This is a genomic window from Pseudomonas sp. Sample_20, assembly GCF_004307585.1.
Taxonomy (GTDB): domain Bacteria; phylum Pseudomonadota; class Gammaproteobacteria; order Pseudomonadales; family Pseudomonadaceae; genus Aquipseudomonas; species Aquipseudomonas atacamensis.
Genome location: NZ_RCOA01000078.1, coordinates 1 through 47,875, shown reverse-complemented (window position 1 = coordinate 47,875; position 47,875 = coordinate 1). Strand labels below are relative to the sequence as shown.

Below are 47,875 nucleotides of genomic sequence, written 5' to 3'. Positions count from 1 at the left end.
AAAGAGGAGCAACACATGGGTTTTCTCGCCGGTAAGCGCGTACTGATCGTCGGTGTCGCCAGCAAGCTGTCCATCGCATCCGGCATCGCTGCCGCCATGCATCGCGAGGGCGCTGAGCTTGCCTTCACTTATCAGAACGACAAACTCAAGGGTCGCGTCGAAGAGTTCGCACAAGGCTGGGGTTCGAGCCCTGAGCTGTGCTTCCCGTGCGACGTGGCCAGCGATGAAGAAATCGCCAAGGTCTTCGAAGAGCTGAGCAAGAAGTGGGACGGCCTGGACTGCATCGTCCACTCCGTCGGCTTCGCCCCGGGCGACCAACTGGACGGCGACTTCACCGAAGCCACTACCCGTGAAGGTTTCCGCATCGCTCACGACATCAGCGCCTACAGCTTCGTGGCCCTGGCCAAGGCCGGCCGCGAAATGATGAAAGGCCGCAACGGCAGCCTGCTGACCCTGTCGTACCTGGGCGCCGAGCGCACCATGCCGAACTACAACGTGATGGGCATGGCCAAGGCTTCGCTGGAAGCCGGCGTCCGTTACCTGGCCGGTTCCCTCGGTCCGGACGGCACCCGCGTCAACTGCGTATCGGCTGGCCCGATCCGCACCCTGGCTGCTTCCGGCATCAAGAACTTCCGCAAGATGCTGGCTGCCAACGAAGCGCAGACTCCGCTGCGCCGCAACGTCACCATCGAAGAAGTCGGCAACGCCGGCGCCTTCCTGTGCTCCGACCTGGCGTCGGGCATCAGCGGTGAAATCATGTACGTCGACGGCGGCTTCAACACCACCGCGATGGGCAACATCGAAGAGTGATCTTCCTGTAGCCGTTAAAAAACCCGCCCGATCCGGCGGGTTTTTTTATGCCTGCAGAAAAGGTCGCCGCACTACATATGTACCGCCACCGACCCTGCCCTGCCTTTGATACTCGCCGCTCGATGCTTATCAGCCGCCAGGGAGGCGCAGATGAACGACACACCGGTACATGAACAGACGCTGATCCACAATCTCATCGCAGAATTGACCGCCGTACCGGTGGTCACCGCCGCCACGCCGGCGCGCACGCTGGAGGTTCCTCGTCCATGCCTGCTGCGCGAATGGATGGAGCTTTACTGGACCGCCCTCGAACGCCCTGAGTTTCTCGACTGGGCCAGTGGCTTTCACATCGACCTGGATACCTTGCAAATCAAAGGCGACATTCTGCAAGCGCGCACACCAGCGAATGGCACCTCCGACGTACGCACCTTCACCCTGGAGGACGACTCTGGCTGGTGGCAGGTGGCGCCGATGCTGCAATCGATTTCCCAACGCATCGACCCTGCCGGGTTGGGCCTGCCTTATATCGGCGGCAAGTCCGCCAACCCGCTGTATCGCTTTCCACGGCAAGTGGTGCTGGCGTTCTACGGTTACCCGGAACCGCAAAACCAGATTCAGGCCCGCGTCATCCTCACCGAACTGAAGAAAAGCGGGCTGGCTGCCATCGATGAGAACGGCCACAGCACGTCGGCTGTGGTGAAGGAACGCAACGCGCAACTGGAGGACTTTCGGGCGATCGCCGATCAGATCGATGCGGTGTTGCTGGCGAGCGATCCGTTCGAGCAACGAGGCTTTCTCGATACGCCGGTAACGCTTGCTTCGGCCTCTGTTTCCGCTCCTGTCAGAGGCCCGCGCCTGAAATTGGGCGAGCTGCTGCGTCGCTATGAATTTGCGCTGCCGGAAGATGCGGGACAAGCCAGAGCGCTTGCGCAACGCCTGCGACAGCACAGTTGGCCTGAGCTGCCCTACGTCAGTGATTACGTGCAGACCGGCACCCCCATCCGCAGCTATCGCGAAGACTTCGGCGATCTGGAGGACGCCCGGCATATTGTGCGACGCCTGGAAGTTTTGAGCTGGAACAAGGCACCCAAAGCCAGAATCGATTACGAGGAATTCAGCGAGCCCCATCCGCATTCCACGCTCGCGGTGCAGATGGCGCAGGGCCAGGAGCGCTTGCAGATATTCAGCTCCAATGCGGATTTTCAAGCCATCTTGCAACAGCACGGGTTACCCGCCGACAGTCAATTGCTGGTGACCGAGTCAGGCCATGTCGGCACGGCCAGCGCCAAAGGCTGGGTCAACCTGACGACTGAGGTGGAAAAACATTCCGATCTGAAACTTCATCGCGACCAGCTTAAAGCTCAGGCAGGCGAAGCCGGCGGCGCCCTGCGCTCGAGCGGTAAAGTCACCCTCGGGCAGATGTTGCGTTTCTACGAGCTACCGTTGCCAAAAACTGTCGAGCAAGCCCTCTCCCTGGCGAAATGGGACAAGATCAATCTGCACATGCGTCCCGGGCACATGAATCAGTGGTATCTGCTGGGTCAACCCTGGACGAAGACCGAGCGGTTCACCGCGCAGCAACGTCAGAGCATCATCGACACCACCCAGGCTTTTTTGCCCGAAGACTCGCCGCCACTGATCGACTACCTCAGTGAAGGGGTCGACACCGATCTGCCGCTCAATACCCTCAAGGCAAAAGCCGACTACCTGATCAGTCGTATCCTGATCACGTCGCGCGCACGGACGCTGGGCAATCAGTTGGTGAAGAACCTCGGAGCGCCGTCTCACAAAAAACGCCTTCTGGCCACCAACCGCGAACGGCTGTTGCTCGCTGCATTGATTCTCAACCTGGAACCGAGCGCCGGTGAGGATATAAACCGAATCGTCGCCCAGCGCCTGGAGGGCAGTGATTTCTGGGGCGACAGTTATGACGAAGTGCGCCGGTTCATCGACCGGCAACCCCAACTCGCACTGGTCAAGAACAAGACATTGGCGACCCACCTGTTATTGTCCGGCATCTCGCCGGAGTTTCTCCTCCGGGGCATTCCTCGATCACTGCCTTATATGAGTTGCCTGCGCTGGGTGAGGCTGAAACAGGTCGTGCTGTATATCGAAAGACGCCTGCCGGGCGCGGCGCGCTTGATGACCTACGAGCAATTGCGCGAGCTGACGAAGGGCCCGGCGCCGGCTGATTTCTACAAGTTTCTGCGCGAGGAGCCGTGTGCCTCGGTTGTAGTGGACTGGGCGGTTGCACGAGGGCTGATCCAGCGCGATGCCGATTTTCAAGTCACGGTCTATGACGCCGCCACGCTCAAGCAAGCCGATCTGCTCTTTCGCAACCACAATCGTCTGATTTACGATTTTTACCGCCGGGCCTTCCAGTCGTCACCGCCCACTCCCGCCACTATTGCCCTCGCCGATCTGCGCAAGATCTTCGCTGCTTCCCCTCACCTGACAGAGAAGGCGCTGTTTGTTCCAGCCTCGGACGCTGATACAACCGGGCCACATTATTCCCTGAGCCAATTACACATCGCCGGCAAGCTAACGGGTGACATGCAGGGATGGCAATCGAGCAATGCACAATTGCAACTGCCATCGATGATTGCCTCGCTGCCCAGACTGAACAACGTGGCAAGCGCTTTTCATGCAGCGCTGGCGGCGCGCCTCAAGCATATGAAGGACGCGCATGTCGCGATTCTCAAGGAGGCGTTCTGCCGGTTGCCGTTGGCGCAACGGCTCGACCTCGAAGACAACACGCTGGAATTGCTCGCCCTGCGGCCAGTATCGGCAGCCACGGACGAACTTGCCAAGGCCGGCACGGCGCCGTTTGGCATATTGGCACTGCTGCATGGGCGGCCAACCAGAGTCTTCGAGATTTTCACCAGCAGAGATGAAGTGGTGCTGCGTCGCGATATCGACATCGCATTACTCAAACCATCGGTGGCGAAAGAAGCGGCGAAAACGCTGCCCCTCGACGCCGAAGCCTACAAAAACGGCTCCCAGCCTCGCTTGAACGCCACCTGCAAGGCGTTTATCACTCGCCTCGATATTGAGGGCGCACCACTGGCGCAACAGGCACGCACCGCCGTGCCCGATACCTTCGCCTCCAACAGAGTCAACGCCATTGCCAGCACCGCCGTCCGCCATCTGTTCGATGCTTATGAAGCGAAAGCCTTGCAAGACGCGTTGCGCATGCCCGAACTCGAGGATGCCGCGGCCAGTCACGAGAAATGGCTGGCGTTTTACCAGAAGCTGAGCCCGCCCAAGCGCTGAGCACTGGCGAATCCGGCGATGAATCGGCTGACGCCTTCGCGAGCAGGCTCGCTCCCACAGAGATGGTGCTGAACTGAAAAATCCTCCGCGCCATCGAAACCTGTGGGAGCGAGCCTGCTCGCGAAGACATTCGACCAGCCAGCATCAAATTGCCTGACCCACCGCCATCGCGAGCAAGCCCGCTCCCACGGGATTCAAGGGAGTCTGTGGGAGCTGGCTCGCCCGCGATGGTGCCGGTGCTAACAGCCTTTCAGAGCTTGCTTGTGCGCATACATCGCGCCATCCGCATCGGCGAGCAGCCGATCAACGGTTTCGTGGCGCGTGGGGTCGTATTCGATCTGGCCGACGCTGAAACGAATCGCATAACCACGGTGCAGCGTGGCGTTGCGCTCTTCGAGGATTTCCTTGAGCCGGGCCATGATCCGCGTGGTTTCAACGTGGCTGGAGCCAGTCAGCAATGCGACGAACTCATCGCCGCCCAGGCGTCCGACCACGTCGCTTTCACGAAAGGCAATGCGCAACACATCGGCGAAGGTCTTCAGTGCACTGTCGCCTTCGGCATGGCCGTACAGATCGTTGATCTGCTTGAAGTCGTTGAGGTCGAAAAACAGCAGCGTCGCCGGCCGGTTCAGGCGCGCGCAGGCATCCAGTGCATGCTGGGCCAGTTGCTTGAAACCACGGCGATTGGACAACAGCGTCAACTCATCCATGCTCGCCATCTGCACCGCCATCAACTCTTGCTCGGCCATCTCCGCGAGGTCACGCAGCAGCGCGCGCTCTTCGTCATCAAGATGGCGAGGTTTGGTATCAATCAGGCATAAGGTGCCCATTTTGTTACCGTCCGGCACGGTCAGTGGGTACCCGGCGTAAAAGCGAATATTCGGCGCACCGGTAACCAGCGGATTGTCATGGAAGCGCAGATCTTCCAGCGCATCGGGCACCAGCATCAGCTCGTTCTGCAGAATCGCATGACCGCAGAACGAGACATCGCGGGACGTCTCGCTGACATCCAGACCCACACAGGACTTGAACCACTGGCGATCCGTGTCGACCAGCGTGACCAGGGCGATCGGCACGTTGAACAAGCGCTTGGCCAGCCGCGTCAGACGATCAAAGCGCTCCTCCGGCGCCGAGTCGAGGTTGAGGCCATGCAGCGCGTCGATACGTGCAGCTTCATTGGCAGGTTTTCCGGGCACCAGCATGCGCACACTCCGTAGACAGTCATGCGTTCAGCGTAGCGCTTAATCGTCGGGGCATCACATTTGCGCCACCGGACACGGCCCGCCGGCATCGGCCCAGAGTTTGAATTGCGCGACGAAAATATCGTGCGGCACTGGCACCGGTGCGCGCCCTGCCCCGGGATTCCAGCCCCAGAGCACCAGTTTGTCTTCGCTGACGTGTTTTAACAGCGCGGCGAAATCCCGGTCGCCATTGCTCGCGCGGTCCTTGATCATCGCGCAGAGCTTGTCCGAGGGCAGGCCGATCCAGGCCATTTTGTGCGCCGCCGGCGGCAGGCTCCAGTGCGGCGCACCCGGCGGCGCGTGAGGGCCGTAACTGGCCGGCGGGTTGCTTTCGGCGTGGCAGGTCGCGCAAGGCAAACCGGCGGCGCCCTTGCCGTCCATGCCGCGCACCACGCTCATCGCGTGGGGGATGCCGGCGTCGAACTGCAACGGCGAATCGCCGGGAATGTGGCAATTCTGGCAGCGCGGGCTCTGAAAGACTTTCTGCACCGTGCCAAAGGCTTTCAGAGCTTCCTGATCCTCGGCAAACAGGTCCGAGGCGTAGCCACCGAGACCGAGCAAAACGACGGTGCCCAACACAAGATGTCGTTTCATCTCACACCCCCGACAGTTGCAGTGGCAGTTCGCGCAGGCGTTGCCCGGTCAAGGCGAACACGGCGTTGGCCACGGCCGGCGCGGTCGGTGGCACGCCGGGCTCACCGATGCCGCCGGGTTTTTCGCTGCTGGGGACGATATGCACTTCCACCACCGGCATTTCGTTGAGCCGCAACACCTGATAATCGTGATAGTTGGATTGCACGACGCCGCCGTCCTTGACGGTGAGTTTGCTGTGCAAGGCCATGCCGAGACCGAAGGTGATGCACGATTCCATCTGCGCGGCGATGCTCTGCGGATTCACCGCAATGCCGCAGTCCACCGCGCAGACCACCCGATGCACGCGGATCGCCAGATTGTCCTGCGACACCTCGGCGACCTGCGCCACGTAGCTGCCGAACGACTCGTGTACCGCCACGCCCAGAGCATGCCCGTCCGGCAACGGTGCGCCCCAATTGGCCTTCTCCACCGCCAGATTGAGCACGCCGAGGTGGCGCGGGTGCGTCTTGAGCAACGTTCGCCGGTATTCCACCGGATCCTTGCCCGCCGCCGTCGCCAGTTCATCGATCAGCGATTCCATGACAAAACCCGTGTGGGTATGGCCCACCGAACGCAGCCACAACACATTGATGCCGGTCTGCGGCGAATGCAGGTCGACCTGATGATGAGGCAGATCCTTGATATACGGACTGTCGGCCACGCCCTCGACCGAGGTGGCATCGATGCCGTTCTTGACCATCGTCGCCTCAAGCATCGTCCCGGCCATGATCGACTGCCCCACCAGCACATGCTGCCAGCTCATCGGCAAACCATCGGCGCCCAGCCCGACCTGCGCCTTGTGCAGGTACATCGAGCGGTAGTAGCCGCCGCGAATGTCATCTTCGCGCGCCCACACGGTTTTCACCGGCAGGCCCGCAGCTTTCGCCACTTGCACGGCTTCGGCGACGAAATCCGAGGTCGGATTGGCGCGGCGACCAAAACCACCGCCGAGGAATTCGGTGTGAATTTCGACCTGCTCGGGCTTGAGCCCGGTAATCTTGCTGGCGACCATTTGGTCCAGCGTCTGAAATTGCGTACCAGTCCAGATCTCGCATTTGCCGGCGCTGATTTTCACCGTGCAATTGAGCGGTTCCATCGGCGCGTGGGCCAGATACGGCACGCTGTATTCGACCTCGATTTTCTTCGCGGCTTTGCCGAAATTGGCCTTGGCGTCCCCCGCCTGAGTGGCGGAAGTGCCCGGCGTCGCCGCCAGTTTGCGGAAACTCTCCAGCAGTTTTTCACTGCTCATGTCGGCCAGCGGCCCCAGGTCCCAATCGACCTTCAGCGCATCACGGCCCAGCTTCGCCGCCCAGAAATGCTCGGCCACCACCGCCACGCCGCTGGGCACCTGCACCACCTTGTGCACGCCGGGAATGGCCAGCGCTGCGGCGCCTTCGAAGGATTTCACCGTGGCACCGAACACCGGCGCGCGGGCGACCATCGCGGTCATCAGGCCCTCGAACTGCACGTCCATGCCGAACCTGGCGCGGCCGGTGATCTTTTCCGGGGTATCGAGGCGCTTGGTCGGTTTGCCGATGACTTTCCAGTCCTTGGCCTCCTTGAAGGTGATGGTTTTCGGATCCGGCACCGGCAGTTGCCCGGCGGCATCGGCCAGTTCGCCGTAGGTCGCGCGTTGATTCCCGGCGATGACCACGCCGGACTCCGTGCGAATCGTCGACGGCGCGACGTTGAAGCGTTTCGCTGCGGCTTCCACCAGCATCTGCCGCGCCGTCGCCCCGGCCAGTCGGTAGCGGTCGAATTCCATCCAGGTCGACGTCGAGCCTCCGGTGATCTGCATGCCGCCAAATGCCGGCAAGCCGTAATCGGCCGCCGAGGCTGGCGAGTGCTCAACGCGGATTTTCGACCAGTCGGCATCCAGTTCTTCGGCGATCAGCATGGTCAGGCCGGTCCAGATGCCCTGGCCCATTTCCGAATGACCGAGCAGCACGGTGACGCTGTTGTCCGCCGCGATGCGCAGGAACGCGTTGGGCGCGAAGGTCTTGTTCTGATTTTCTGCCGCGCGGGCAAAGCGATTGGCCCCGGGCATCACGAACGCCACCATCAAGCCGCCGCTTAACAGTGCGCTGCCCTTGAGAAACCCGCGACGCGATACGGGACTGTTCATCGTTCCTCTCCCACAGAATGACTCAGCCGATTTCGGCGGCGCGTTTGACCGCAGCGCGTATGCGCGGATAGGTGCCGCAGCGGCAGATATTGCCGGAGAGCGCCTGATCGATATCGCTGTCGGTGGGCTTGGGAATTTTCGCCAGCAACGCGGCGGCGGACATGATCTGCCCGGACTGACAGTAACCGCACTGCACCACGTCCAGCTCGGCCCAGGCCTGCTGCACCGGGTGCGAGCCATCACTGGACAAGCCCTCGATGGTGAGGATTTTCTGCCCGTGGGCGACCGCAGTCGCCGGGGTGATACAGGAACGTAATGGCGCGCCGTCGACGTGAACGGTGCAGGCGCCGCACTGGGCCATGCCACAACCGAACTTGGTCCCGGTCAGGTGCGCGACGTCGCGCAGAACCCAGAGCAGCGGCATGTCGGCGGGGACATCGAGCTCCTGATCCTTGCCATTGATATTCAGGGTCAGCATCGGCGGATTTCCTCAGGCTCAAGGTGGTGCGAAGGGACGTCGCTGTGGTCGCAAAAACCTACGGACGCTCGCGCTTATCCCTTTCAGCAAAGCCTAATTTGCGCTTGAAGCCAGACGTTGTGACCAGCGGTCATGCAGACCCCGGCATTGCTCCTACAGTTGATAACGGCTCGCACTGAGTCGTCGTACCTCTGCGCAAACGGTCCGCGTACCTCGCGGTTGTCCATCACAGGTCAGGAGTACCGAATATGGGCTTTGTCACCACTCGAGACGGCGTCGATATCTTCTACAAGGACTGGGGCCCGCGCGACGCGCCGGTGATCCACTTCCACCACGGCTGGCCGCTCAGTTCCGATGACTGGGATGCACAGATGCTGTTTTTCCTGGCACAGGGCTTTCGGGTGATTGCCCATGATCGACGCGGGCACGGGCGCTCCAGCCAGGTCTGGGACGGCCACGACATGGACCATTACGCCGACGATGTGCTGGCGGTGGTCAATCATCTGGGTACGAGCAACGTGGTGCATGTCGGCCATTCCACCGGCGGCGGCGAAGTGATCCATTACATCGCCCGACATGGTCAGGACAAGGTCAGCAAAGTCGTCTTGATCAGCGCGGTGCCACCGTTGATGGTGCAGACCGAAAGCAACCCCGGCGGTTTGCCGAAATCGGTGTTCGATGGCTTTCAAGCGCAGTTGGCGGCGAATCGCGCGCAGTTCTATCGCGATGTGCCGAGCGGACCTTTCTACGGCTATAACCGCCCGGGCGCCGAGCCGGCGGAAGGGATCATCGCCAACTGGTGGCGCCAGGGCATGATCGGCGGCGCCAAGGCGCATTACGACGGCATCGTCGCGTTCTCGCAGACCGACTTCACCGAAGACCTGAAAAAAGTCACCGTGCCGGTGCTGGTCATGCACGGCGAGGATGACCAGATCGTGCCCTACGCCAACTCCGGACCGTTATCGGCGAAACTGCTGCCCAACGGCACGCTGAAGTCGTATCCCGGCTTCCCGCATGGCATGCCGACGACGCAGGCTGAAACGATCAATGCGGATTTGTTGGCGTTTATTCGCGGGTAATCGCCTCAATCAGGATTACGGCGATATCGGCAAACACTGATCCCCTGTGGGAGCGGGCTTGCCCGCGAAGGCGTCGCTCCAGTCTAATTATCTGCGAATGACACTCCGCTTTCGCGAGCAGGCTCGCTCCCACAGTTGGTATTGGGTATATATCCGCCAGAGACTGGTCGGCTGGAAGGCCGCCATCACTGGCAAGCCAGCTCCCACAGGGGTCAAGGTAGATCCGCTATTCATTCGTATCTTTGAGATAGCTATCGCGAGCAGACTCGCCCCCACAGAAATCGCAAGCGTGCTGAAGGCTGAATCAATCCCCTACCCCTCTGCCCGCCCTTTGCCTTCACGATCACCACGGTAATGCCTGGCCAGCGGAAAATCCGGCAGCCACGATTCACGCCGCACAATCCAGCTCTCATAGGTCGGCTTCAACTGATCCGGCGCATCCAGCGCGCCGAGGTTCACCTCGACCTCATCACCACTGCGATTGAACACCGACGAACCACAGCGCGGGCAAAAGTGCCGCCCTTGATACTCATGGGTTTCACCGCTGATGGTCACCGCGTCCTCAGGAAATATCGCCGAAGCATGAAACAGCGCACCATGGACCTTGCGACAGTCCAGGCAATGGCACAGTCCGACCCGGTAAGGCTCGCCAGTGGCTTGAAAACGCACATCGCCGCACAGGCATCCGCCGGTAAATGCAGTCATGGTTCAGCTCCATCGCGCTCGTGGTGTCACGCCCCCAGAGCCTATAACAGTCGGTGCTGCAATGCAGGCGATGTTTCAGATGAAAAAGCTTGATGTGGCGACACTGCAACGGGCATTCGCTGGCCAGAGCTAATACACTCAGGGCGCTGACCTGCCGGGACGATCACGATGAAACACGTCACAGCGAAAAACCCCGAGAAAGCCCCGCGCTTCTGGCGCGACGACGCCCTGCCCTTCATCGAGGCGCGGGCCATCGCGGATGGGCGTGAAGTCTGTTATGCGCGGCATTCCCATGCGCACTTTTCCATCGGCGCAATCACCGCCGGGCGCAGTACCTATGTGCATGAGCAGGCGCAGTATGAAGTGGCGGCCGGCACCGTGGTGCTGATGAATCCCGGCGATGTGCATGCCTGCAATCCGATCGATGATCAGCCGTGGTCGTATGTGATGCTGTATGTCGAAACGCCGTGGCTGACGGATTTGCAGCATCAACTGGGGTTTGCCGGGGAGCTGGAATTCCGGCGATTTTCCGACACGCATCTGGCTGATGCCGAGCTGTTCGGCAAGTTGATGGGGTTGTATGAGGTTTTGCTCGACGACCAAATGGAGGCACTGGCGAAACACAGCGCGGCGGTAGAGTTTTTCAGTGATTTGCAGGTCCGCCTGAATCCAGCGGACGAGCCCGTTGCCGAGCCGAATTTCAAGCTGGAGCGCGCCGCTGATTTCATCCGTGGACATTGCACCGAAGTGCTGAGCCTCGAGGCAATTTGCGCGGCGGCGCAGCTATCGCCGTCATACCTGATTCGTGCGTTCAGGCAGCGTTACGGGATGACGCCCCATGCCTTCCTAGTCAACCAGCGCATCCAGTTCGCCCGCGAGCGCTTGCGCAGTGGCCAGTTGATTGCCGATGTCGCGCTCCAGGCCGGGTTTGCCGATCAGGCGCATTTTCAGCGAGCGTTCAAACAACATCTGGCGGCGACGCCGGGGCAGTATCGCGGCTGACTTCATACTCGAAGTTGAACACTGCACCCCTTGTGGGAGCGAGCCTGCTCGCGAAAGCGGTGTGTCATTCAACACTTCACTGACTGATCCACCGCATTCGCGAGCAGGCTCGCTCCCACAGGGGGTTGTAGTGGGCCTGCCAATCAAGTGAACAGCAAATAAAGCGCACTCACCGCCAGCAACAACGCCATCAACCGATTGAACCAGCGCATCCCCGCTGCATTGCTCAGATACCCGCGCAAGAACGTCCCGGCATACGCCCAGCAGCCCACCGACACATAGCAGATCACCAGATACACCGCTGCAAATTGCCAGACCAGCCGCGCCTCGCCATCAGCGACAAACGCGCCCATCCCGGCCACGCATGCCAGCCAGGCCTTGGGGTTGAGCCATTGCATCACCGCGCCATAGAGCATCGACGGTGCGCGGCCGGATTCGCTGGTGTTCAACTGGCCGTCATCGCTGGCCAGTTTCCAGGCCATGAACAACAGAAACGCCACCCCGGCCCATTGCACCACGCGGGTCATGAATGGCCACAACTGCAAGACCTCATGCAGGCCCAGGCCCATCAGCACCAGCAACAGCACAAACCCCAGCGTCGCCCCGGCGACATGCCGCTGGCTGGCGCGGAAACCGTACTGCGCGCCTGAACTCAAGGCGACGATATTGACCGGCCCGGGGGTGATGGATGCGGCGAGGGCAAACGCCGCCATGGAAAGAATCAGACTCATTGCACACCTGCTTCAAACGAGGAACGAGGTGGCTACGGTAGCGAGCGGGGGATTTGCGGTATTGAAGAAAATGACCCTGAGGCTGCGAATCTGATCGTTCCCACGCTCTGCGTGGGAATGCAGCCCGGGACGCTCTGCGTCCCATTCAGAGCGTGGGAACGATCGAAACCTACAAGGGGCACTCAGGCCAGGCGCGGCACGGTGAAGCGGAATTCGCTGCCCTGCCCCGGCTCGCTCTCGGCGACGATCTGTCCGCCGTGGGCTTCGACGATGCCTTGGGTGATGTACAAACCCAGGCCCGTTCCGGTCGGGTTGCCTTCCTTCATCGTCCAATAACGATCAAACACATGCGGCAAGTGCTCCTTGGGAATGCCTTCGCCACTGTCACGCACGATAAACACGATCTCGTCGCCCACCGATTTAGCGTGCACGCCCACGGTGCCCATGCGCGGGGTGAACTTGATGGCGTTGCCCACCAGGTTCGACAGCACCTGAAACAGCCGCTCGGGGTCGGCGTGGATGCGCAGGTCAGGATCGGCCTGGAAGGAAATGCTGATGTCCTTGTCATGGGCCAGCGGCGACAGCAACGCTTGGGCCTCTTCAAAGATGTGCCCGACCTCCAGCGCCTGCGGGGTGATGGAGTAGCGCCCGGCGTCGATTTTCGAGGTATCGAGCAGGTCTTCCAGCAGCGTGTTCATCCGCGCCGTGGCCTGCTGCATGGTGTCGATTGCAGTGGAGATACGCCGCGAAGTGTGCGCGCCTTCCGAGCTGAAGGCTTTCTGCATCATGCCGCAGAGCATCGAAATCACCGTCATCGGGTTGCGCAGGTCGTGGGAAACCACCGCCACCAGATCATCGCGCGCCTGCACAGCCGCCTGCTCGCGACGTACCTGACGGGCCAGATCGTTTTCCAGCGCCGAACGGCGCAGGTCATTGGCGGCGAACCGGTCACCGTGGCTCCACTTGGTGGAGATCCCGGCCATCTCGACCTTCCAGATCTCGAACGAGGTACGCGGACGCAGGCGCATCCCGGCGTCGGAGTTTTCCAGATCCAGCGGCTTGCGCGGGTCGCCGCTCCAGTTGATGTTTTCCTTCACTTCCGGACGGAACCACAGCACGCCGTTGTCCACCGGTTTCGGCAGGCTCATGGCGAGTACACCACTGGCTACAGACTGATACTGCGCCGCCGGCGGGTAAACGCTGGACAGGTGATGGCTGGCAAACACCGGCTCGCCGCGCGCCTGCAACCACTTGTGCAGCGCGCGAATCTCTTCCGGTTCAGGGCAGTTGCCGTAACGGTGCAATTGCTTGTCTTCGATGATCGCGATGCCGCCGGCATTGACCAGCGCCATCAGCGTCGCTGGCTGCTGGGCGAGGCCGTCGAAAACATTTTGCGGCGAATCGACCATCGCCCGATTGAGCCGCGCCAGCGCTTCGACCTTCTCTTCACGCTGGCGGGTCAGTTCAAGGGTTTCCATGGCACTGATCTGCAACGACAGGACCTGGCCGATGGTCTGGCAAGCCATGCGCAATTCATGCGGCACGTGCAGCGGCTGGCGGTTGCCGCAGCTGATCAGGCCCCAGAGCTTGTCGCCCTTGAGCAGGGAAATGCTCATCGACGACAGCACGCCCATGTTCTTCATGTACTGGCAGTGAATCGGCGAGACGCTGCGCAGCGTGGCGAAACTGAGGTCCAGCGGCGTCTGCGTGTCCGGGCGCAGCTTCGGCACCAGTGGCACCGGCTGATAATCGGCGTTGGGGATGATCCGCAGCCAATTGGTGCGGTACAACTCACGCGCCTGCTCGGGAATGTCCGAAGCAGGGAAAAACAGACCGTTGAACACTTCCATCGACGGATCGGACGCTTCGGCGATGACCTGACCGTGGCCCTCTTCCTCGAAACGATAGATCAGCACCCGGTCGTAACCGGTCATCGCCTGGATTTCCTTGACGCTGATGTCGTACAGGGCCTGCAGCGTGGTCGCCGCTTGCAGGCGCTGGAGCATGCGACCCAAGTGAGTGCTGACCCCGGCGACGTTGCGCGGCTGGAAATTCTTCACATGAATTTCCAGCTCGAGAATCAGCACGCCCTGATGGCGGTGCAGCAAACCTTCGAATTCAGTGCCGTTGAGCTCGAATCGCAGCGGCGCCGCCTCGGAAAACGCTGCCTGCTGCAAGGCTTCGAGCACGTGCGCGGTATGTACGGCGCCGATCAGGCTGTGCAGCGGCTGGCCGATCAAGGATTCGGGCGCGCGGGCCAGCAGGGTTGCGACGTTGGCGCTGACCTGAATGATCTGCAGCGCAGGCTCGGTCAGGGTCAGCAGCAGGCCATGGGGCTGGATCGCGCCAGGAAAGCGGATCGGCTCGTCGGCACAGTTGGCCAGCAGTTCTTCAAAGGCTTGTGGGTCTTGCGGGTTCATGCCAGTACCTCCTGGCGCTCGAGCCACTGCTCGAAACAGCTGAATGTGGTTTGTGCTGCGCTGACCACGGCCGCGCGTTCGCTGGCCGCCATGGGCCGGTTGCTCAGGTATTCGATGAACTCGCGCCAGCGCCGCCCGGTGGCCGCGCCGTAGACATCGAGGAAGGCAGCGCCATTGTCGGCGTCCAGATTCAGCCGCGCGGCGATCTCCCGACGCAGGATCTGCCCGCCGAGAGTCGCGCCTTCGAGTACGTACAAAACGCCGAGACTGGCGGCGCTGGAGTCAATGACTGGCAGATCTTCACACAGCGGCAAATCATCAGCGGTTGCCCCCAGTGCGCGCAGGTCGGCGCGCAGGGTGTCAGCCTTCAGACGAGGCAGCAGATTGAAATCGTCCGGGACCGCGCCACTGGCGAGCAAAGCCTGTTCGAGTGGCTGATAGAACCCGTAATAGGCCTGCATCAAGCGCTCGAAAGCGGGGGTATCGAGGGTGTCGGAGAAAAAAGGAAGGCGTTTTTCCAGTGCGATGTGCAGTTCGGCTGTGCCGGCCCGCAGATCTTGCAGCACCGGTGGCACATAAACCTCACGGGCCTTTGCTTGCATGTAGATCGCTCTTGGTGGGACCCGGCAGGGGCCATTCTGGGTGGGCTCGACGTGGGGGGAATTTATCACGCCACGCAGCTTTTTCTGCCTGCCGAAGCGTTTTTTCTGTCGAACTGCGACCCTATGACAGGTTCAGAGTGGCGCCGGATCAGAAAAGTTCGACCGACGCCATTATCCTGCCACTGCTGACCACCTCAATCAGCGCCGTCGTTCTGCACCGATGGATCGCCGTTGGCCGGTACGCTGCTGTCGACAACGGGTTTCGAAGGATTGTTTTTTTCGGCGCCGGGATAACCGGGCAGACCGCGGGTATCGTCCGGCGTCATGACATCTTCGTTGTCACGGCTGACATCCCAGTCGGTGGTGGCGTTGGGGTCTTCATCACGCCCGGCCGTGCCGATGGCGAAGCCGTCGTCGTTGGGATTGACCGTTTGGTTAAGCGCTTTGTCGTTGCTGGATGGGTTGCTCATGTCTGCCTCCAGAACACGTTGATCGGACTTGTTTGGAAACGCCTCGGCCGCTCAAGTGCAATGGACAAGACCAACGGTGCATTCGCGGGGCACTGGTCGCCTGGCGTGAACCACCGCAACGGCGCACGGTTCTCAAGAGAAACACTTGCTCGAGCACCGTCATGAGCCACCCGCGATTCGGCATTGAGGAAGAGTACTTTCTCACTGACCTGCAGAGCCTGCGCATGGTCGGCAGTCCGCCGCCACAGGCCATCGAGGCTTGCCGGGCGGCGCTGGGTGTGTGGTTTGCCACGGAGATGTTTCAGGGCCAGATCGAAGTGGCTTCGCCGGTATTCAGCGATTTCGCGCACGCCAGTGATTTTCTGCGAGGCAGCCGTCAGGCCTTGCGCACGGCCCTGGAGCCATTTGCTCTGGGCATGCTCAGCGCCGGCAGTCATCCGCTGGCCGACTGGCGCGAGCAGGTTCCGACCGACGAGGAACACTTCCGGTATCTGTTCGAACGCTACGGCCATGTCGCCCGCCGCAGCGTGTTGTCGGGCCTGCATGTGCACGTCGAGGTGGCAGAGCCGCTGGATCGCATCGCCGTGATGAACGAAGTGCTGCCCTGGACGCCGCTGCTGTTGGCGCTGAGCTGTTCGTCGCCGATCTGGGATGGCGCCGCCAGCGGCTTCATGAGCTATCGGCAGACCGCGTGTGACGAGTGGCCACGCATGGGCATCCCGCCGCTGTTTGCCGATCAGCGCCATTACGACGAACACTTGGCGTTTCTCATGCGCATCGGCGCGATCAGCCAGCCCGGCGAGTGCTGGTGGGGCATGCGCCCGGCGGCGCGTTTTCCGACCCTGGAACTGCGCATGACCGACGCTTGCCCTCGGGTCGATGATGCGCTGACCCTTGCGGCGTTTTTCCGCGTATTGGTGGCTCATGCCAGTGCGCAGCGGCGGCCCGGTTTGCTGTACGACCAGACCGCGCGTTCGATGCTGGAGGAAAATCGCTGGCGCGCCAAACATCAGGGGATTCATGCGCGCTTTTTGGTCGAAGGCATCGACGGCGACTGTTCGCTCGCGCAGTGGCTGGGGCTGGCCGAGCAGCGCTTTGCCGAGACGGCGCAGATACTGGGCGCGGCGCAGTTGTTCGAGCGTGCCCGGGCGATCATCGACAGCGGCACCAGCGCCGATCGGCAACTGGCGCTGTTCAATCTGGCGTCTGAACAAGCGCAAAACGGCCGTTCGGCCCTCGGGCAAGTGGCCGAGCAGCTGCTTCAGGAAACCGCTGGCTGAACGCTCTCGGACGGGCCTTTGAGTTCGACCTGATTGCCGTCCGGGTCAAAACAGTAAAGCGACAAGCCGTAACCCTCGGCGCCGAAACGCCTGGCGGCTTTCTCCACGGTCAGACCGAACGATTGCAGGTGAGCGATGAGCGCGGCTTCATCGAACGGTTCGATGCGCAGGCAGAAGTGGTCGACATTACGTCGCTGCGCCTGCGCCGCGCCACCGCCCTTGCGCCCGAGTTCGCCGTGCAAGTCGACCAGATCGATCATCGACGTGCCGGCGCGCAAATGCACCAGCCCTAGCGGCTGGTTGTGCCTGACCACTTCGGCGCCGAACACCCTGGCGTAGAAATCGATGCTGCGTTGCAGGTCGGCGACGCGCAGAACGATGTGATCGATGCGCTGAATGGAAAACGGATGCATGGGTTGGCTTCCTCGAAAGCGGCGACCCGCCCATTGTGCTGCACAAGGGAAAAAATTCACTGTCGATTTTTCGGTGGAGCCATCGACAAAGCGGATTTACTCTCTGGCCATGAACATACCAGCCGCTGTCCTGCCGCCCCACGCCGAAATGGTTCGCGCCATGCTCGAGCGCGACACTGCCTATGAGGGCGTGTTCTTCACCGCCGTGAAAACCACCGGGATCTTTTGCCGCCCCAGTTGCACGGCGCGCAAGCCGAAACCGGAAAACGTCGAATTCTTCGCCCACGCCGACGAGTGCCTGTGCGCCGGTTACCGCGCCTGCCTGCGCTGCAAACCGCTGGACGCAGCAGCCATCGCTCCAGACTGGGTGCAGCGCCTGCTCAACACGGTGGACGCCGATCCCGAACGGCGCTGGAGCGATGCCCAATTGCTCGCCGAGGGCATCGAACCGCTGAAACTGCGGCGCTGGTTCAAGCAGCATTTTGGCATGACCTTCCACGCCTGGCTGCGCACACGGCGCCTCGGCATGGCCCTGGGCGGGATCAGGCAAGGCACGTCGATCGATCACGCGGCGTTCGACTCCGGCTACGAGTCGCTCAGCGGTTTTCGCGATGCGTTTCAGAAGTCCTTCCACATCACCCCGGGCCGTGCGGCCAACAGTGAGCCGTTGCTGTTCACCCGCCTGACCACGCCGCTGGGGCCGATGATCGCCATGGCCGAGCGCCGTGGGCTGGTGTTGTTGGAATTTCTCGATCGCCCGGCGCTGACCCGTGAAGTCGAAGCGCTGCAGAACCGTTATGGCTACGCGGTTGCGCCGGGTCACAACGCCCACTTGCAGCAGATCGAGGTGCAACTGGCGGATTACTTTGCCGGCAAACTCACTCAGTTCAGCGTGCCGCTGCACCTGCCCGGCAGCGCTTTCGCCCGTGAGGTGTGGGCGGCGCTGCTGCAAATTCCCTACGGCCACACCAGCACGTACGGCGCCATCGCGGCAGGCCTGGGCAAACCCGGCGCCAGCCGTGCCGTCGGGCTGGCCAACGGACACAATCGCCTGTCGATCGTGGTCCCGTGCCACCGAGTGATCGGCGCAGACGGCTCGCTGACCGGCTATGGTGGCGGACAACCGCGCAAGGCGTTCCTGCTCAGGCTGGAAAACGCCGCACTGCAAATGACTCAACAATTGGCTTTTTGAGCCATGCGATCCAACGCGCAAACAGGGATTTCGATGGGTATGTCCGAATCACCGCAACATGGCTGACATGTATGAGATGGCCAGCGCTTTTCTGGCCGCGATAGACGCTGATTGGCTGCGCCATGTCAGCGCCGTCGGCCCGTGCCTGCATCAACCACATCCAGCGCGCGACCCGTATGAATCGCTAGTACGGGCGATTGCCTATCAGCAACTGCACGCCAAGGCCGGCGATGCGATCCTTGGGCGTTTAGTGGGGTTGTTTCCCGGTCAGGTGTTTCCACGCCCGGAGCAGATTCTCGCGACTGAGGTCGAGCGACTGCGTGCTTGTGGCTTTTCAGCGAGCAAGATTGCGACGATTCAAGGGATCGCCCAGGCGACGCTGGACGGCGTGGTGCCCGATTACCCGACTGCACGGGCGATGGACGAGGAAACCCTGATCGAACGCCTGACCAGTTTGCGCGGCGTCGGCCGCTGGACCGTGGAGATGCTGTTGATCTACAGCCTCGAACGCATGGACATCCTGCCGGCGGATGATTTTGGCGTACGTGAGGGATATCGGCGCTTGAAGGGACTGGAGGTGCAGCCGACGCGCAAACAGATGATCGAGATTGGCCAGGCGTGGACGCCTTATCGCACGGTCGCGGCCTGGTATCTGTGGCGCGTGGCCAAGGTTTAGACCGCGTTATCGTTCTTCGCGAGCAGGCTCGCTCCCACACTGAATCAGCGTTCGGCGCTCTGTTTCAGCGCTCCTGGGGTGAGGGGGAAATCGAACTGGCGCTGCAAATCTTCAGCCTTGAGAATCTCGAACAACGCCTGCGCCGCCGCCGACAGCTCATTGCCCGGCTCGGTCAACACGCCAATCGCCCGCTCCACAGAATCATTCAAGGTCAGGCAATGCGCGCCCAGCTCACGCATTTGCCCCGCGCACAATGCCGGCACCGCGCTGACCCCAAGCCCGCTGGCAACCATTCGCCCGACCGTCGCCAATTGATGGCTCTCGAATTCCACCGGCAACTTCATTCCGCGCGCCTGCAAATGCTCTTCCAGCATCACCCGCACCGTTGATGGCCGCTGCAGGGTGATGAACGGTTCCTGCAGCAAAGTCTGCCAATCGATATCGGCGCGACCGGCCAGCGCTGAATCGGCCGGCACCACGGCGACAAAGCGATCGACATACAGCGGCGTGAACGTCATCGATGTGCTCTGCATCGGCGCGAACGCCACACCGAGTTCAACCTGACGATCGCGGACCATTTCCAGCACTTGCTCGTTGATCACGTCGTTGACCGTGACGTTGACGTTCGGATAACGCGCGCGGAAGCTCTTGAGAATCGGCGGCAGCAGATTGCCGGCAAATGACGGCATCGCCGCCAGGGTCACGCGTCCGCGCTGAAGGCTGAAACGCTGGCGCATCTCGTCTTCGGCGTTGTCCCAATCGGCGATCAAGCGGCGCGCCAGCGGCAGCAGGGACTCGCCTTCCGGGGTCAGCGCGACATTACGCGTGTTACGGCTGAACAGACGCCCTCCCAGGCCCTCTTCCAGCGCTTTGATGGTCAGGCTGAGCGCTGACTGCGACAGGTGCAGACGCTCGCAGGCCACGGCAAAGCTCAGGCTATGGGCCACGGCGAGAAAGGCACGGATCTGTTTGATGGTCATGTCGCTTTGCTCCAGTTGCAAGCTGCAAGCGTCAAGCTGCAAGCCGTGATGCGATGGCCCTGATCGTTCCCACGCTCCTGCGTGGGAATGCAGCCCGTGACGCTCCGCGTCACTGGACGCGGAGCGTCCTTGGAGGCATTCCCACGCAGAGGGTGGGAACGATCATCGCCGAACGCGTATTAGTGAGCTTTATCAATCAATCAACCGTAAAAATCAACTTAACAAATATATTCCGCAGAGAGACACTCCAGTCATTCGGCTAGCCAGCCGCCCGCAAATAATAAAAGAGGTGCCTATGGCAGGTTTCGACAAGCGTGTGTATTCCTACGAGGAAGCAATGGCCGGGCTGGAAGACGGCATGACCGTTATCGCCGGCGGCTTTGGTCTGTGCGGCATTCCGGAAAACCTGATCGCCGAGATCAAGCGCAAGGGCACCCGTGACCTCACCGTGGTTTCAAACAACTGCGGCGTCGATGGTTTCGGCCTTGGCGTGCTGCTCACCGACCGCCAGATCAGCAAGGTCATCGCCTCTTACGTCGGCGAAAACAAGCTTTTCGAAGAGCAACTGCTCAAGGGCGAGATCGAAGTCATCCTTACCCCGCAAGGCACCCTCGCCGAAAAAATGCGCGCGGGCGGCGCTGGCATTCCGGCGTTCTTCACCGCCACTGGCGTTGGCACCCCGGTTGCTGAAGGCAAGGAAGTGCGCGAGTTCAAGGGCCGCAAATACCTGATGGAAGAATCCATCACCGGCGACTTCGCCATCGTCAAAGGCTGGAAGGCCGACCATTTCGGTAACGTCGTTTACCGTCACACTGCGCAGAATTTCAACCCGCTGGCCGCGACCGCCGGCAAGATCACCGTGGTCGAAGTCGAAGAAATCGTCGAGCCCGGCGAACTCGACCCGACGCAGATCCACACCCCGGGCATCTACGTCGACCGGGTCATTTGCGGCACGTTCGAAAAACGCATCGAACAGCGCACCGTCCGCAAATAATTCAGGCCTACGGAGAACAACAACATGGCACTTACCCGCGAACAAATGGCTCAGCGCGTCGCCCGCGAAATGCAGGACGGCTACTACGTGAACCTCGGCATCGGCATTCCGACCCTGGTCGCCAACTACATCCCCGAAGGCATGGAAGTCATGCTGCAATCGGAAAACGGCCTGCTCGGCATGGGCCCGTTCCCGACCGAAGAAACCATCGATGCCGACATGATCAACGCCGGTAAACAAACGGTGACGGCTCGGATCGGCGCGTCGATCTTCAATTCCGCCGAATCCTTCGCGATGATCCGCGGCGGCCATGTCGACCTGACCGTCCTTGGTGCCTTTGAAGTGGATGTTGAAGGCAACATCGCTTCGTGGATGATCCCCGGCAAACTGGTCAAGGGCATGGGCGGCGCGATGGATCTGGTGGCCGGCGCCGACAACATCATTGTCATCATGACCCACGCGTCCAAGGACGGTGAGTCCAAGCTGCTGGCCAAATGCAGCCTGCCGCTGACCGGTGCCGGCTGCATCAAGCGCGTGCTGACCGACCTCGCCTATCTGGAAATCGAAAATGGCGCTTTTGTCCTCAAGGAACGCGCTCCTGGCGTCAGTGTTGAGGAAATCGTCGCCAAAACCGCTGGTAAACTGATCGTCCCGGATCACGTACCGGAAATGCAGTTCGCTGCCCAGTGAGGAATTCGCACATGCAAGACGTCGTCATTGTTGCCGCCACGCGTACCGCGATCGGCAGTTTTCAGGGCTCCCTGGCCAATGTATCCGCAGTAGACCTGGGCGCGGCGGTGATCCGCCAATTGCTCGAGCAGACCGGTCTGGACGGTGCGCAGGTCGATGAAGTGATCATGGGCCAGGTGCTCACCGCTGGCGCCGGCCAGAACCCGGCACGTCAGGCCGCGATCAAGGCTGGCCTGCCCCATGCCGTACCGGCCATGACCCTGAACAAGGTTTGCGGTTCGGGCCTCAAGGCTCTGCACCTGGGCGCGCAAGCGATCCGTTGCGGCGACGCCGAGGTGATCATCGCCGGCGGTCAGGAAAACATGAGCCTGTCCAACTACATCATGCCGGGCGCGCGCACCGGTCTGCGCATGGGCCACGCGCAAATCGTCGACACCATGATCAGCGATGGCCTGTGGGATGCGTTCAACGATTACCACATGGGCATCACTGCCGAGAATCTGGTCGAAAAGTATGAGATCAGCCGCGAACAGCAGGACGCCTTTGCTGCCGCTTCCCAGCAGAAAGCTGCCGCTGCGATCGAGGCCGGGCGCTTCGTTGATGAAATCACGCCGATCCTGATCCCGCAGCGCAAAGGCGATCCTGTCGCGTTCAAGGTCGACGAGCAGCCACGCGGCGATACCAGCGCAGAATCTCTGGCAAAACTGCGTCCGGCGTTCAAAAAGGACGGCAGCGTCACCGCTGGCAACGCCTCGTCGCTGAACGACGGTGCCGCCGCTGTGATTCTGATGAGTGCCGAGAAAGCCAAAGCGCTGGGCCTGCCGGTTCTGGCCAGGATTGCTGCCTACGCCAACGCTGGCGTCGACCCGGCGATCATGGGCATCGGCCCGGTATCGGCGACCCGCCGCTGCCTCGATAAGGCCGGCTGGAACATCGACCAGCTCGACCTGATCGAAGCCAACGAAGCGTTCGCTGCGCAATCGCTGGCCGTGGCCAAGGACCTGCAATGGGATCTGGACAAGGTCAACGTCAACGGCGGCGCCATCGCCCTCGGCCACCCGATCGGCGCATCAGGTTGCCGGGTACTGGTGACATTGCTGCACGAAATGCTCAAGCGCGATGCCAAGAAAGGTCTCGCGACCTTGTGCATCGGCGGCGGTCAGGGCGTGGCTTTGGCGCTGGAACGCGCCTGATACGGAGTTCAAGGTTGACGGCGGATCCACGACATCCGCTGTTGGCTGGCAACAAAAAACCCGGTGCGATTTGCGTTGCATCGGGTTTCTTTTTGCCTGTCTACAATCGGTGGTGAATGTTCTGACTCCTTCGCGAGCAGGCTCGCTCCCACATTCTGCAACGCATTTCCCTGTGGGAGCGAGCCTGCTCGCGAAAGCGATTGTTCAGGCGCCAACCACTCAAGGCTTGCGTAACAGATAGGTATCCATAATCCACCCATGCTCCGCCCGCGCCGCTTTGCGCACCCGTTCGATCTCATCGGCGACATCCGCCAGCCGACCGCTGAGCAGAATCTCATCCGACGTGCCCAGGTAAGCGCCCCAGAAAATCTCGGTCTGCCGATCCGCCACCCGCTGGTAGGAATCCTCGGCATCCAGCATCACCACCAGACTGTCCGCTTCACCCACCTGCCCCGCCGCCAATCGCCGGCCTGTGGTGATTTCTACTGAGCGACCAATCGTGTTCAAAGGTATTTTGTGCTGCGCAGCCAGGGCCTGAACGCTGGTGATCCCCGGTATCACTTCGTATTCAAACTGACAGCGGCCTGATGCCTGAAGCGCCTGAAAAATCCGCAATGTGCTGTCGTATAACGCCGGATCGCCCCAGATCAGAAATCCGCCGCACTGGCCGTCGGACAATTCTTCATTGATCAGCCGCTCGAATGTCTGCTGCTTGGCGCGATTCAGTGCGTCGACGCTCGCCGTATAGTCGACATCGCCGCGCTCGCGCTCCGGGCTGCTGGCTTCGACAAAGCGATAAGCGTGGTCGGTGATGTAGCGCTCGCAGATCTCCCGGCGCAGGTCGATCAGCGTCTGCTTGCTCTGGCCTTTATCCAGCAGAAAGAACACATCGACCCGATTCAGCGCTTTCACCGCCTGCATGGTGATGTAGTCCGGATTGCCGGCGCCAATGCCGATGACCAACAACTGTTTCATCAGAATTCCTCGTCAAGGGCCATGCCCGGCAAGCGTAGTCGCCAGATGCCATTGAAGCGCAAGTCGATCATCGCCAGCGGCTCGACGTCGATTGCGTGGAACGCCGCGCCCTGCAGCACCTGCATCAGCGCCGCGCGCATGACGAAAGGATGAGTCACCGCCACGACATGCCCAGGCGCTGCAGCGATTGTGTCCAGCCACTTTGCCACCCGCTGCGTCAGTTGCCTGACTGATTCGCCGCCATGGGGTGCCGCTTCAGGATCGGCCAGCCAGGCTTGCAACGCCTGGTTTTCATTGGCTTGCAGATCCTTGATCGATTGGCCGTGCCAGCGTCCCCAATCGCAATCGCGCAGGGCTTGATCAATCTGCGCATCGACGCCAAACCATGCCGCCGTTTGCTGAGTTCTCAACTCCGGGGCACACACCAGCCGCCGTGTTACCGCCAATCGCGCCCTGAACGCGTCGGACGGAACAGCCAGATTTTCAACAGGCTCGTCCGTAGGAAAACGCGCCAGTTTCTGTGCGATGGTTCGCGCATGGCAAATCAGTGTCAAACGGCTACTTGGCACAAGCAGGTTCTCGGTCGAAAGATAAAACAAACAATGGCACACAGCCGATACGCGTCGCATTGTGCCGTAAAACCTCGGCGTTCAGGGTTGTCACCGGCCCGTCGCTGAGCTTGGGATAGGTAATGTCTGACACAGCAATCGGCAAAGGACTACAACAGCGCGCTACTTCGACGTAGCCCTTATTACACGGGCACCTTGCACAGTTTTGGTGCTCGAAAAACCTGTACAAAAATTAGCTAGACATGTAACACCCATTACATAAATACTCGTTTAACGGATTGTGAAACGAATTCGACACCCCATCCAGCAGGAGCCCGGATGCCCCCTCTCAGAGACCTGATCACCGACCCCGGTCTGGACCTGACGCCATCGGAGCGCAAAGTCGTTCGCGCCCTGCTTGATCAGTATCCGCGCAACGGTCTCGGGCCTATGGCGCGACTGGCCGAACATGCCGGTGTCAGCGATCCGACCATCGTGCGCCTGGTGAAAAAGCTCGGTTTCGGCGGTTATGCCGAATTCCAGGAAGCCCTGCTCAGCGACATGGACCATCGCCTGCGTTCACCGCGCACCTTGTTGCAACCGCGCTCGCAGCAGAACAAGGACGATGCCTGGGCGCATTACCTGGCGGACAGCCAGCGCTTGCTGATCGACACCCAAGCCCTGACCCAGCCTGAAGATGTGCGCATCCTCGTGGAATGGCTGCTCGACAGCCGCCATCAGGTCTACTGTTTCGGTGGCCGCTTCAGCATTCTGCTCGCCAATTACCTGCTCAACCACTTGCGTCTGCTGCGTCCCGGCTGCTTCGCCCTGGAAGACAACGCGCTGCTGCCTGACCGCTTGTTCGACCTGCAACGTCAGGACGTGGTGCTGGTATTCGACTACCGGCGCTACCAGACTCAAGCTTTGCGCGTTGCGCAGGCGGCGAAGAACAACAACGCGCGAGTGGTGTTGTTCACCGATGTCTACGCCTCGCCGCTGCGCGAATTGGCCGACCTGATCATCAGCGCGCCGGTGGAATCGGCGTCGCCGTTCGACACCATGGTGCCGGCGCTGGCGCAGGTCGAGGCGTTGATCGCCTGCCTGACCTTGCGCGTGCCGGACCCGGCCGATCGCCTGGAAGGCATCGATGCCCTGCGCAACGACTTTGCGACTCACCTGCTGGAGGACAAATAAGGATGTTCAGCCTTCCCCACCGCTCGCCTCGGGACCTGCCGTTTGCGACCGACCACACCGCTTTGCTGCTGGTGGACATGCAGCGCGCCTGGCTCGAACCGCAATTCGACCCGCACCTGAGCGAGCCGGATGCCGAGTATTTTCTCCAGCGCACGCGCAGCCAGGTGGTGCCCAACCAACAGCGTCTGCTGGGCGCCTTTCGTCAGGCGCAGCAGAACGTGCTGCACACGATTATCGAAAGCCTGACCGCCGACGGTCGCGACCGCTCGCTGGATCACAAACTGTCGGACATGCACCTGCCCAAGGGCAGCGTGCAAGCTCAGGTCATCGCTGAACTGACCCCGACCGAAAACGAAATCGTGCTGCCGAAGACCTCCTCCGGGGTGTTCAATTCAACCAACATTGATTACGTGCTGCGCAATCTGCAAACCCGCCATCTGATCATCGCCGGCATCGTTACCGACCAGTGCGTCGACATGGCCGTGCGCGATGCCGCCGATCGTGGCTATCTGGTCACGCTGGTGGAGGATGCCTGCGCTACCTACACAGCTGAACGCCATCACGCCTGCCTCAACGCGATCAAGGGTTACTGCTGGATCACCGACACCGAAACCGTGCTCGGCCGTTTGCAGGAGATGCAGCCATGAGCCCGCGCCTGACGCCTTTACCGATGACCACGCTGGTGACAACCGATCTGATCGGCATCACCCGGGGCCGCTCGTTTCCCAGCGATGAGCTGGAGCATTACCAGGCAGCGGGTTGCGGTTGGGTACCGGCCAACAGTGCGTTGACGCCGCAAGACATCATCGCTTCGAGCAATCCCTGGGGCGCGTATGGCGACCTGCGGCTGATTCCCGATCTGAGCAGCCGCGTCACTGTCGGCAGCGGCCCGGACGCCAATGCGCCGGTGCTGGATTTCATTCACGCCGACATTCGCGAGACCGACGGCCAGGCCTGGGGCGCCTGCCCGCGCACATTGCTGCGCGATGAAATCGAGCGCTATCACGATGAGTTGGGGTTGCAGGTCAACGCCGCCTTCGAACATGAATTCAACCTGCACGCTGGCGTGGCTGAACACGCGGCGTTCTCTCTCGAGGCGCAGCGCCAAGGCGCCGAATTCGGCGGCTGGCTGCTCAGTGCGCTGCGCGCGGGCGGCGTCGAGCCGGAAATGTTCCTGCCGGAATACGGCAAGCACCAATACGAAATCACCTGCCGCCCGACGCTTGGCGTGGCGGCGGCGGATCGCGCGGTCAACGTGCGCGAAATCACCCGGGAAATCGCCCGGCAAATGGGCCTGGATCTGAGTTTTGCGCCGAAGACCGCCGCCGAAGCGGTGTGCAACGGTGTCCATCTGCACGTCAGCCTGCTCGATCTGGCCGGTCAGCCGATGCTCTACGACGCTGGCACCAGCAATGGCCTGTCGAGCATCGGCCAGCACTGGGCTGCCGGAGTCCTGCATTTTCTCCCGGCGCTGTGCGCGTTCACCGCGCCGACGCCGCTGTCCTACCAGCGTTTGCAGCCGCACCACTGGAGCGCGTCGTATGCATGCCTGGGGCAGCAGAACCGTGAAGCGGCGCTGCGCATCTGCCCGACTGTGACCTTGGCCGGCAAGTCCGCCGCGCAGCAGTTCAACCTGGAATTCCGCGCCATGGACGCCACTGCCTCGCCGCATCTGGCCATGGCCGCGCTGCTGATTGCCGGGCGGCTGGGCATCGAACAGCGTCTGGCGCTGAACGCGGTTACCGATGAAATTCCCGACTCACTCAACGACGAGCAACGCAAGGCCCGGGGCATCGTCGCCCTGCCCGCCTCGCTGGCCCAGGCGCTGGATTGCCTGCGTGACAGTGCAGCCTTCAACGAATGGCTGCCCAAGCCGTTGCTCGACACTTATTACGCCCTGAAAACCGAGGAACTGGCGCTGACGGAACAGCTCTCGCCCGCTGACCTGTGTGAGCACTATGCACGCCTGTACTGAATCCGCCGAGCTTGGGTTGTACACCCGCCCGGTCTACACCCTGAGCCGCGAGGACTCGACGAACCCGTTGATCCTCGTGTGCGAACACGCCAGTCGCTACATCCCCGACGCCCTGAACAATCTGGGCCTGGACGAGGCGGCCGCGCGCGAACATATCGCTTGGGACATCGGCGCGCTGCAACTGGCCGAACAGTTATCGGAACAGCTCGGCGCCACGTTGCTCAGCGCCAATTACTCACGGCTGCTGATCGACCTCAACCGCCCGCGCCATGCCCTGGACAGCATTCCGCTGCAGAGCGAGATCTACCCGATACCTGGCAATCGCGAGCTGGATGAGGCGACCCGCGAGTATCGGCGCCAGACGTTGTTCAAACCGTTTCATGCGCGCTTGCAGATGTTGATCGACGAGCGCATTGCCAAAGGTCTGCCGGTGCGGGTGGTCGGTATTCACAGTTTCACCCCGGTGTATTACGGCCAGCCGCGACCACTGGAAGTCGGCGTGTTGTTCGGCCAGGCCCAAGACTATGCTCAGCGTCTGCTCGACGGACTGCAAGCGCACCCGCTGAAAGTCGCGGGCAACCAGCCGTACAGAATTGATCCCTTGGGCGACATGACCGTGCCGGTGCACGGTGATGCCAGGGGCCTTGAGGCAGTGCTGATCGAGGTGCGCAACGATCTGCTGCGCAGTCCCGAAGCGGTTTCGCGCTGGGCAGGTTACCTCGCACCTTTGCTGTAAACGATGGACCGATAAAACATAAACCGACCGATGGCTGACAAGGAGTTGCGCTTCATGGAAATTGAAGAATTCGGCTACAAGCAAGAGTTGAAACGTAGCCTGACGCTGACCGATCTGGTGGTGTACGGGATGATCTTCATGATCCCCATCGCCCCGTTCGGTGTGTATGGCTACGTCAACGCCGAAGCACCGGGGATGGTGCCGCTGGCGTACATCATCGGCATGGTGGCAATGCTGTTCACCGCGCTGAGTTACGGCAGCATGGCCAAGGCCTTTCCGGTTGCCGGTTCCGTATATTCCTACGCCCAGCGCGGCCTCAATCAACATGTCGGTTTCATCGCTGGCTGGCTGATGCTGCTCGATTACCTGCTGATTCCACCGCTGCTGTACCTGTATTCGGCGATGGCGCTCAACCATTTGTACCCGGACATTCCCAAGGTCGGCTTCATCCTGGCGTTTCTGGTCAGCGCAACATTCGTCAACCTGCGCGGCATCACCTTCACCGCGCGGATGAACATGCTGTTCCTGCTGGCACAACTGGTGGTGCTGGGCATCTTCCTGTTCTACGCCTGGAACGCCCTGCACGACGGTGGCGGAAATGGTGAGCTGACACTGGCGCCGCTGTATCACCCGGAAACCTTCAACTTCGCCCTGCTGATGCAAGCCGTGTCGATCGCCGTGCTGTCGTTCCTCGGCTTCGACGCGATCTCCACCCTCGCCGAAGAAATCAAGGAAGATCCGGGCCGCAGCGTCGGCAAGGCAGCGCTGATCACCCTGGCGGTGATGGGCACGATTTTCGTCGTACAAACGTGGATCGCCACCGATCTGGCAGCGGGCATGGGCTTCAAATCCGCCGACACCGCGTTCTATGAAATCGCTGAAATTGCCGCCGGCAGCTGGCTGGCGACCCTGACCGCCGTCGCCACGGCGCTGGCCTGGGGCGTTGCTGTAGCGATCACCTCGCAGGCCGCCGTCTCGCGGCTGCTGTTCGGCATGGCCCGCGACGGCAAGCTGCCGAAGGTGCTCGCCAAGGTCCACCCGAAACACAACACGCCGTACCTGAGCATTTATCTGGTGGCGGTGTTGTCGCTGCTGATCTGCTACCTGTTCATCGACGCGGTCGACATTCTCACCTCGCTGATCAACTTCGGCGCCCTCAGCGGTTTCATGCTGCTGCACCTGACGGTGATCAACCACTACTGGCGTCGGCAGAAGTCGGGGCAGTTTGTGCGCCATCTGCTCTGCCCGGTGATCGGCTTCATCATCGTCGCCGCCATCATGTACAACATGGGCGTCGATGCGCAGAAACTCGGCCTGATCTGGATTGCCCTGGGCCTGGTGTACCTGTTCTTCCTCAACAAGCTCGGCGCCAGCACAGCGCTGCCCGATCCGAGCAAAGGCTGACAAGAAAAAGAGCGGCGTCTGACAACAAATCAGGCGACCGCCGATTCAACGCGTGGAAACCGACAGTGATAGTCAGGTTCGGCGAATGGGCCGAACCTTTTGATACAGGAGTACATCCATGCTGGTCTTACGCCCAGTCGAGCAGAATGATCTGCCCCAGCTACAGCGCCTGGCCCGCGAGAGCCTGATCGGCGTGACCTCGCTGCCGGATGACAGCGAGCACCTGCGCGAGAAAATCGCCGCGTCGTGCGCGTCCTTCGATAGCGCCGCCAAGGCGCAGGGGCCGGAGAACTACTTCTTCGTGCTGGAAGATCTCGAACGCCGGCAATTGGTCGGCTGCTCGGAAATCCTCGCCACTGCCGGCTTCAAGGAGCCGTTCTACAGCCTGCGCAACCGCCATTTCACCAGTGCTTCGCGGGAATTGAACATCGAGCATGGCGTGCCGGCGTTGTCGCTGTGCCATGACCTCAGCGGGCATACCTTGCTGCGCGGTTTCCACATTGACACCGCGTTGGTGCGCACGCCGTTTTCCGAACTGCTGTCGCGGGCGCGCCTGCTGTTCATTGCCGCGCATGCGCAGCGGTTCTCCGAAGCGGTGATCACCGAAATCGTCGGCTATAGCGACGAGCAGGGTCACTCGCCATTCTGGGATGCGCTGGGCAAGCATTTCTTCGACCTGCCCTACGCCGAAGCCGAGCGGCTCTGCGGTTTGCAGAGCCGCACGTTCCTTGCCGAACTGATGCCGCAATACCCGATCTACGTGCCGATGCTGCCGCAAGCGGCGCAGGATTGCATCGGCCGCGTGCACCCGGACGGCCAGGAAGCGTTCGACATCCTCGCGCGGGAAGGCTTCGAAACCAACAGCTACATCGACCTGTTCGACGCCGGCCCGACCCTGTATGCGCGTACCGCAAACATTCGCTCGATCGCTGACAGCCAGACCGCCATTGTCCGCCAACAAGCATCGACCGACGCCCGTGGCCGTTACCTGCTCAGCAACGACGCCCTGCATAACTACCGCGCGATTGTCACCGAACTCGACTATCACCCTGATCAACCGCTGCCCCTGACACCCGCCATCTGCGCGGCGCTGAAGGTCAGCGATGGCAGCTCGATACGGCTGGTCGCTCTGTGAGCCGCGTTAGCCATCCGCGCCTGAATCGGTACGCCAAAGGAGTTGGAGCATGATTGTCCGTCCGGTAAAAGTCAGCGACCTGCCTGCCTTGATGACCCTCGTTGAACAGGCAGGGCCAGGTTTCACCACCCTTCCTGCCAACGAGGACCGCCTCGCACATCGAGTGCGTTGGGCACAGCGCGCATTCGCCGAACAGGTGGAACGCGCCGATGCCGATTACCTGTTTGTCCTTGAGGATGATGAGCAGCGCGTGGTTGGTGTCAGCGCGATGGCCGGCGCCGTTGGCCTGCGCGAGCCCTGGTACAACTACCGGCTCGGCGTCACCGTCAGTTCGGCACCGGACCTGGGCATTCAGCGGCAGATCCCGACGTTGTTCCTGAATAACGAGCTGACCGGCCAATCAGAGCTGTGCTCGCTGTTTCTGCGCCATGACCAGCGCAACGGCAGCAATGGCCGCCTGTTGTCGCTGGGTCGTCTGTTGTTCGTCGCCGAATTTCCGCACCTGTTTGGCGAGAAGATGATCGCCGAACTGCGCGGCAGTGCCGATGAAAACGGTTGCTCGCCGTTCTGGGACAGCCTGGGCCGACACTTTTTCCAGATGGATTTCACCCACGCCGATCACTTGTCCGGCCTGGGCAACAAAGCCTTTATCGCCGAACTGATGCCGCGCCAGCCGCTGTACACCTGCCTGCTCACCGAACAGGCGCAGGCCGCGATCGGCCAGACTCACCCGAACACCCAGCCGGCGTTGAAGATTCTTCAAGCCGAGGGTTTCACACACAAAGGCTATATCGACATTTTCGACGGTGGCCCGGTCATCGAAGCGCCGATCCGCAGCATCCGCACGGTGCGCGACAGTCTTGAACTGACCCTGAGCCTCGGCACCCCGGACGAGCAGGCGCCGCTATGGCTGATTCACAACCGCCGGCTGGAAAACTGCCGTATCACCGTGGCCCCCGGTCGACTTGTCGGCAACAGCCTGGTTGTCGATCGTCTCACTGCCAAACGCCTGCAACTTCAGCCGGGCAATTCAGTGCGCGCAGTGCTCCTGCCCCATCAACAGCATCACGCCGTGGCGGCCTGATATTTCCGGCACGGGAGATTAAACCTTTCAGCCGCCAGTCCTGCCGCGCAAATTCGTCATGATTCTTGACCCATTCGCGTGATAGCCTTTTCATTCTTCGGCGTTGACACCTTTGCTCAAGCCTTTCCATTCCTTATGTATTGGTGGAACTCGTATGACCAGGCTTTCCCATCAAGATTTGCGCCGCAATTTCCGTCAGCTGCTGGCCTCCGACACCTGCTACCACACGGCTTCGGTGTTCGACCCGATGTCGGCCCGTATCGCCGCTGACTTGGGTTTTGAAGTAGGTATCCTCGGCGGTTCCGTGGCTTCGCTACAGGTGCTCGGCGCACCGGACTTCGCCCTGATCACCCTCAGCGAATTCGCCGAACAGGCCACGCGCATTGGCCGCGTCGCCCAATTGCCAGTGATCGCCGACGCCGATCACGGCTACGGTAACGCTCTTAACGTGATGCGCACCATCGTCGAACTGGAACGCGCCGGCGTCGCTGCACTGACCATCGAAGACACCCTGCTGCCCGCGCAATTCGGGCGCAAATCCACCGACCTGATCACCGTAGCCGAAGGCGTCGGCAAGATCCGCGCGGCGCTCGAAGCCCGGGTCGACACGGAAATGGCGATCATTGCCCGCACCAATGCCGGCATTCTGCCGAACCAGGAAATCATCAGCCGCACCCGCCAATATCAGGCGGCGGGCGCTGACGGTATCTGCATGGTCGGCGTGCAGGACTTCGATCAGCTGGAACAGATCGCCGAGCATCTGACCGTGCCGCTGATGCTGGTCACCTACGGCAACCCGGCCCTGCGCGACGACAAACGCCTGGCCGAACTGGGCGTGCGCGTGACCATCGACGGCCACGGCGCCTACTTCGCCGCGATCAAGGCCACCTACGACAGCCTGCGCGAGCAGCGGCAGATCTTCACCCAGGCCTCCGATCTGAGCGCGACCGAGTTGACCCACACCTATACCCAGCCGGAGGAATACATCCTCTGGGCCAAGGAATACATGAGCGTCAAGGAGTGATGCACACGCTGTACCGGCCCCTTCGCGAGCAGGCTTGCTCCCACAGTTGAAATGCGGTCACCTGTGGGAGCGAGCCTGCTCGCGATAGCAACGGCCGCTACACCGCTAAACCGCTAAACCGGCGTCTTGTAAGCCTCTTCCCGCTGCGCCGCCCGCGCCTGAATCACATTCAGAATCGCGCAGCCCTCGCGCATCAGCAGATGAACCGCGCTGGTCACCCGCGTCAGATCACAATCGGAGATGCCCTTGAGGTTGAGGCTGGCGAAAGTGTCAGCCAGATCACGCACGACCACAAACCGGTGCATCGCACAGGCGGCCATGTCGCTGAGTTCAGTGTGGGTATTGATGAAGAGCACCGGGGATTCGGCGTCGTAGGTGTCGATGGGGAGATAGCGCGGCATTACTTGGTCGGTCATAGAGTTCACTCCAGAAAGGTCAGGTTCTGTATTCGACCGGCCAAGATCGTCGCAGAGTTATCTGCGAACCGAGACTATAAGAGCCGCGCCCAACGGCCGCAACCAGAGCTTCTGTCGGACTTTTCGGTATTTTTTGTGCGCCGTCCTCGACTTCCACTTTTCCCACAAAAGCCCCTCACCCTAGCCCTCTCCCAGAGGGAGAAGGAACCGATTGGGGGATGCTCGGGAGCTACTAATGATCGTTCCCACGCTCCGCGTGGGAATGCAGCCCGGGACGCTCTGCGTCCCACACAAAGCCGAACGCGGAGCGTCCGTTGAGGCATTCCCACGCAGAGCGTGGGAACGATCGCTCCTTCACCGCGGCTTGGCTAACTCCATGATCATCCGCGACAACAGATAAATCCGCGGTGCCACACTCGCCACTTCGGCATATTCCTCAGGCGTGTGAATATTGCCGCCGACAATGCCGAAGCCATCCAGCGTCGGCGTCCCTACGCCTGCGGACAGACTGGCATCCGCCGCGCCACCACTGCCCTCCTCGGTCAGCTTGCGGCCAATTTCGCCGTAGATTCCCTGGGCCATGGCCATCAGGCGATCCGACTCGGCCGTTTGTGGCATCGGCGGCAAACCGCGTTGCAAGGAAGTTTTCACTTCGGTCTCGGCAATCAACTTGTCCTGCGATACCCGCGCCAGATCCTTCTCGATGCGATCAAATTCCTCCGGCACTGCCGCGCGCACATCCGCCTTGGCCGTGGCCTGATCAGGAATCACGTTGGTGCGATCACCGGCCTTGAGCACGGTAAAGTTGATGGTGGTCTTCTTCGCTTCATCGCCGAGCTTGCCCAGTTGCAGAATCTGGTGCGCCGCTTCCATCGCCGCGTTCCGTCCCAATTCTGGCGCGACCCCGGCGTGGGCGGCTTTGCCTTTGACTTCGACCAACGCCGTCGCACTGCCCTTGCGCCACACCACCAGGCCATCGGCCGGGCGGCCCGGTTCGAGGTTGAGGGTGACATCGTGCTGTTTGGCGGTGTTCTTGATCAGGTCGGTGGCGACGTCCGAGCCGGTTTCTTCGCTGGCATCCAGCAGGAAGGTGATCTGCGCGTAATCCTTGAAGTCGAGGTTCTTCAGCACTTTCAATGCGTAGATGCCGGCGACGATGCCGCCCTTGTCGTCCATTACACCCGGCCCGTAGGCGCGGCCGTCCTTGATGTGGAAAGGCCGCTCGGCGGCGGAGCCTTCCTTGAACACAGTGTCCATGTGCGCCATCAGGAGAATCTTCGCTTTCCCGGTGCCTTTGAGCGTGGCCAGCACGTGGTTGGATTTTTCCGGGGTGTTGGGCACCAGTTCGATGGTGGCGCCGAGTTTTTTCAGTTCATCGATGGCAATGTCGCTGACCTGTTTCAGGCCCGGCTCATAACCTGAGCCGGAGTCGATATTGACCAGTCGCTCCAACATTTTCAGGGCTTCGGGCTGATACTGCTCGGCATCGGCGAGCACTTGTTTGTGCGGTTCGGCGGCGTTTGCGGCCGAGAATGCGAGGGACAGACCGAGGCTGGCGGCCAGCAGAGAGCGGGGAAATGAGAACGTCATGAAGCAGTCCTTGTTTCGTGTCGGGGGGCTTCAACCGTAACCGACATCGGCGCGAGGCTCTATAGCGGATGCGACACTTGCCCGACTGACACCGAACAAACTGTAGGAGCTGCCGAAGGCTGCGATCTTTTGATTTTGATCGTTCCCACGCGCAGCAAAGGAACGCAGGCCGGGACGCAGAGCGTCCCAAAAGATCGCAGCCTTCGGCAGCTCCTACATGGGATCTTCGATCACTCTTCAGACCGAATCCAGCAGCGCCTGCCTCGGTTTGTTGTCACTGTTGCAGATCACCCGATTGCGCCCACTGGCCTTGGCTTCGTACAACGCCTGATCGGCCTCATCCAGCCAACGCGTGGCGTCGGCATGGCTCGGGTCGTAGGCGGCCAGGCCAATGCTCAGACTGACCTTCAACGCCGGGTTCTGCTCGTAGCCCATCACCGCGAAGCGCTCGCGCAAGGCTTCCATGGCCTGAGCGGCATTGAACAGCGGCAGCTCCGGCAGGATCACGCAGAATTCATCCCCGCCATAGCGCCCGGCCACGTCCGTGGCGCGCAGATTCTGTTTGAGCAGTTTGCTCAACTGGCGCAGGACGATATCGCCAGCGACATGCCCATAGGTGTCATTGATCGCTTTGAAGTGGTCGATGTCGATCAGCGCAATCGCCGCGCCCTGCTGCTGGCGTTTGCAGCGCTGGAACGCGAGGTTCAGTTGATCCTTCCACGCGCCGTGATTGAGCAGGCCGGTCAGGCTGTCGGTGCGACTCAACGCCAATAATTCGCGCTTGTGCCGACCGAGGGTCGAGGCCTGACGAAAGCAGATCCAGCCCAGCGCCAGCGGATACAGCAATAGCAACGGCAAACAGGCGTAGAGCTGCAGCGGCGTTGTTGGCGGGATGAACGCCGGCGCAAACACCACCAGCCCGACGCCGATGCCCAATAGCTGCGCCACCGTGCCCGCCAGCAAAAACCGCCCACCGCCAATGGCGACGTTGTTCATTGCCATCATCGAAATCGTGGTTGCGCTGGGCAGCGGATTGAACTGCATGGCGGCGACCCAGAAGCCGCCCATGAATGCGTCGATCAGCAAATTGCGGTGTTCGGCGCGGTATGGAGTGTTGGAGCTTCGCGCCCATAGAAAGGCCAGATGCGGCCAGACCAGGCCGTTGAAGAGCATCAGGCCCCACACCCACAGCGGCGGATCGAGCTCATACATCGCCACGCTGACACACATCAGCCCGAGCAGCAGCCCGAACACCCGCGACCTGTAAAGCCTCCTGGCCAGTGAAAGTCCCTTTCCTCGCGTATTTCCCATAAGGGCCTCGACCGCGCGATGCATGGTTACATCCCGACAAGGATGTGTCCGGAGTCTATCAGGGCGCCGTTAAATAGCCATCACCGGCCAGCGGCCTGAATAGAGCGCTATCAGCGCCGCACGCGCGGCCCAGAGTTGGCTATAAATGAAAGAGGGGAAATGGAAAAACAACTATAAAAAGGGGGCACATGCATACCTACGCTGTGTTGATCATCGGCAGCGGTTTCGGCGGCCAGTGCGCGGCGGTCAACCTGCTCAAGGCCGGAATCGACGACTTCCGCATTCTCGAGCGACGCGACTTCTTCGGCGGCACCTGGTGCCAGAACACCTACCCCGGCGCAGCGGTGGACGTGCCGTCGCCGCTGTATTCGCTGTCATTCGCACCCTACCGCTGGTCGCAGATGTTCGCCAAACAGGCGGAACTGCGTCGCTACACCGAACAGCTGATCGAGCAGTTCGGTTTACGCGAGCGCGTGGAACTGGGGGCGGATGTCGAGCGCGTCGAGTGGGACGAAGCGGAAAAGCGTTGGTTGGTGCACACCCGCGCCAGAGGTACTTTCCGAACCCAATTCCTGATCAATGCTTCCGGGCCATTGAGTCAGCCAGTCATCCCACACTTTCCCGGGATGGATCGCTTTCAAGGCAAGACTTTTCACACAAATAACTGGGATCACAGCTACGACTATCGCGGTAAACGCGTGGCGATCGTCGGCAGCGGTGCCAGCGCCGCGCAGGTGATTCCGGCGATTGCGCCCCAGGTCGAACACCTGCATGTGTTCCAGCGCACCCCGCATTGGGTGCTGCCACGTGCCGATCGCAAATTCGGCCGGTTTCAGCGCTGGCTGCTTGGCCTGAAACCGGCATACAAACTGCTGCGCTGGCTGATCTACTGGCAATTCGAAACCCGGGTGATCGCCTTCAAATACTCGAGACCGGCGATTCATCTGGTCCAGCGACATGCGCTGCGGTTCCTCAAGCGTCAGGTTCCAGACCCGGTACTGCGGCAGAAACTCACCCCGGACTTCACCATCGGCTGCAAACGCGTTTTGGTGTCCAGCACGTACTACCCGGCGCTGAGCCGCGCCAACGTCACGTTGCACAGCCGCGAGCACGGCATCGCCTCGATCGACGAAAGCGGGATCAACACCGTGGACGGCGAGCATCTCGATGTTGATCTGATCGTCTGGTCCACCGGTTACGACGCCACCGACGGGGTAATTTCCTACCCGGTCAGCGGCAAAAACGCGGTGCAACTCAGAGATGTCTGGGCCGAATACCCGCGCGCCTACCTCGGCACCAGCCTGCCGGATTTCCCCAACCTGTTTATCGTCACCGGGCCGAACACCGGCATTGGCCACACTTCGGCGCTGTTCATCATCGAATCGCAGATGAACTACATCCTCGACTGCATCCGCACCGTACGGGCCAAAGGCGTGCGCAGCATCGAAGTGCGCCGTGACGCAGAACGTACCTACACTGCAATGATCCACCGGGAAATGCAGCGCACGGTGTGGAAGTCCGGTGGGTGCCACAGTTGGTACCAGAGCAAGAGCGGTCATGTGATCGCGATGTTTCCCGGCTTCAGTTTCAGCTATCACCTGCTGACCCGGGCGCTGAAACCGGCCGACCATATTTTGTCCTGAACACGTAAAAGGAAGACGTCGATGCTTTTGCTGTTTGTCGCACTCGCGGTTTTCGTGGCCTGGAGCTGGCTGAGTTATCCGGCGGTCGGCCATTGGCTGTACAACCTGGCCATGGCCAGCGAGGCCAGGTTGTACAAATTGCACAAGATCGAAGTGCCGATCGCCGAGATGACCGTGTCGACCTGGCAAGGCGGGCCGTACGAGGCGTCCAGCGCGATCCTGATGCTGCACGGCTTCAGCGCCGACAAAAACCTCTGGCTGCGCTGCGCCCGGCACTTCGTCCGTCAGTATCGGGTGATCATTCCGGATCTGGCCGGCCACGGTGAGACTGGCTTCAAGGCTGGCGGCGGTTACGACATTGCGGTTCAGGCCAAACGCATGATTCAACTGCTCGACGTCTGCGGCGTGGAGAAAGTCCACGTCATCGGCAACTCCATGGGCGGCTACATTGCCGCGTGGCTGGCGGCGACCTATCCGGAGCGAATCGCCTCGCTGGCATTGATCGACCCGGCCGGCGTCACCGCACCGGAGCCAAGCGACATGGAGCGCCACCTGGCGCGCGGGCACAATCCGTTTCTGATCAATTCCCGCGAAGAATTTCAGCGTTTCTACGCAATGACCATGGAGTCGCCGCCGTGGGTGCCGAAGCTGGTGCTGGACGCCGTCGCCCAGCGCTACGAGCAACAACGTGACGAGCTCGAAGAAATCTTCCGCGACTTCCGCGCCAGCCCGCCGATGGAGCCGAAACTGGCCGAGATCAAATGCCCGGCGCTGTTGCTGTGGGGACGCAAGGATCGCCTGATCGACGTCAGCAGCGTACCGGTGTGGAGCAAGGGCATCGCCAATCTCGAAGTGGATGTGTGGGATCACGTCGGGCACATGCCGATGGTCGAACAGCCGGGAAATACCGCGCGGCTGTACGGGGAATTTCTGGAACGACAGCGATGAACATGGATATTCGCAATGCCCCAGGTGGCGCAACTGATCGCTCCCATGCTCTGCGTGGGAATGCCTCAGCGGACGCTCTGCGTCCAGTGACGCAGAGCTTCACGGGCTACATTCCCACGCAGAGCGTGGGAACGATCAGCCGAGACAGAAGGTTGGCGTTCCCATGAACATCCTTTACGACGAACGCCTCGACGGTCCGTTGCCCGAGGTGAACAAGGGCGAATTGCTCAAGGCTCTGCAACACGCCCTGCCGGACCTGGACATCCTCTGGCGCGAAGATGAACTCAAACCCTACGAATGCGACGGCCTCTCCGCCTACCGCACCACGCCGATGCTGGTGGCCCTGCCCCGGCGTCTGGAGCAAGTGCAAACCCTGCTGAAACTGTGCCATCAGAACAACGTGCCCGTGGTCGCGCGGGGTGCCGGTACGGGATTGTCCGGCGGCGCGCTGCCACTGGAAAAAGGCCTGTTGCTGGTGATGGCGCGGTTCAACAGCATCCTGCACATCGACCCCGCTGCACGCATCGCGCGGGTTCAGCCGGGGGTGCGCAATCTTGCTATCTCCCAGGCGGCGGCCCCGTTCGGCTTGTATTACGCACCGGATCCGTCATCGCAGATCGCCTGTTCAATCGGCGGCAACGTCGCGGAAAACGCTGGCGGCGTGCATTGCCTCAAGTACGGCCTGACCGTGCACAACGTGCTGAAAATCGAAGTGCTGACCATTGAGGGCGAACGCCTGACGCTGGGCTCCGAGGCGCTCGATTCAGCCGGTTTCGACCTGCTCGCCTTGTTCACCGGCTCCGAAGGCCTGCTGGGGATCATCACCGAAGTCACGGTGAAACTGCTGCCCAAACCGCAAGTTGCCAAGGTCCTGCTCGGCAGTTTCGATTCAGTGGAAAAGGCCGGTCGTGCGGTTGCCGAAATCATCGCTGCCGGGATCATTCCGGGTGGTCTGGAAATGATGGACAACCTCGCCATCCGCGCCGCCGAAGACTTCATCCACGCCGGCTATCCGGTCGACGCCGAGGCGATTCTGCTGTGCGAACTCGACGGTGTCGAAGCCGACGTGCACGACGATTGCCAGCGCGTACGGGAAGTCATGACAGCGGCCGGCGCCACCGAGGTGCGCCAGGCCCAGGACGAGGCCGAGCGCGTGCGTTTCTGGGCCGGGCGCAAAAACGCGTTTCCGGCGATCGGCCGGTTGTCGCCGGATTATTACTGCATGGACGGCACCATCCCGCGCCGCGAATTGCCCGCTGTGCTGCAAGGTATCGCTAGCCTCGGCGAGGAATATGGCTTGCGCGTGGCCAACGTGTTCCATGCCGGCGACGGCAACATGCATCCGCTGATCCTGTTCGATGCCAACCAGCCGGGGGAGCTGCATCGCGCCGAGGCACTGGGCGGCAAGATCCTCGAACTGTGCGTGAAAGTCGGCGGCAGCATCACCGGCGAGCACGGCGTCGGCCGCGAAAAAATCAATCAGATGTGCGCGCAGTTCAACAGCGACGAGTTACTGCTGTTTCATGCGGTGAAAGCCGCGTTCGATCCGCAGGGCCTGCTCAATCCCGGCAAGAACATTCCGACCCTGCATCGCTGCGCCGAATTCGGCGCGATGCACATTCACGCCGGGCAACTGCCCTTCCCCGAGCTGGAGCGATTCTGATGGCTGATTTCGATGCCGCCAACGCCCTGCTCGATCAGGTCAACGCCGCACGGACCAATGCCACGCCGCTGAAGATTCAGGGCGGCAACAGCAAGGCCTTTCTCGGCCGCGAGGTGGCCGGCGAAGTGCTCGACACCCGCGCTCATCGCGGCATCGTCCAGTACGACCCGACCGAACTGGTGGTCACGGTGCGCGCCGGCACGCCGTTGTACGAGCTGCTCGCTGCGCTGGATGACGCCGGGCAAATGTTGCCCTGCGAACCGCCATCCTTTGCCGACAGCGCCACGGTCGGCGGCATGATCGCCGCAGGATTGTCCGGGCCACGCCGGCCGTGGTCCGGCTCGGTACGCGACTTCGTTCTCGGCACGCGGGTGATCACCGGCCTCGGTCAGCATCTGCGCTTCGGTGGCGAAGTGATGAAAAACGTCGCCGGTTATGATCTTTCGCGACTGATGGCCGGCAGTTTCGGTTGCCTCGGCGTGCTCACCGAAGTGTCGCTGAAAGTCCTGCCGAAACCACGCCAGTGCCTGAGCATTCGCATCGACATCGACTGCGCTCGCGCCTTGAGCAAACTTGCCGAATGGGGCCAGCAACCGCTGCCGATCAGCGCCGCGTGCCACGATGGCCGGAGCCTGTACCTGCGCCTGGAAGGTGGCGACGGTTCGGTAACGGCGGCGCATCAACGCCTCGGCGGCGAGCCGCTGGATTCGGTTTTCTGGCGCGACCTCAACGAACAGCGCCTGAGTTTTTTCGACGAAGGTTTGCCGCTGTGGCGCCTGTCATTGCCGAACAACCTCGGCCCCCTCGAACTGCCCGGCGAGCAACTGATCGACTGGGGCGGTGCGCAACGCTGGGTGAAATCCGAAAGCCCTGAGATTCACGCACTCGCCCATTCCTTGGGCGGCCATGCAACGTGCTTTACCCACGGCGCCACCGATTCGCCGTTCCAACCCTTGGCGCCAACCCTGCTGCGCTACCACCGGCAACTCAAGGCGCAACTCGACCCGCAAGGGCTGTTCAACCCCGGGCGAATGTACGCGGAGGTCTAGCCATGCAAACCACCCTCAGCGAGCAATCGCGGCAATTGCCCCGCGCTGGCGAAGCGGAAAAGATCCTGCGCACCTGCGTGCATTGCGGCTTTTGCAACGCGACGTGCCCGACCTATCAATTGCTCGGCGATGAGCTCGACGGGCCGCGCGGGCGCATTTACCTGATAAAGCAAGTGCTCGAAGGCGCACCGGCCACCGAACAGACGCAACTGCATCTGGATCGTTGCCTATCGTGCCGCAACTGCGAAACCACCTGCCCATCCGGCGTCGATTATCACAACCTGCTCGACATCGGCCGTGCGGTGGTCGACAGCGCGGTGCCACGCCCGGCCGCCCAGCGCTTGCTGCGCGAAGGCTTGCGCGCGTTGGCGCCGAATCCGGCTGTGTTCAAAGGCTTGCTGCGCATGGGCGCGACCTTTCGGCCTCTGCTGCCGCGCCTGCTGGAAAGCAAACTGCCGCAGCGCTTGGGTGTTATGGGGTCGCGCCCTGCTCCTCGGCATCCGCGCCGAGTGTTGTTGCTCGAAGGCTGCGTGCAACCAGGCCTGTCACCTAACACCAATGACGCGACGGCGCGAGTACTTGATCGTCTGGGCATCAGCGTCACCCCGGTGAGCGAGGCCGGTTGCTGCGGCGCTCTCGACTATCACCTCGACGCTCAGGGCAAAGGTCTCGACCGCGCTCGGCAGAACATCGACGCCTGGTGGCCGCATCTGCAGAACGGCGCCGAAGCCATCGTGCAGACGGCCAGCGGTTGTGGCGCGTTCATCAAGGATTACGGGCATTTGCTTGCGGACGATCCGATCTACGCCTCGAAAGCCCGGCGGATCAGCGAAATGACTCGGGATCTGGTGCAAATAATCGCTGAGGAACCACTGGAGCAAGTATGCGCCGCCAGCGAACGGCGCATCGCCGTGCATTGCCCGTGCACCTTGCAGCACGCACTGAAACTCGGCGGCGCCGTGGAAGCCGTGCTGACCCGACTCGGCTTCAACCTCACATCGGTGCCGGACGGCCATTTGTGCTGCGGCTCGGCGGGCACTTACTCGCTGACCCAACCGGTGCTGGCGCGGCAACTGCGCGATCAGCGCCTCAACGCCCTGGAAAGCGGCCGGCCTGAGTTGATCGTCACTTCCAACGTAGGCTGTCAGAGCCATCTGGCCAGCGCCGGGCGCACGCCGGTCAGGCATTGGATCGAACTGGTGGATCAGTCGTTGGCAGAATGAAGTTCGTAGGATTCTTCGTTTGCCCGCGTGGGCGAAGGCTGCGATCTTTTCCGGCATCCATTTCGTCACCGTGGCAGGAATTTTTTTCATGACCGTGCAGCCGTTCGTCAGCCCCGACCTGATCCGCCAACGCTTCTCCCGAGCGATGTCCGACATGTACCGCGAAGAGGTGCCGCTGTACGGCGCGCTGATGGAACTGGTGGAGAAAACCAATCGCGAAGTGCTGGCACGTCAGCCCGAGATTGCCGGACAGCTCAAGCGCACTGGCGAAATCGAGCGGCTGGGCATGGAACGCCACGGCGCCATTCGCGTCGGCACCGCGAGCGAACTGGCCACCCTCGCCCGCCTGTTCGCGGTGATGGGCATGCAACCAGTGGGTTATTACGACCTGACCCCGGCCGGTGTGCCGGTGCATTCAACGGCGTTTCGCGCGGTGCATGAAGAAGCGCTGCAGGTCAGCCCGTTTCGCGTGTTCACCTCGTTGCTGCGCCTGGAGCTGATTGAAGACGCTGAATTGCGTTCGTTTGCCGAGTCGGTACTGGCCCGTCGTTCGATTTTTACTGAAGAGGCGTTGCGCCTGATAGAACAGGCGGAAACGGCAGGCGGACTGAATGACGACGAAGCCGCAGAATTCGTCCGACAGGCACTTGAGACTTTTCGCTGGCACCACAGCGCCACCGTCAGCGCCGCGCAGTACCAGAAACTCAGCGCCCAGCACCGCTTGATCGCCGATGTCGTTGCGTTCAAAGGCCCGCACATCAACCACCTGACCCCTCGCACGCTGGACATCGACACCGTGCAGGAGCAGATGCCTGCCCATGGCATCACACCCAAAGCGGTGATTGAAGGCCCACCGCGCCGCGACTGCCCGATCCTGCTGCGCCAGACCAGCTTCAAAGCGCTGGACGAGCCGATCGCCTTCACCGATCAGCCCGAAACCCGTGGCAGCCACAGCGCGCGTTTCGGCGAAATCGAACAACGCGGCGCCGCCCTCACGCCCAAGGGTCGCGCGCTGTATGACCGCTTGTTGAATGCCGCTCGCGATGAATTGGGCGACTTCCCTAACGAAGCCAATGCCGCACGCTACAACGCGCTGATGACGCAGCACTTTGCGGAATTTCCTGACAGCATCGAGGGCATGCGCGAACAGGGGCTGGCGTACTTTCGTTATTTCGCTACGGAAAAGGGCATCGCGGCGCACGGACTTGGCGAATCGTCCCTGGAGGACTTGCTGCGCGATGGCTACGTGAAAGCGGAGCCGCTGGTGTACGAAGATTTCCTGCCGGTGAGCGCAGCGGGGATTTTTCAGTCGAACCTGGGGGATGCCGCACAGGCGCATTACGGCGAACACTCCAATCGACAGGCTTTCGAACAGGCGCTGGGGCGTTCGACCATTGATGAGCTGGGGTTGTATGCCGAGACGCAACGGCGGTCGATTGAGGAATGTGCCCAGGTGCTGCTGATCAAACGGCTCTGACGATTCGGCCTTGGAAACAAGGCGGCTTTTGAAACTGAAAAACGTGGGTGGACAGCATGCGGGTCAATGAACTGCAACGTTTTCGTGTCAATGACGAAGAAGTGATCGATGGCGCCTGATATCCTCTGCACCAGGATTCAAAGCCCAGCGCTTTCAAGGACGTTCATGACCATGCAGAATATCGTACGTTACTGGCACGCCGTCGAGTTGCTGCAACCCCAGGCAGCGCCCCAGCTGAAGAAGCGCGAAAGCGATTATCAGCCTTACTACCAAGATCTCCCTCTTACCGCCAAGGTTCTGCCGTGGATGCCGACGAATCCTCTGGCCAAGGAAAATCTTCCGGAAAAACGCGCATGGAGTCACACGCTCTACGCTCACCTTTACGATAATCTGGTTGTAACCCGCCGGCTCGCCGAGTTGTACGGCGCTGATCAAGGGTACAAAGAGCCGCAACGGCGCACGTCAGCGCTGTTCTCGCTCAAGTTCAATCAGGAAGGCATGATGTTGATCGACAGCCTTGTTCTGTCCAGTGAGGCATGGTTTGTCGGTTGCGCCATCAATCATCAGGACTGGACACGCGGCTTCGACGAAACTCAAAAGTTTCTCCGCGAACAGGCCAACAGCCACTTCAGTGGTGTAGCGCAGGCTGATGATCTTCGCAGCATGACTGACTATGTGCGCAAAGTGCTGGGGGTCGATGAATTCTTCTCCGATCAACCGCGCATGCATCGCTTCCGCTCAGCACCGATCAATCCGAACAAGCCCGAACAGGAAGACGATCCACTCAACAGCTTTTTGCTGGAGGACCTCTGCGACGTTGCCGATGCGCTGGCGCGTGGCAAAACCAGCGAGGCGTTGGCTCGTTACCTCAGCCATCACGCCCCGGAGGAGCGCCAGCATCTGGATCAGGCAGATGCTGATCCGGCGCTTATCAATCGCCTCGCACCGTCGCAATATGCCGCAGGCTGCTGGCCTGCCGAACGACATCTAGGGCTGGTGCACTCCCAACAACTGGCAGTCAACAGCCTGTTGCACGAGCTCAGTTTCAAGGCCGGTATCATGGGGGTCAACGGTCCTCCCGGCACCGGAAAGACCACCTTGCTGCGTGATCTGATTGCCGCGGTGGTGACGCAGCGCGCGGACGTACTGGCGTCGTTCGACAGGGCTTCGCAGGCCTTTACCAAGGATGGACGCGAAGTTGCCAATGACGCTGGACATAACCGGTCTGCCTATACACTCGATGCGCGATTGCTCGGATTCGAAATGGTCGTGGCCTCGTCCAATAACGGTGCCGTGGAAAACGTCACTCTCGAGTTGCCTCAACAGGACAGGATCGATCCTTCGTGGCGGCCCGATGCAGATTACTTCAGCGAACTGGCCAGCCTGACAAGTGGCAAGCCCGCCTGGGGCATGATCTCGGCAGCGCTGGGAAGCAAGGCTAAACGCACGCTGTTTGTGGATCGCTTTTATCACGGAAAACGTCCACCCAAAGATAAAACAGGCGCACCGCTGGAATCGTCACAACCGCAAACGCCGGATTTGAACGAAGACGAAGCGTTGTACAGCGAAAATCCCTTGCTCGACAGCGCTGAGGTCGATGCCGCCGAAGCAAATGACAAGCCCTCTCCAAAGGGCATGCGCGACTGGTTGTTCGAACAGGCCGCGCACATGAAATCGCTTACCTCAACTGAAAAAGCCGCTCTCTGGCGAGAATCCGTTCAGCAATATCAGAACGCGAAGAGCGCCGAACAGGCGTTGCGTGCGCAAGTCAGTGACATCACCTCGCATATCGAGGCTGTGAACAGCGCCAGAGCGCAGATCCTGAAATCCACCCAGCAACGTCATACCCATCTGGTTGAGCGCCGCCGCCTTGATGAGGAGCAGGCCTTGCTGGAAGTTCGCCAACTCACCCCGGCACGGGAACAGTTGCAGCAGCAACTGCAACGCCTTGAAACGCATCTGACACTGAAACCAGGTTTTCTCGCCAACCTGTTCAGCTTGTGGGGCGCGCAGCGCAAATGGTTAGCTCGACAACAGATGCTCGTCAGCGCTCACGCTCTGGCAAAGGATGCCTACGACAGCATTCAACGTCTAATGCAGCGAATCAGCAGTCAGCTCAGCGAACTCGACCTGCAACTGGCCGCTGATCAAGAGCAGGTCGACCAAGCCGAGCGTGACGCTCGCCATCAGGTGGAAAAGGCTCGCAGCGTTGCTCAGACCGGTAAAGCAAGGCATGTGCTAGCGTGGCTTGACCATGGCGCAATGGGTCGAGGCAGTGACATCGAGCTGCTGGAACCCTGGATCGTCGAAGGCTGGCGTCAGGCCCGGAGCAAGGTGTTCATCGAAGCACTCAAGCTCCACCAGACCTTTTTCAGGATCGAGGCATCACGTCTGGGTGGCAATCTGGGTTTTATTACCAGTTTGCTGACTGGCAGTCGTTACGGCGGAGTGTCTCAAGCGGTCATGCGTTCGGCATGGGCGTCTTTGTTCATGGTAGTACCGGTGCTCAGCAGCACCTTTGCTTCGTTCGCTCGGTCTTTTGGCAGTCTTGGGTGCGGCGAGATCGGCTGGCTGTTGGTGGACGAAGCGGGTCAGGCTACTCCGCAAGCCGCAACGGGCGCACTGTGGCGCGCTCAGCGCGCCGTACTGGTCGGTGATCCGTTTCAGCTCGAACCTATCGTGACCGTTTCAGACGCGGTGCTCGAACATATACGCACACGCTATCAGGTCGACGCTCACTGGCTACCCAATCGCCAGTCAGCTCAGACGCTTGCCGATCAAGCCACTCGATGGGGCCGGATGGCCGGTCCAAAAGGGCAAAAATGCTGGGTCGGCCTGCCATTGGTCGTGCACCGCCGTTGCGACAAACCCATGTTCGACCTGGCTAACCGCATCGCGTACGACGGGGCCATGATCTACGGCACTGTTGCTCCTGCTGCCGATAAGGAAACGCCGGCGCGCCTGCTGACCGGCTGGGTCCATGCAAGCGGCCAGTCAAGCGGCAACTGGGTCGACAATGAAGGGCTGGAGCTCGATCGTTTGCTGGGCTTACTCGATGCCAGTGGAGTACCGTCGGACAGTATTGCCGTCATCACACCTTTTCAAGACGTGCGGAATCATCTCAAAGACCGTCTGCCTGGCAAAATTGTGCGAGGCACCATTCACACCATGCAGGGTAAAGAAGCTGCGGTAATCATTCTTGTTCTGGGTGGCAGCAGCGACAATCCAGGTGCCCGGGAATGGGCCGTTTCAAAACCCAATCTGCTTAACGTCGCCGTCACCCGCGCGAGACGACGCCTGTATGTAATCGGCGATCGTAATGACTGGCGACAGCGCAAATTGTTCTGCGATGTCATGGAGCTGTTGCCAGCTCTGCCTTCAATAACGAATGAGATGTTTGCCTGAGCAACAGGCTTGGCGATCATTGCCACCTCGATGCCCAACTGCGCAAGAAGTTGCGCAGTTGGTCGTAATATTTCAGGGGTAAATTGCC

At 61.2% G+C, this 47,875-nt stretch carries 41 protein-coding genes and 1 pseudogene; 26 read left to right on the top strand and 16 right to left on the bottom strand.

Features of this window, described 5'->3' with window-relative positions; all coding sequences use genetic code 11:
• The first annotated feature begins 15 nt into the window (after nucleotides 1-15).
• The gene (gene fabI, locus D8U70_RS16970) at nucleotides 16-810 is read left to right on the top strand and encodes an enoyl-ACP reductase FabI (protein ID WP_003202751.1); all 795 of its coding nucleotides are present in this window, start codon (nucleotides 16-18) and stop codon (nucleotides 808-810) included.
• A 150-nt stretch (nucleotides 811-960) separates the two neighbouring features.
• Nucleotides 961-4,083, top strand: coding sequence for a hypothetical protein (locus D8U70_RS16965; protein WP_130929360.1), 3,123 nt, complete (start codon nucleotides 961-963; stop codon nucleotides 4,081-4,083).
• A gap of 239 nt (nucleotides 4,084-4,322) precedes the next feature.
• Here D8U70_RS16965 and D8U70_RS16960 read toward each other — a convergent pair whose 3' ends face one another.
• Genes D8U70_RS16960 through D8U70_RS16945 form a run of 4 tightly spaced genes read right to left on the bottom strand, consistent with a single transcriptional unit; the run spans nucleotide 4,323 to nucleotide 8,560 of the window.
• Nucleotides 4,323-5,285 carry a sensor domain-containing diguanylate cyclase gene (locus tag D8U70_RS16960; RefSeq protein WP_071171843.1) on the bottom strand — a complete coding sequence of 321 codons (963 nt, stop codon included), beginning with the start codon at nucleotides 5,283-5,285 and terminating at the stop codon, nucleotides 4,323-4,325.
• Between the two features lie 54 nt (nucleotides 5,286-5,339).
• Nucleotides 5,340-5,918, bottom strand: a complete 579-nt coding sequence (locus tag D8U70_RS16955; RefSeq protein WP_071171842.1) for a hypothetical protein — start codon at nucleotides 5,916-5,918, stop codon at nucleotides 5,340-5,342.
• Between the two features lies 1 nt (nucleotide 5,919).
• Nucleotides 5,920-8,082: a xanthine dehydrogenase family protein molybdopterin-binding subunit gene (locus tag D8U70_RS16950; protein ID WP_130929359.1), complete on the bottom strand. Its 2,163-nt coding sequence runs from the start codon at nucleotides 8,080-8,082 to the stop codon at nucleotides 5,920-5,922.
• Between the two features lie 22 nt (nucleotides 8,083-8,104).
• Nucleotides 8,105-8,560 carry a (2Fe-2S)-binding protein gene (locus D8U70_RS16945; protein ID WP_007937751.1) on the bottom strand — a complete coding sequence of 152 codons (456 nt, stop codon included), beginning with the start codon at nucleotides 8,558-8,560 and terminating at the stop codon, nucleotides 8,105-8,107.
• Between the two features lie 248 nt (nucleotides 8,561-8,808).
• Here D8U70_RS16945 and D8U70_RS16940 point away from each other — a divergent pair, with 248 nt between their 5' ends.
• Nucleotides 8,809-9,639 (top strand): alpha/beta hydrolase, encoded by an 831-nt coding sequence (locus D8U70_RS16940; protein ID WP_130929358.1) that lies wholly within the window; start codon nucleotides 8,809-8,811, stop codon nucleotides 9,637-9,639.
• A 312-nt stretch (nucleotides 9,640-9,951) separates the two neighbouring features.
• On the opposite strand, the gene D8U70_RS16935 is transcribed toward D8U70_RS16940, so the two are convergent.
• Nucleotides 9,952-10,344: a GFA family protein gene (locus D8U70_RS16935; RefSeq protein WP_130929357.1), complete on the bottom strand. Its 393-nt coding sequence runs from the start codon at nucleotides 10,342-10,344 to the stop codon at nucleotides 9,952-9,954.
• 58 nt (nucleotides 10,345-10,402) lie between these two features.
• Here D8U70_RS16935 and D8U70_RS16930 point away from each other — a divergent pair.
• Nucleotides 10,403-10,477, top strand: a pseudogene (locus D8U70_RS16930) (VOC family protein); the annotation flags it as partial.
• Nucleotides 10,478-10,512: 35 nt separating this feature from the next.
• The gene (locus tag D8U70_RS16925; RefSeq protein WP_130929356.1) at nucleotides 10,513-11,346 is read left to right on the top strand and encodes an AraC family transcriptional regulator; all 834 of its coding nucleotides are present in this window, start codon (nucleotides 10,513-10,515) and stop codon (nucleotides 11,344-11,346) included.
• 143 nt (nucleotides 11,347-11,489) lie between these two features.
• On the opposite strand, the gene D8U70_RS16915 is transcribed toward D8U70_RS16925, so the two are convergent.
• From D8U70_RS16915 to D8U70_RS16900, 4 genes are all read right to left on the bottom strand, one after another.
• Complete coding sequence (locus D8U70_RS16915) at nucleotides 11,490-12,077, bottom strand: LysE family translocator (RefSeq protein WP_122708291.1); 588 nt, start codon at nucleotides 12,075-12,077, stop codon at nucleotides 11,490-11,492.
• Between the two features lie 182 nt (nucleotides 12,078-12,259).
• Nucleotides 12,260-14,497 carry an ATP-binding protein gene (locus tag D8U70_RS16910; RefSeq protein WP_130929354.1) on the bottom strand — a complete coding sequence of 746 codons (2,238 nt, stop codon included), beginning with the start codon at nucleotides 14,495-14,497 and terminating at the stop codon, nucleotides 12,260-12,262.
• Nucleotides 14,494-15,099, bottom strand: coding sequence for a biliverdin-producing heme oxygenase (locus D8U70_RS16905; RefSeq protein ID WP_071171835.1), 606 nt, complete (start codon nucleotides 15,097-15,099; stop codon nucleotides 14,494-14,496). Before D8U70_RS16905 ends, D8U70_RS16910 begins: the two co-directional genes overlap by 4 nt.
• Nucleotides 15,100-15,293: 194 nt before the next feature.
• Entirely contained in the window at nucleotides 15,294-15,569 is a 276-nt protein-coding gene (locus D8U70_RS16900) for a hypothetical protein (protein ID WP_071171834.1), read from the bottom strand.
• Between the two features lie 161 nt (nucleotides 15,570-15,730).
• Here D8U70_RS16900 and D8U70_RS16895 point away from each other — a divergent pair, with 161 nt between their 5' ends.
• Entirely contained in the window at nucleotides 15,731-16,849 is a 1,119-nt protein-coding gene (locus D8U70_RS16895; RefSeq protein ID WP_130929353.1) for a carboxylate-amine ligase, read from the top strand.
• Here the strand turns inward: D8U70_RS16895 and D8U70_RS16890 are convergent.
• The gene (locus tag D8U70_RS16890; RefSeq protein WP_130929352.1) at nucleotides 16,831-17,262 is read right to left on the bottom strand and encodes a VOC family protein; all 432 of its coding nucleotides are present in this window, start codon (nucleotides 17,260-17,262) and stop codon (nucleotides 16,831-16,833) included. The genes D8U70_RS16895 and D8U70_RS16890 overlap by 19 nt on opposite strands.
• Before the next feature lie 109 nt (nucleotides 17,263-17,371).
• Between D8U70_RS16890 and D8U70_RS16885 the strand changes: the two genes are divergently transcribed.
• Both D8U70_RS16885 and D8U70_RS16880 read left to right on the top strand, forming a co-directional pair.
• Nucleotides 17,372-18,454 carry a bifunctional transcriptional activator/DNA repair protein Ada gene (locus D8U70_RS16885; protein WP_130929351.1) on the top strand — a complete coding sequence of 361 codons (1,083 nt, stop codon included), beginning with the start codon at nucleotides 17,372-17,374 and terminating at the stop codon, nucleotides 18,452-18,454.
• Nucleotides 18,455-18,512: 58 nt separating this feature from the next.
• Complete coding sequence (locus D8U70_RS16880) at nucleotides 18,513-19,130, top strand: DNA-3-methyladenine glycosylase (protein WP_130929350.1); 618 nt, start codon at nucleotides 18,513-18,515, stop codon at nucleotides 19,128-19,130.
• Between the two features lie 44 nt (nucleotides 19,131-19,174).
• Here the strand turns inward: D8U70_RS16880 and D8U70_RS16875 are convergent, their stop codons facing one another.
• A complete protein-coding gene (locus D8U70_RS16875; protein WP_130929349.1) occupies nucleotides 19,175-20,110 on the bottom strand; it encodes a LysR family transcriptional regulator in 936 nt (311 codons plus the stop codon).
• Nucleotides 20,111-20,405: 295 nt separating this feature from the next.
• On the opposite strand from D8U70_RS16875, the gene D8U70_RS16870 reads away from it, so the two are divergent.
• The 3 genes from D8U70_RS16870 to D8U70_RS16860 are packed head-to-tail and all read left to right on the top strand — an operon-like array spanning nucleotide 20,406 to nucleotide 22,987.
• Complete coding sequence (locus D8U70_RS16870) at nucleotides 20,406-21,104, top strand: CoA transferase subunit A (protein ID WP_110645843.1); 699 nt, start codon at nucleotides 20,406-20,408, stop codon at nucleotides 21,102-21,104.
• Between the two features lie 24 nt (nucleotides 21,105-21,128).
• Nucleotides 21,129-21,794: a CoA transferase subunit B gene (locus D8U70_RS16865; RefSeq protein WP_016774134.1), complete on the top strand. Its 666-nt coding sequence runs from the start codon at nucleotides 21,129-21,131 to the stop codon at nucleotides 21,792-21,794.
• 11 nt (nucleotides 21,795-21,805) lie between these two features.
• Nucleotides 21,806-22,987 (top strand): acetyl-CoA C-acetyltransferase, encoded by a 1,182-nt coding sequence (locus D8U70_RS16860; protein WP_130929348.1) that lies wholly within the window; start codon nucleotides 21,806-21,808, stop codon nucleotides 22,985-22,987.
• Between the two features lie 219 nt (nucleotides 22,988-23,206).
• On the opposite strand, the gene cobF is transcribed toward D8U70_RS16860, so the two are convergent.
• Both cobF and D8U70_RS16850 read right to left on the bottom strand, forming a co-directional pair.
• Entirely contained in the window at nucleotides 23,207-23,962 is a 756-nt protein-coding gene (gene cobF / locus D8U70_RS16855) for a precorrin-6A synthase (deacetylating) (protein ID WP_130929347.1), read from the bottom strand.
• Complete coding sequence (locus D8U70_RS16850) at nucleotides 23,962-24,372, bottom strand: histidine phosphatase family protein (RefSeq protein ID WP_337957962.1); 411 nt, start codon at nucleotides 24,370-24,372, stop codon at nucleotides 23,962-23,964. The genes cobF and D8U70_RS16850 overlap by 1 nt, the downstream gene beginning before the upstream one ends.
• A gap of 477 nt (nucleotides 24,373-24,849) precedes the next feature.
• On the opposite strand from D8U70_RS16850, the gene D8U70_RS16845 reads away from it, so the two are divergent.
• The 8 genes from D8U70_RS16845 to D8U70_RS16810 all read left to right on the top strand — a co-directional run bounded on the left by D8U70_RS16845 (nucleotide 24,850) and on the right by D8U70_RS16810 (nucleotide 33,062).
• The gene (locus tag D8U70_RS16845; protein WP_073475345.1) at nucleotides 24,850-25,704 is read left to right on the top strand and encodes a MurR/RpiR family transcriptional regulator; all 855 of its coding nucleotides are present in this window, start codon (nucleotides 24,850-24,852) and stop codon (nucleotides 25,702-25,704) included.
• 2 nt (nucleotides 25,705-25,706) lie between these two features.
• Nucleotides 25,707-26,351, top strand: a complete 645-nt coding sequence (locus D8U70_RS16840) for an isochorismatase family cysteine hydrolase (RefSeq protein WP_130929346.1) — start codon at nucleotides 25,707-25,709, stop codon at nucleotides 26,349-26,351.
• The gene (locus D8U70_RS16835; RefSeq protein WP_130929345.1) at nucleotides 26,348-27,679 is read left to right on the top strand and encodes a glutamine synthetase; all 1,332 of its coding nucleotides are present in this window, start codon (nucleotides 26,348-26,350) and stop codon (nucleotides 27,677-27,679) included. Before D8U70_RS16840 ends, D8U70_RS16835 begins: the two co-directional genes overlap by 4 nt.
• Nucleotides 27,663-28,415 carry an N-formylglutamate amidohydrolase gene (locus tag D8U70_RS16830; RefSeq protein WP_122708309.1) on the top strand — a complete coding sequence of 251 codons (753 nt, stop codon included), beginning with the start codon at nucleotides 27,663-27,665 and terminating at the stop codon, nucleotides 28,413-28,415. Before D8U70_RS16835 ends, D8U70_RS16830 begins: the two co-directional genes overlap by 17 nt.
• Before the next feature lie 54 nt (nucleotides 28,416-28,469).
• Nucleotides 28,470-29,819 (top strand): APC family permease, encoded by a 1,350-nt coding sequence (locus D8U70_RS16825; RefSeq protein ID WP_122750625.1) that lies wholly within the window; start codon nucleotides 28,470-28,472, stop codon nucleotides 29,817-29,819.
• Between the two features lie 118 nt (nucleotides 29,820-29,937).
• A complete protein-coding gene (locus tag D8U70_RS16820; protein ID WP_130929344.1) occupies nucleotides 29,938-30,954 on the top strand; it encodes an arginine N-succinyltransferase in 1,017 nt (338 codons plus the stop codon).
• Between the two features lie 49 nt (nucleotides 30,955-31,003).
• Complete coding sequence (gene astA / locus D8U70_RS16815) at nucleotides 31,004-32,038, top strand: arginine N-succinyltransferase (RefSeq protein ID WP_130929343.1); 1,035 nt, start codon at nucleotides 31,004-31,006, stop codon at nucleotides 32,036-32,038.
• A gap of 154 nt (nucleotides 32,039-32,192) precedes the next feature.
• On the top strand, nucleotides 32,193-33,062 hold the full coding sequence (locus tag D8U70_RS16810) for an oxaloacetate decarboxylase (protein WP_016774123.1): 870 nt from the start codon (nucleotides 32,193-32,195) through the stop codon (nucleotides 33,060-33,062).
• A gap of 113 nt (nucleotides 33,063-33,175) precedes the next feature.
• On the opposite strand, the gene D8U70_RS16805 is transcribed toward D8U70_RS16810, so the two are convergent.
• The 3 genes from D8U70_RS16805 to D8U70_RS16795 all read right to left on the bottom strand — a co-directional run bounded on the left by D8U70_RS16805 (nucleotide 33,176) and on the right by D8U70_RS16795 (nucleotide 36,379).
• Nucleotides 33,176-33,478 carry a hypothetical protein gene (locus D8U70_RS16805; protein WP_024012470.1) on the bottom strand — a complete coding sequence of 101 codons (303 nt, stop codon included), beginning with the start codon at nucleotides 33,476-33,478 and terminating at the stop codon, nucleotides 33,176-33,178.
• A gap of 354 nt (nucleotides 33,479-33,832) precedes the next feature.
• Nucleotides 33,833-35,068, bottom strand: a complete 1,236-nt coding sequence (locus D8U70_RS16800) for a M20/M25/M40 family metallo-hydrolase (protein WP_130929342.1) — start codon at nucleotides 35,066-35,068, stop codon at nucleotides 33,833-33,835.
• A gap of 237 nt (nucleotides 35,069-35,305) precedes the next feature.
• Nucleotides 35,306-36,379 (bottom strand): diguanylate cyclase, encoded by a 1,074-nt coding sequence (locus tag D8U70_RS16795; protein WP_130929341.1) that lies wholly within the window; start codon nucleotides 36,377-36,379, stop codon nucleotides 35,306-35,308.
• Between the two features lie 188 nt (nucleotides 36,380-36,567).
• Between D8U70_RS16795 and D8U70_RS16790 the strand changes: the two genes are divergently transcribed.
• The 7 genes from D8U70_RS16790 to D8U70_RS16760 all read left to right on the top strand — a co-directional run bounded on the left by D8U70_RS16790 (nucleotide 36,568) and on the right by D8U70_RS16760 (nucleotide 47,787).
• Nucleotides 36,568-38,022 carry an NAD(P)/FAD-dependent oxidoreductase gene (locus D8U70_RS16790; RefSeq protein WP_130929340.1) on the top strand — a complete coding sequence of 485 codons (1,455 nt, stop codon included), beginning with the start codon at nucleotides 36,568-36,570 and terminating at the stop codon, nucleotides 38,020-38,022.
• Nucleotides 38,023-38,043: 21 nt separating this feature from the next.
• Complete coding sequence (locus D8U70_RS16785) at nucleotides 38,044-38,970, top strand: alpha/beta fold hydrolase (RefSeq protein ID WP_016774118.1); 927 nt, start codon at nucleotides 38,044-38,046, stop codon at nucleotides 38,968-38,970.
• A 163-nt stretch (nucleotides 38,971-39,133) separates the two neighbouring features.
• Entirely contained in the window at nucleotides 39,134-40,633 is a 1,500-nt protein-coding gene (gene glcD / locus D8U70_RS16780; protein ID WP_130929339.1) for a glycolate oxidase subunit GlcD, read from the top strand.
• Nucleotides 40,633-41,682 (top strand): glycolate oxidase subunit GlcE, encoded by a 1,050-nt coding sequence (gene glcE / locus D8U70_RS16775; RefSeq protein WP_130929338.1) that lies wholly within the window; start codon nucleotides 40,633-40,635, stop codon nucleotides 41,680-41,682. Before glcD ends, glcE begins: the two co-directional genes overlap by 1 nt.
• 2 nt (nucleotides 41,683-41,684) lie before the next feature.
• Nucleotides 41,685-42,905 (top strand): glycolate oxidase subunit GlcF, encoded by a 1,221-nt coding sequence (glcF, locus tag D8U70_RS16770; RefSeq protein WP_130929337.1) that lies wholly within the window; start codon nucleotides 41,685-41,687, stop codon nucleotides 42,903-42,905.
• 88 nt (nucleotides 42,906-42,993) lie between these two features.
• On the top strand, nucleotides 42,994-44,382 hold the full coding sequence (locus D8U70_RS16765; protein ID WP_130929336.1) for a VOC family protein: 1,389 nt from the start codon (nucleotides 42,994-42,996) through the stop codon (nucleotides 44,380-44,382).
• 165 nt (nucleotides 44,383-44,547) lie between these two features.
• A complete protein-coding gene (locus D8U70_RS16760; protein ID WP_130929335.1) occupies nucleotides 44,548-47,787 on the top strand; it encodes an ATP-binding protein in 3,240 nt (1,079 codons plus the stop codon).
• Nucleotides 47,788-47,875: the final 88 nt, after the last annotated feature.

Excerpts from the sequence above, each read along its gene's own strand:
- fabI (WP_003202751.1), top strand. The coding sequence starts at position 16 with ATGGGTTTTCTCGCCGGTAAGCGCGTACTGATCGTCGGTGTCGCCAGC.
- D8U70_RS16965 (WP_130929360.1), top strand. The coding sequence starts at position 961 with ATGAACGACACACCGGTACATGAACAGACGCTGATCCACAATCTCATC.
- D8U70_RS16960 (WP_071171843.1), bottom strand. The coding sequence starts at position 5,285 with ATGCTGGTGCCCGGAAAACCTGCCAATGAAGCTGCACGTATCGACGCG.
- D8U70_RS16955 (WP_071171842.1), bottom strand. The coding sequence starts at position 5,918 with ATGAAACGACATCTTGTGTTGGGCACCGTCGTTTTGCTCGGTCTCGGT.
- D8U70_RS16950 (WP_130929359.1), bottom strand. The coding sequence starts at position 8,082 with ATGAACAGTCCCGTATCGCGTCGCGGGTTTCTCAAGGGCAGCGCACTG.
- D8U70_RS16945 (WP_007937751.1), bottom strand. The coding sequence starts at position 8,560 with ATGCTGACCCTGAATATCAATGGCAAGGATCAGGAGCTCGATGTCCCC.
- D8U70_RS16940 (WP_130929358.1), top strand. The coding sequence starts at position 8,809 with ATGGGCTTTGTCACCACTCGAGACGGCGTCGATATCTTCTACAAGGAC.
- D8U70_RS16935 (WP_130929357.1), bottom strand. The coding sequence starts at position 10,344 with ATGACTGCATTTACCGGCGGATGCCTGTGCGGCGATGTGCGTTTTCAA.
- D8U70_RS16925 (WP_130929356.1), top strand. The coding sequence starts at position 10,513 with ATGAAACACGTCACAGCGAAAAACCCCGAGAAAGCCCCGCGCTTCTGG.
- D8U70_RS16915 (WP_122708291.1), bottom strand. The coding sequence starts at position 12,077 with ATGAGTCTGATTCTTTCCATGGCGGCGTTTGCCCTCGCCGCATCCATC.
- D8U70_RS16910 (WP_130929354.1), bottom strand. The coding sequence starts at position 14,497 with ATGAACCCGCAAGACCCACAAGCCTTTGAAGAACTGCTGGCCAACTGT.
- D8U70_RS16905 (WP_071171835.1), bottom strand. The coding sequence starts at position 15,099 with ATGCAAGCAAAGGCCCGTGAGGTTTATGTGCCACCGGTGCTGCAAGAT.
- D8U70_RS16900 (WP_071171834.1), bottom strand. The coding sequence starts at position 15,569 with ATGAGCAACCCATCCAGCAACGACAAAGCGCTTAACCAAACGGTCAAT.
- D8U70_RS16895 (WP_130929353.1), top strand. The coding sequence starts at position 15,731 with ATGAGCCACCCGCGATTCGGCATTGAGGAAGAGTACTTTCTCACTGAC.
- D8U70_RS16890 (WP_130929352.1), bottom strand. The coding sequence starts at position 17,262 with ATGCATCCGTTTTCCATTCAGCGCATCGATCACATCGTTCTGCGCGTC.
- D8U70_RS16885 (WP_130929351.1), top strand. The coding sequence starts at position 17,372 with ATGAACATACCAGCCGCTGTCCTGCCGCCCCACGCCGAAATGGTTCGC.
- D8U70_RS16880 (WP_130929350.1), top strand. The coding sequence starts at position 18,513 with ATGGCTGACATGTATGAGATGGCCAGCGCTTTTCTGGCCGCGATAGAC.
- D8U70_RS16875 (WP_130929349.1), bottom strand. The coding sequence starts at position 20,110 with ATGACCATCAAACAGATCCGTGCCTTTCTCGCCGTGGCCCATAGCCTG.
- D8U70_RS16870 (WP_110645843.1), top strand. The coding sequence starts at position 20,406 with ATGGCAGGTTTCGACAAGCGTGTGTATTCCTACGAGGAAGCAATGGCC.
- D8U70_RS16865 (WP_016774134.1), top strand. The coding sequence starts at position 21,129 with ATGGCACTTACCCGCGAACAAATGGCTCAGCGCGTCGCCCGCGAAATG.
- D8U70_RS16860 (WP_130929348.1), top strand. The coding sequence starts at position 21,806 with ATGCAAGACGTCGTCATTGTTGCCGCCACGCGTACCGCGATCGGCAGT.
- cobF (WP_130929347.1), bottom strand. The coding sequence starts at position 23,962 with ATGAAACAGTTGTTGGTCATCGGCATTGGCGCCGGCAATCCGGACTAC.
- D8U70_RS16845 (WP_073475345.1), top strand. The coding sequence starts at position 24,850 with ATGCCCCCTCTCAGAGACCTGATCACCGACCCCGGTCTGGACCTGACG.
- D8U70_RS16840 (WP_130929346.1), top strand. The coding sequence starts at position 25,707 with ATGTTCAGCCTTCCCCACCGCTCGCCTCGGGACCTGCCGTTTGCGACC.
- D8U70_RS16835 (WP_130929345.1), top strand. The coding sequence starts at position 26,348 with ATGAGCCCGCGCCTGACGCCTTTACCGATGACCACGCTGGTGACAACC.
- D8U70_RS16830 (WP_122708309.1), top strand. The coding sequence starts at position 27,663 with ATGCACGCCTGTACTGAATCCGCCGAGCTTGGGTTGTACACCCGCCCG.
- D8U70_RS16825 (WP_122750625.1), top strand. The coding sequence starts at position 28,470 with ATGGAAATTGAAGAATTCGGCTACAAGCAAGAGTTGAAACGTAGCCTG.
- D8U70_RS16820 (WP_130929344.1), top strand. The coding sequence starts at position 29,938 with ATGCTGGTCTTACGCCCAGTCGAGCAGAATGATCTGCCCCAGCTACAG.
- astA (WP_130929343.1), top strand. The coding sequence starts at position 31,004 with ATGATTGTCCGTCCGGTAAAAGTCAGCGACCTGCCTGCCTTGATGACC.
- D8U70_RS16810 (WP_016774123.1), top strand. The coding sequence starts at position 32,193 with ATGACCAGGCTTTCCCATCAAGATTTGCGCCGCAATTTCCGTCAGCTG.
- D8U70_RS16805 (WP_024012470.1), bottom strand. The coding sequence starts at position 33,478 with ATGACCGACCAAGTAATGCCGCGCTATCTCCCCATCGACACCTACGAC.
- D8U70_RS16800 (WP_130929342.1), bottom strand. The coding sequence starts at position 35,068 with ATGACGTTCTCATTTCCCCGCTCTCTGCTGGCCGCCAGCCTCGGTCTG.
- D8U70_RS16795 (WP_130929341.1), bottom strand. The coding sequence starts at position 36,379 with ATGGGAAATACGCGAGGAAAGGGACTTTCACTGGCCAGGAGGCTTTAC.
- D8U70_RS16790 (WP_130929340.1), top strand. The coding sequence starts at position 36,568 with ATGCATACCTACGCTGTGTTGATCATCGGCAGCGGTTTCGGCGGCCAG.
- D8U70_RS16785 (WP_016774118.1), top strand. The coding sequence starts at position 38,044 with ATGCTTTTGCTGTTTGTCGCACTCGCGGTTTTCGTGGCCTGGAGCTGG.
- glcD (WP_130929339.1), top strand. The coding sequence starts at position 39,134 with ATGAACATCCTTTACGACGAACGCCTCGACGGTCCGTTGCCCGAGGTG.
- glcE (WP_130929338.1), top strand. The coding sequence starts at position 40,633 with ATGGCTGATTTCGATGCCGCCAACGCCCTGCTCGATCAGGTCAACGCC.
- glcF (WP_130929337.1), top strand. The coding sequence starts at position 41,685 with ATGCAAACCACCCTCAGCGAGCAATCGCGGCAATTGCCCCGCGCTGGC.
- D8U70_RS16765 (WP_130929336.1), top strand. The coding sequence starts at position 42,994 with ATGACCGTGCAGCCGTTCGTCAGCCCCGACCTGATCCGCCAACGCTTC.
- D8U70_RS16760 (WP_130929335.1), top strand. The coding sequence starts at position 44,548 with ATGACCATGCAGAATATCGTACGTTACTGGCACGCCGTCGAGTTGCTG.